The 44058-nt window shown below is 49.6% G+C and carries 43 protein-coding genes (1 of these 43 running past the window's edge); 23 read left to right on the forward strand and 20 right to left on the reverse strand.

Features of this window, described 5'->3' with window-relative positions; all coding sequences use genetic code 11:
- The 3 genes from PHT49_02450 to PHT49_02460 all read left to right on the forward strand — a co-directional run.
- Window positions 1-601, forward strand: partial view of a response regulator gene (locus tag PHT49_02450; protein MDD5450742.1) — the 3' portion only. Its footprint begins 2165 nt before the window's first position; the window shows 601 of its 2766 coding nt (coding positions 2166-2766); its start codon lies beyond the left edge, outside the window; it ends in the stop codon at window positions 599-601.
- Between the two features lie 534 nt (window positions 602-1135).
- Window positions 1136-2140, forward strand: a complete 1005-nt coding sequence (locus PHT49_02455) for a lysophospholipid acyltransferase family protein (GenBank protein MDD5450743.1) — start codon at window positions 1136-1138, stop codon at window positions 2138-2140.
- Entirely contained in the window at window positions 2076-3215 is a 1140-nt protein-coding gene (locus tag PHT49_02460; protein MDD5450744.1) for an enolase C-terminal domain-like protein, read from the forward strand. The genes PHT49_02455 and PHT49_02460 overlap by 65 nt, the downstream gene beginning before the upstream one ends.
- Here PHT49_02460 and PHT49_02465 read toward each other — a convergent pair.
- The gene (locus PHT49_02465; GenBank protein MDD5450745.1) at window positions 3203-4459 is read right to left on the reverse strand and encodes an outer membrane protein transport protein; all 1257 of its coding nucleotides are present in this window, start codon (window positions 4457-4459) and stop codon (window positions 3203-3205) included. The two genes, PHT49_02460 and PHT49_02465, sit on opposite strands and share 13 nt — an antisense overlap.
- Before the next feature lie 184 nt (window positions 4460-4643).
- On the opposite strand from PHT49_02465, the gene PHT49_02470 reads away from it, so the two are divergent.
- Together PHT49_02470 and PHT49_02475 are read left to right on the forward strand one after the other, a co-directional pair.
- Window positions 4644-5576 carry a M23 family metallopeptidase gene (locus PHT49_02470; protein MDD5450746.1) on the forward strand — a complete coding sequence of 311 codons (933 nt, stop codon included), beginning with the start codon at window positions 4644-4646 and terminating at the stop codon, window positions 5574-5576.
- Window position 5577: 1 nt separating this feature from the next.
- A complete protein-coding gene (locus tag PHT49_02475; protein ID MDD5450747.1) occupies window positions 5578-5997 on the forward strand; it encodes a polymer-forming cytoskeletal protein in 420 nt (139 codons plus the stop codon).
- 22 nt (window positions 5998-6019) lie between these two features.
- On the opposite strand, the gene PHT49_02480 is transcribed toward PHT49_02475, so the two are convergent.
- The gene (locus PHT49_02480; protein ID MDD5450748.1) at window positions 6020-6472 is read right to left on the reverse strand and encodes a universal stress protein; all 453 of its coding nucleotides are present in this window, start codon (window positions 6470-6472) and stop codon (window positions 6020-6022) included.
- Between the two features lie 446 nt (window positions 6473-6918).
- Here PHT49_02480 and pgeF point away from each other — a divergent pair, with 446 nt between their 5' ends.
- The 12 genes from pgeF (at window position 6919) to PHT49_02540 (ending at window position 15366) form a co-directional block, all read left to right on the forward strand.
- Entirely contained in the window at window positions 6919-7752 is an 834-nt protein-coding gene (gene pgeF, locus PHT49_02485; protein ID MDD5450749.1) for a peptidoglycan editing factor PgeF, read from the forward strand.
- A 53-nt stretch (window positions 7753-7805) separates the two neighbouring features.
- On the forward strand, window positions 7806-8579 hold the full coding sequence (locus PHT49_02490) for a dihydroorotate dehydrogenase electron transfer subunit (protein ID MDD5450750.1): 774 nt from the start codon (window positions 7806-7808) through the stop codon (window positions 8577-8579).
- The gene (locus PHT49_02495; protein ID MDD5450751.1) at window positions 8576-9499 is read left to right on the forward strand and encodes a dihydroorotate dehydrogenase; all 924 of its coding nucleotides are present in this window, start codon (window positions 8576-8578) and stop codon (window positions 9497-9499) included. The genes PHT49_02490 and PHT49_02495 overlap by 4 nt, the downstream gene beginning before the upstream one ends.
- Before the next feature lie 108 nt (window positions 9500-9607).
- Window positions 9608-10084 (forward strand): DUF134 domain-containing protein, encoded by a 477-nt coding sequence (locus tag PHT49_02500; protein ID MDD5450752.1) that lies wholly within the window; start codon window positions 9608-9610, stop codon window positions 10082-10084.
- A 55-nt stretch (window positions 10085-10139) separates the two neighbouring features.
- Window positions 10140-10502, forward strand: coding sequence for a NifB/NifX family molybdenum-iron cluster-binding protein (locus tag PHT49_02505; GenBank protein MDD5450753.1), 363 nt, complete (start codon window positions 10140-10142; stop codon window positions 10500-10502).
- Complete coding sequence (locus PHT49_02510) at window positions 10480-10722, forward strand: hypothetical protein (GenBank protein MDD5450754.1); 243 nt, start codon at window positions 10480-10482, stop codon at window positions 10720-10722. The genes PHT49_02505 and PHT49_02510 overlap by 23 nt, the downstream gene beginning before the upstream one ends.
- A gap of 55 nt (window positions 10723-10777) precedes the next feature.
- Window positions 10778-11629, forward strand: a complete 852-nt coding sequence (locus PHT49_02515) for an ATP-binding protein (protein ID MDD5450755.1) — start codon at window positions 10778-10780, stop codon at window positions 11627-11629.
- Window positions 11626-12492 (forward strand): 4Fe-4S binding protein, encoded by an 867-nt coding sequence (locus PHT49_02520; GenBank protein ID MDD5450756.1) that lies wholly within the window; start codon window positions 11626-11628, stop codon window positions 12490-12492. The genes PHT49_02515 and PHT49_02520 overlap by 4 nt, the downstream gene beginning before the upstream one ends.
- A 28-nt stretch (window positions 12493-12520) precedes the next feature.
- Window positions 12521-12853 (forward strand): NifB/NifX family molybdenum-iron cluster-binding protein, encoded by a 333-nt coding sequence (locus tag PHT49_02525; GenBank protein MDD5450757.1) that lies wholly within the window; start codon window positions 12521-12523, stop codon window positions 12851-12853.
- A gap of 99 nt (window positions 12854-12952) precedes the next feature.
- Window positions 12953-14167 carry a cation diffusion facilitator family transporter gene (locus PHT49_02530; GenBank protein MDD5450758.1) on the forward strand — a complete coding sequence of 405 codons (1215 nt, stop codon included), beginning with the start codon at window positions 12953-12955 and terminating at the stop codon, window positions 14165-14167.
- Window positions 14168-14203: 36 nt separating this feature from the next.
- Window positions 14204-14563 (forward strand): CGGC domain-containing protein, encoded by a 360-nt coding sequence (locus PHT49_02535; GenBank protein MDD5450759.1) that lies wholly within the window; start codon window positions 14204-14206, stop codon window positions 14561-14563.
- Window positions 14564-14724: 161 nt separating this feature from the next.
- Window positions 14725-15366, forward strand: a complete 642-nt coding sequence (locus tag PHT49_02540; GenBank protein ID MDD5450760.1) for an MBL fold metallo-hydrolase — start codon at window positions 14725-14727, stop codon at window positions 15364-15366.
- A gap of 8 nt (window positions 15367-15374) precedes the next feature.
- Here the strand turns inward: PHT49_02540 and PHT49_02545 are convergent, their stop codons facing one another.
- Window positions 15375-16499: a radical SAM protein gene (locus tag PHT49_02545; GenBank protein MDD5450761.1), complete on the reverse strand. Its 1125-nt coding sequence runs from the start codon at window positions 16497-16499 to the stop codon at window positions 15375-15377.
- Window positions 16500-17000: 501 nt separating this feature from the next.
- Between PHT49_02545 and PHT49_02550 the strand changes: the two genes are divergently transcribed.
- The 6 genes from PHT49_02550 to carB all read left to right on the forward strand — a co-directional run bounded on the left by PHT49_02550 (window position 17001) and on the right by carB (window position 23114).
- Window positions 17001-17564: a NifB/NifX family molybdenum-iron cluster-binding protein gene (locus PHT49_02550; protein ID MDD5450762.1), complete on the forward strand. Its 564-nt coding sequence runs from the start codon at window positions 17001-17003 to the stop codon at window positions 17562-17564.
- 99 nt (window positions 17565-17663) lie between these two features.
- A complete protein-coding gene (locus PHT49_02555) occupies window positions 17664-18668 on the forward strand; it encodes a histidinol-phosphate transaminase (protein MDD5450763.1) in 1005 nt (334 codons plus the stop codon).
- A gap of 61 nt (window positions 18669-18729) precedes the next feature.
- Window positions 18730-19131 carry a PTS sugar transporter subunit IIA gene (locus tag PHT49_02560; GenBank protein ID MDD5450764.1) on the forward strand — a complete coding sequence of 134 codons (402 nt, stop codon included), beginning with the start codon at window positions 18730-18732 and terminating at the stop codon, window positions 19129-19131.
- 52 nt (window positions 19132-19183) lie between these two features.
- A complete protein-coding gene (locus PHT49_02565; protein ID MDD5450765.1) occupies window positions 19184-19435 on the forward strand; it encodes a hypothetical protein in 252 nt (83 codons plus the stop codon).
- Window positions 19436-19437: 2 nt separating this feature from the next.
- Window positions 19438-19710 carry a ZIP family metal transporter gene (locus PHT49_02570; protein MDD5450766.1) on the forward strand — a complete coding sequence of 91 codons (273 nt, stop codon included), beginning with the start codon at window positions 19438-19440 and terminating at the stop codon, window positions 19708-19710.
- 203 nt (window positions 19711-19913) lie between these two features.
- The gene (carB, locus tag PHT49_02575) at window positions 19914-23114 is read left to right on the forward strand and encodes a carbamoyl-phosphate synthase large subunit (GenBank protein MDD5450767.1); all 3201 of its coding nucleotides are present in this window, start codon (window positions 19914-19916) and stop codon (window positions 23112-23114) included.
- Between the two features lie 124 nt (window positions 23115-23238).
- On the opposite strand, the gene selB is transcribed toward carB, so the two are convergent.
- From selB to PHT49_02660, 17 genes are all read right to left on the reverse strand, one after another.
- Window positions 23239-25152: a selenocysteine-specific translation elongation factor gene (gene selB / locus PHT49_02580; protein MDD5450768.1), complete on the reverse strand. Its 1914-nt coding sequence runs from the start codon at window positions 25150-25152 to the stop codon at window positions 23239-23241.
- A 134-nt stretch (window positions 25153-25286) separates the two neighbouring features.
- The gene (locus tag PHT49_02585) at window positions 25287-26714 is read right to left on the reverse strand and encodes a flagellar hook protein FlgE (GenBank protein MDD5450769.1); all 1428 of its coding nucleotides are present in this window, start codon (window positions 26712-26714) and stop codon (window positions 25287-25289) included.
- A gap of 164 nt (window positions 26715-26878) precedes the next feature.
- Window positions 26879-27574, reverse strand: a complete 696-nt coding sequence (locus tag PHT49_02590) for a flagellar hook capping FlgD N-terminal domain-containing protein (GenBank protein MDD5450770.1) — start codon at window positions 27572-27574, stop codon at window positions 26879-26881.
- 18 nt (window positions 27575-27592) lie between these two features.
- A complete protein-coding gene (locus PHT49_02595; GenBank protein ID MDD5450771.1) occupies window positions 27593-29266 on the reverse strand; it encodes a flagellar hook-length control protein FliK in 1674 nt (557 codons plus the stop codon).
- Between the two features lie 345 nt (window positions 29267-29611).
- Window positions 29612-30178 carry a hypothetical protein gene (locus PHT49_02600; protein MDD5450772.1) on the reverse strand — a complete coding sequence of 189 codons (567 nt, stop codon included), beginning with the start codon at window positions 30176-30178 and terminating at the stop codon, window positions 29612-29614.
- Complete coding sequence (gene fliJ / locus PHT49_02605) at window positions 30171-30674, reverse strand: flagellar export protein FliJ (protein MDD5450773.1); 504 nt, start codon at window positions 30672-30674, stop codon at window positions 30171-30173. Before fliJ ends, PHT49_02600 begins: the two co-directional genes overlap by 8 nt.
- Window positions 30675-30783: 109 nt before the next feature.
- The gene (gene fliI / locus PHT49_02610) at window positions 30784-32118 is read right to left on the reverse strand and encodes a flagellar protein export ATPase FliI (protein ID MDD5450774.1); all 1335 of its coding nucleotides are present in this window, start codon (window positions 32116-32118) and stop codon (window positions 30784-30786) included.
- Window positions 32102-32812, reverse strand: a complete 711-nt coding sequence (locus tag PHT49_02615; protein ID MDD5450775.1) for a FliH/SctL family protein — start codon at window positions 32810-32812, stop codon at window positions 32102-32104. The genes fliI and PHT49_02615 overlap by 17 nt, the downstream gene beginning before the upstream one ends.
- A 127-nt stretch (window positions 32813-32939) precedes the next feature.
- On the reverse strand, window positions 32940-33965 hold the full coding sequence (gene fliG, locus PHT49_02620) for a flagellar motor switch protein FliG (protein MDD5450776.1): 1026 nt from the start codon (window positions 33963-33965) through the stop codon (window positions 32940-32942).
- A complete protein-coding gene (fliF, locus tag PHT49_02625) occupies window positions 33966-35531 on the reverse strand; it encodes a flagellar basal-body MS-ring/collar protein FliF (GenBank protein ID MDD5450777.1) in 1566 nt (521 codons plus the stop codon).
- Window positions 35532-35756: 225 nt separating this feature from the next.
- Window positions 35757-36062: a flagellar hook-basal body complex protein FliE gene (gene fliE, locus PHT49_02630; GenBank protein MDD5450778.1), complete on the reverse strand. Its 306-nt coding sequence runs from the start codon at window positions 36060-36062 to the stop codon at window positions 35757-35759.
- A gap of 146 nt (window positions 36063-36208) precedes the next feature.
- Window positions 36209-36646 (reverse strand): flagellar basal body rod protein FlgC, encoded by a 438-nt coding sequence (flgC, locus tag PHT49_02635; GenBank protein MDD5450779.1) that lies wholly within the window; start codon window positions 36644-36646, stop codon window positions 36209-36211.
- A 2-nt stretch (window positions 36647-36648) separates the two neighbouring features.
- Complete coding sequence (flgB, locus tag PHT49_02640) at window positions 36649-37035, reverse strand: flagellar basal body rod protein FlgB (protein ID MDD5450780.1); 387 nt, start codon at window positions 37033-37035, stop codon at window positions 36649-36651.
- Between the two features lie 191 nt (window positions 37036-37226).
- Window positions 37227-38630 carry a sigma-54 dependent transcriptional regulator gene (locus PHT49_02645; protein ID MDD5450781.1) on the reverse strand — a complete coding sequence of 468 codons (1404 nt, stop codon included), beginning with the start codon at window positions 38628-38630 and terminating at the stop codon, window positions 37227-37229.
- Complete coding sequence (locus PHT49_02650; protein MDD5450782.1) at window positions 38627-39949, reverse strand: ATP-binding protein; 1323 nt, start codon at window positions 39947-39949, stop codon at window positions 38627-38629. Before PHT49_02650 ends, PHT49_02645 begins: the two co-directional genes overlap by 4 nt.
- A gap of 5 nt (window positions 39950-39954) precedes the next feature.
- Complete coding sequence (locus PHT49_02655; protein ID MDD5450783.1) at window positions 39955-41976, reverse strand: tetratricopeptide repeat protein; 2022 nt, start codon at window positions 41974-41976, stop codon at window positions 39955-39957.
- Between the two features lie 245 nt (window positions 41977-42221).
- Window positions 42222-43628, reverse strand: coding sequence for a sigma-54 dependent transcriptional regulator (locus PHT49_02660; GenBank protein ID MDD5450784.1), 1407 nt, complete (start codon window positions 43626-43628; stop codon window positions 42222-42224).
- Between the last annotated feature and the right edge of the window lie 430 nt (window positions 43629-44058).

The raw sequence follows: 44058 nt of genomic DNA on the forward strand, positions 1-44058 counted from the left end.
GGGTAAAATTTTCGATCCGTTTTTTACGACTAAACCACTGGGAAAGGGCACAGGGTTAGGCTTGGCCGTAGTCCACGGAATCGTAACTGGTCTAAAAGGCCGTATATATGTGGATAGTAAGATTGGGAAAGGAAGCATCTTTGAATTGTTTTTCCCGGAGGCAGACATCGAAGCTGTTGAACAAGCGACAACAGAACATACGGTAAAGGTTGAAGGCAGAGAAACGATATTGCTGGTAGATGATGAACAATACAACAGGGAACTGGGAGAAAAGGTGCTCACATTTCACGGCTATAATGTGCTATTGGCCAAAGATGGCCTCGAGGCTGTTGACATATATAAATCTGCGAAGGACGCGATTGCCCTGGTTATTTTAGATTTCATGATGCCAAACCTATCGGGCCTGGATACCTACAAACGGCTTAAGGAGATTGACCCGGCTGTGAAGGTGATCATTTGCACCGGTTACGGCCTTGACCATGAGGCCATGCAAGAGCTGCAAGGTGGGATATGTGGCTTTATTCAAAAGCCGTATAATCTTGAAAAACTGGCCCAGGCAGTCCGCAAAGGTATTGACTCAGGGTTTGTCTTGCCTAACTAGTTTTCATCCGGAAACTGCCGTTTCCGAATAAATGCTTTCAGCGATCAGCAAAAAGTCAAGACAACCAATATGTTAAGCTGAACGCTGATAGCTGACTGCTGACCGCACCATCCAGAAAACTAGGGTTTTCGGATGGAAACTAACTAGCTTATATCTCCTCTGACTTACTGTTTTCCCGCCATAATATCACCACGCGACTCCGAATTTGACATAGTCTTTCTTATCGCAAAAAAAATCTTTTTTTTCGTTTTGTTATGTGATAGGCATATTCAGCGTTTGAGTGTTTCTTACAGCTAAGCGATTAACTTCTTTTCTCGTGCGGTCTCACTCAAAGCCTCTCTCCACTTAGTGAAGGTCAATCAGATATACCTTTAGTGCGGTCGAGGCCGATGACCAACTCTGCTGCTAATAATCGTCTCCCGTCAAAAAACACACTATCATATCTTTTGTCATCAATATTGTTGATACCTACGTCCAATCCAGTCTTTTTGGATAATGGCCTATATAAAAAATATTACGAAGGAGGTAATTATTATGAAAGGAACAGGCAAACACATATTCGGCAAGGTCGGACTGAGCCGGTTCTTGCAATCGCGGATTAATACGTACATAGTCCGCTTTCTTCCCCTGGCCATCTCCCGGGCCTATTTGTGCTTTTTGGGGGGCATATATTACGCACTCAACAAGGGGGAACGAAAAGTCATCGAAAATACCATAGCGGCTATATTGGGAGGAAGATGTCACCCCAAAGAAATAAAAAGGATTACCGAATTGGCGATCAAGGGGATTTTCACCCACTACCATGAAAAATTGTTGATGGCTTATGCCAACTATAAGTGGCTGCGTTCCTTCGTCTTCCAAAACACCCGCCTGAGAAACCAGGAATTGCTCGATGCGGCCCTTAAAAAAGGCCGGGGCGTTATCCTGGTGACCGGTCATTTTGGAGCGGTAGAACTCATGCCCCTGACACTGGCCCTGCGCAATTATCCTTCGACTATGACCGTTCGTTTTAAGACCAGAAGGCTAAAAAAGGCCTTGCTGGAACGGGCCGTACCTTACGGCGTTCGTCTTTTGGATGCCAACGCAGAAAATATAATGTTTGCTGCATTCAGCACACTCAAGGAGAATAGAATACTTATTACCGAATGTGATGAGTTCGAGTCGTGGAGACCGCACAAAGATAAAAGTACAGAGTTTCTGGGAGTTACCTCTCCAGTGGATAGATCCCTGGATGCACTACAGAGGAAATATCAGTCCCCAGTCATCTTTACACTCTTAAAGCGCGGCTGGAATGGTAGCTATGTTCTGGAATTTCAAGATGTTACTGAAGACGAGGAGACGAAACAAGGCCTTTCTATAGCCGAAAGGGCCCTGTCCATCCTGGAGAATTATATTTACACCTATCCCGAGCAGTGGTATCAATGGAAACAGGTTGGCCTATTCTTGAGAATGCAGGGAGTCATGGAGCAGAGCAATGAGGTTGGAAGCGCTGGACATCTTTCATCTCCGCATCCCGTTTTTGCTTCTAGTCAAACATAGCCTGGCAGCCAGACAGTGTTCGGAATCTCTCGTGGTGCGGGTAGAGACGGAATCGGGCATCTCTGGTTATGGGGAAGGGGCTCCCAGAGGCTATGTAACCGGAGAAAGCATAAGCGAAAATATCGCATTTTTTGAAAAAAATCTTATACCCATGCTTGCCGGGCACATTTTCCCGGATCCGCTAAGCATGCGCGGGTTTCTTGATGCATTGTCCGCGCAGGGTGACGCATGCAAAAACCCCTCAGCGGTTTGTGCCCTGGAAACTGCCTTGCTGGATGCGGCCGGGAAGGCATGGCGGCAGTCTGTATCGGAACTACTCGGCATTGAATGCAAAAAAGGGGACCTTACTTATAGCGCCGTGGTTTCCATGTTATCTTTAGATACATTTCAAACCTATCTGCACATGGTCAAACAGAGGGAAATGAGATTCCTTAAATTAAAGGTGGGTAACGAGTCCGACCTGGCCCGTCTGGCATTGGTCCGAGATATCCTGGGAAGCGAGGTTGATCTCAGGGTAGATGCGAATGGTTACTGGACGGCTGATGAGGCCATCCGGAAGATCGAGGAGATGAAACGATACGGGGTTTCGGCTGTAGAGCAGCCGGTAGTCAAGGAAGACTTTAAAGGTCTTAAGAAGGTTTTCGAAAACGCCGGCGTTCCCATTATCGCCGACGAATCGCTCTGTAGTGTCGCCGATGCCGAACGTCTGGCGGAGATGAAGGCCTGTGAAATTTTTGATATTCGTCTCTCAAAATGCGGCGGGTTCCGGAATGCTGTTAAGATATTGGAGATAGGCCGCAAGACGGGTATAAAAGCCATGCTCGGAAGTCATGTCGGCGAAACGGGTATCCTCTCGGCAGCAGGCCGGCGCTTTGCCCAGTGTTTTGATGAACTTGTCTATATCGAGGGTTCCTTCTCTTCCCTGCTCCTGAAAGAAGATATCATCCGGGAAGATCTGGTCTTCGGCAAGTGGGGCAGGGCGCCTTCGCTTAAGGGGCCGGGTTTGGGTATTACGGTGCGGGAAGACGTATTGAAAAAATATGCCGTGCAACAGATAACTTTTCAAAAGCTGTAGGAGATACTGACCGCCAGAGAATGTGAGGTCTGCTGGTATTCCCCGTTAGTGCGGTTGTCACCGGGTACAACGTCTGCGCCAATGGTATTGTGCTTGTCCCGTTTTTTGCCCAGGATGTAGTTGTAGGCCATACCAATAGTAAAATCATTGAGCCGATAATCCCCGCCCAGACAAAATATATGCCGGTCGGCATCCGGGATGGATGGATCCATGGTCTCATCCGGAACCGGGGATTCATCGAAAATATAACCGGCCCGGATGGTGGTGGACTTATCCCATCGATAATTAACCCCGAAACGATAGGCGAACACATCGTTCCAGTTCCTTGGTTGAATCGATACCGATGTCTGGGCAGCGCCTACCGGTCTATCCAGGTCAACCCTTAATTCCTCAAAGGTGGACCAGCCCATCCAGGTAAGGTCGCATTCAAAGACCCAGGGGAACAGCCCCTTGTAGGCCATGCCGGCGAACAGAGAAGGCGGGAAGACTAGCTGACTGTGTGCCCCGCCGCTTGGGAAGAGGTGAGCTACAGCCGCGGGCACGCTGAATTCTGCCGCGCCATCAATTTTGACCTTGACCTTGCTCCGGTAGGAAAGGCCAATATTTGTGGCGGGAGTCAATTGGTAAATGAGACCCAGGTTGTACCCATAGCCGTAATCCGCTCCCTTGAATAACCGGTCACCGTCGGGAAGTGCAAGCGCGCTCAGGTTCAGCTTTCTTCTGAGATCGGCCTCTGTGCGCATGACATTGGCGCCACCGGCAACGGATAATTCAGGAGATACTCTCCAGGAGAGAACCGGGTTAATATTTAAAGTCTGTAAATCAGAACTTGTGGCCAGATAGCGGCCGGTCCAACCGCCGTCCCACTTCGTCCCCAGTCCAAAGGGGGAAAAGGCGCCTAGACCTAAGGCCAGATTTGGCATCAACTCGTGTGTCAAATAGAATTGAGGAGGAGAATATAATTGCGATTCGGTCCTGGTTTTTGCGCCCAGACTATCTTTATACTCGGCTCGCGGGGCAATGGCTGTAGCTCCCAGATAGACTTGGGTGCCCTTAAGCTGATTTATCCCGGCCGGATTGAAAAAGATAGCCGAAGGATCGTCCGCCTGGGCGACAAAGGCATTTCCCTGCGCCATAGGCGCGGTGCCCTGTTGGAGAATGGCAAATCCGGCGGCAAAGGCGGCGAGAGGAAAGAGAAGACAAAGCACGCCTGTTGCAGTCGCGATAATTATAATTTTATTCATCAGCTTCCCATACTATCTTGTATCTCCCCGGAAATTCAAGGCCAAAATGCAAGGAGAAGATTATACATCCAATCTACCCACCTATCGCTCAGAAATATCATTCTTAAATTCAAGTCTTAGCTCAGTCATATCGATAACACATAATAAGCACAGTGGTATATAAAATCGGCAATAGTAATCGGCTATGAAGATAACGAAGTGGCATAGAAAGCTTTGCCATAAGATAACGTTAATTTTTTTGCCGCATAGCAGTTTGCGGCCATTCCAGTTTCACTTATATCTTCCCTCGTTACTTTCTATTGTTTCGATCGTGCTCGTTGTTCTGGGATGGTCATTATATGTGAATTCCAGCTATCTCTGCTACAGGTACCTGAGCTACTGTAATGAACAATTAAAGACCAAGGCTGTATATATTAAGGATGAAGTCAAGCGCATTAATTCCCTTGTGCAGAAGGTCGGCAAGCTCGAACGATCTCTGATAAGCGTGCTTGAAATGGGTGATCGGCATGATATTATCACCAGAACCGAGAAGGGGCGGGGTGGTCTGAATTCAGATGATAACATCGGTCTTTCAAGGGTGCTCCGTAGCGACATCGAAGAGCTAAAAGAAGAAGATATCTATTTAAGCTTTATAGAGTTAAGGGATAAAGTAAAAGCCCAGATAGATAGGTATGAAAAGATTTCGGATTATATTAAAAAGCAGAAAGATATATACGAAGCCACACCCAATGGCCATCCTGCTGATGGATGCATAACTTCTCCTTTTGGTTATCGCAATGATCCGATCTCTGGCGAGCACGAATTTCATACCGGGATAGATATTGCCAATCAGGCGGGAACACCTGTCCATGCCACTGCTACCGGAGTAGTGGCTTTAGAAGGACATCACGCCAAGTTGGGTAATTTTATTGTGCTGGAACACGGGTACGCCTTTACAACTGTTTATGGGCATAACAAGAAGAACCTGGTTAAATGCGGAGATTATATTCGACGTGGGCAGATTATTGCCTATATGGGGCAAACAGGCTCAACTACCGGGCCACATGTCCACTATGAGGTGTGGAAAAAGAAGAGACCGGTTAACCCGGCTACTTTTTTAGCCAAGAAAGGAGGCTAATATGTTTTTAAAGGAGTGGACTAAAAGTAAGGATCGGAGCGGTTCTTATTTGGGAGATAATATTGGAGGTACAGGGGAGATTAATACCAATGGCTTAATCCGTATCGATGGCCACTGGGAGGGAAATATTAATGCAGATTCTATCGTTATTGGAGAGACATCTCTAGTAAAAGGGAATTTAAAGGCCCAACATATTGTTATTAATGGCACTGTTCAGGGTAAACTCGAAGCCGCGGAACTTATTGAAATCCATGATAAGGGCAATGTGCAGGGGGATATAAAAACAGCGCGCCTGGTAGTTGTAGAGAAGGGTGTTTTGCAGGGTAAATGCCATATATTGCGGGACATGGATGAAAAGGTATTAGAAATTGCTCCCAGAGAAGTATCAAAGGGAAAGAAGGTTTCTGAAATATCAGAATGAAAGACATTTCTGAGCGAAGAAACTAAATCTGCGGAACGCAGAGGACCGGACATGGCAACAGACGCACCACCTTTTCGGCAGTACTGCCAAAAAATATCTCGTCTATCTGTCCTCCCTTGCCATGCTGGCCATATCCTCCCATAACGATCAAGTCAACCTTGTCTTTCCTGGCTTTAAGGGCGATCTCGTGGAATGGAACGCCTGCGGCCACTTCCGCGGTACAGGACGCCTTGGTGTTATCCCACTTTTTGATAAAATCCTTGAGCGCTGTTTTGGCACGACGCATCATCTTTTCCTGTATTTCTTTTAAAGGCGCGCCCGTAAATTCAGCAATGCGTTCGATATGCCGGGCGTCAATCACATTAAGTAAAATTACTTTGGCTGGAAAAAGCGCAGCCAGGTCCAGGGCATACCTGAATGCCGAGGCCGAACATTCGGAAAAGTCTATAGCTACCATAATATTCGAGACCTTCATATTTCCTCCATCCGAGAAATATCTCATTTATAAGCAACGTCACTGGTCATTAGTTAACCGTGGAAGGTTGATCACTTTTACCAGTGACAAATGACTACTGACTAATGACATCCACTATAGTAGCTACTTATATCTTTCTCCGGGTATTTGTCAACAGTTCTCGCCAATAGGACTTTCTAGAAATGGAAGCCATCATTCCTTCGCTTCACGGCTTGCGCAGTGACCCTTTCGGGACTCGCAGGCGGGGAAGGCTTACCCCTTCCAGCCACTAAAGGGCTGGCTTTCCCCTTCCTGCTCGTCCTCGATCCGCCTGCGGCGGACTGCTCCAGCAAGTTACGCTCAGGAACAATGGCTTCCATAAACATGGGGGAAGTCCTATCTTCCCGATCAGGCAGGCTTCTTGACAGTCCCGGTGAATAACAGTATAAACGGCATCAGAGAAACGTATGAAAAAGATCAACGTCGGCCCTGTAGAATTTTACCGGTTTGACCTTCTGAGCAACTTTCCTGAAGTCACACACGCTGTATTCACCCGCCGGGGGGGAGTAAGTCCGGTTCCTTTTGACAGTTTGAACGTCAGTTATCACACCGGAGATGACGCAGCCCTGATCCGCAGGAACAGAAAAACAATAACAGCAATAATCGGCGCCACCCATCTGGTCTCGGCGCATCAAGTGCATAAGAACGGCGTCAGGATTATAGATCACCCTCCCGAGAGCGAGCATGAACCGCAGGGATTTGATGCCTTGTTCACTCATCTCACGGACGTGGCCCTAATGATAAAGCAGGCCGACTGCCAGGCCATAATCCTCTACGACCCCGGGCGTAAAGCCATCGGCAACGTGCACTGCGGCTGGCGGGGAAATGTCCTGGATATTATCGGTCACACTGTTCAGGCCATGACAGATGCCTTTGGGAGCAGGCCGCAGGACATCCTGGCCTGTATCAGCCCTTCTCTTGGTCCATGTTGCGCCGAATTTAAGAATTTTCGAGAGGAGTTTCCTCCCACACTCTGGCGATATGAGGTAGCACCCGGACATTTTGACCTTTGGGCCATAAGCCGCGACCAGTTGCTTTCAGCTGGTATTCTGCCGGAGCACGTTGAAATAGCCGGAATATGCACGAAGTGCCGCCGGGATGAGTTCTTTTCGTATCGTGGGGAAAAGATTACCGGCCGCTCGGGTACGGTAGTAGCCTTGTCTAGCAATGCCTTTTCTAGGCAGCGTCACGGGTCATTAGTTAACTTGGAAAGATCGGTCGCTTTTACCAGTGACAAATGACTATTGACTAATGACATTCACTATAGTTTATGGTACGCGGGGCCAGGAGCAAGATGGATCAAAGCACAGCCACTGTTTTAGAAAACCGGTTCGCGGCGCCCGGTGTCTATAGGCTGCGCATAGAGGCGCCAGCCCTGGCCAGGGCTGCCCGGCCCGGTCAATTCCTCATGCTACGTGTTGGACAGACCCTGGACCCGCTCCTTCGCCGCCCCTTTTCCATACATGCCGTTCATGGTTCCATGACTGTGGATATTCTCTACCGCGTAGTGGGCAAAGGTACGAATATGCTTACTACTCTCAGAAGCGGCGAAGGCCTGGATATTGTGGGCCCTCTCGGCTGTGGTTTTTCCTGGCGAGAGGAGTCCCCGTCCCTTCTTGTGGCCGGCGGTATGGGTATTGCCCCCCTGTTTTTTCTTGCCCAAATCATCGCCCAAAATGGCGCAGGAGACAAGACTTCTGCACTCATCGGCGCCCGAAACAAAACAGAGCTCCTTTGTGCGGAAGAGCTAAGGACTATGGGGCTTCAGGTGGAGGTGGTTACTGAAGACGGCTCTGCAGGAAAAAGAGGGCTGGTCACGGATTTGATTACAAACAGAGTTGCCGCCTCAAGGCCCGTTATTTATAGCTGCGGCCCCTATCCCATGCTCCATGCCGTCGCATCTCTGGCTATGCAGTACGGCCTTTCCTGTCAAGTCTCCTTAGAGAGCTTTATGGCCTGCGGACTTGGCGCCTGCTTGGGCTGCGTGGCCGAGATGAGAAGCGGCGATTTAGTCCGGGTCTGTAAGGAAGGCCCGGTCTTTGATGCTTATGAGGTGGCCTGGAAATGAAAAAGACGAGACCTGACCTTTCCATCCGGATCGGCCTCCTTAGACTGCAAAACCCGGTGCTTACTGCCTCGGGCACCTTTGGTTATGGCCAGGAATATGCCGGCCTGCTTGATCTTAACCGTCTGGGCGGGATAATCGTCAAAGGTCTTTCTCTTAACCCTCGTCCGGGGAATATGCCGCCGCGTACTGTAGAGACCCCCTGCGGCCTGCTGAACGCTATCGGCCTGCAAAATGTAGGGGTAGAAAATTTCATCGCAGACAAGCTTCCATTTTTACGCAATCTCTCTGTTCCGGTCATCGTCAACATCCTGGGACAAGACATCAAAGAATATCGAAAACTGGCGGAAAGGCTGAGCAACGTCGAGGGCATAGCGGCCCTGGAGGTCAATATCTCCTGCCCCAACGTGAAGAAAGGCGGCGTGGTCTTTGGGACAGACTACAAGGCCGCAGCGCGGGTTGCCAGGGCAGTCCGTGCGGCAACGCGGCTTCCAATAATTATCAAACTCAGCCCTAATGTGACGGACGTCGTGAGCATAGCCCGCGCCGTGGAAGAGGCCGGGGCAGATTCCATCTCCCTCATCAACACCCTCACGGGCATGGCTATTGATGTTGAGGCAAGACGCCCCAAGCTTCATAATGTCACCGGCGGCCTCTCCGGGCCGGCCATTAAACCCATTGCCCTGCGTATGGTCTGGCAGGTAGCCGGTGCGGTGAATATCCCGGTAATCGGTTGCGGCGGCATTATGACCGCAGCTGATGCCCTGGAGTTCCTCATTGCCGGGGCCTCGGCCGTCCAGGTCGGAACGGCCAACTTTGTCAACCCCAAGGCTACTATGGAGATTATCTCCGGGATAGAAGAATACCTGGTCAGACATAATCTTAAAGACATAAAATCTTTGGTGGGCAGCCTGATACTATAGATTTCTTGATTTTTTATGGGGTCATCGACTTTCCCCTGCCAATTTCCTTGACAGGGGAATTTTTTGTGCTATATTATTGGCATATGCTAATAATTAAAAGAGACAATCATGCCGCGACCTTTTAAATGCAGACGGGTTTGCGGTCTTCCCCGCGCAGCCTACTTCAAGCCTGCGGGAGTTCCAGTATTTGCCCTGGAACAAGTCAACCTTACGGTGGATGAATTTGAGGCTATCCGGTTGGCTGATTTAGAGGGGTTGTATCAGGAAGAGGCCGCTAAGCGGATGGATATTTCGCGGCAGACCTTCGGCAATATCATCGAATCTGCCCACAAGAAGATCGCGGATGCAATCGTTAATGCCAAGGCGCTACAGATCGAAGGCGGGGCGGTTCAGATGATGCAAAGACGTTTCTTATGTTCGGACTGCACAAACGAATGGGCTATTACTGATGATACCGATGTGGCGGTTGAGTGCCCGAAGTGCCGGAGTAAAAATATTCTCAAGGCGCTCTGGGATCATGATTGGACAGACGGCGGAGGGCTGGGCAGAGGACGGGGCAGGTGCCGCCGGAGAGGCGGGGTATGAAGGTATGCAATTTCAACTATAAATAATGATAAATAGGAAGAGGAGGTGAACGGGCGTGAAGATAGCGATTAGTGCAAAAGGTAAGGGGTTAGATGATGAGATTGACCCGCGGTTTGGCAGGGCGGCATATTTTATTATAGTTGACCCCGAAACCATGGAATTTAAGGCTGTGGATAACACGCAAAATATCGAAGCCATGCAGGGCGCCGGCATTCAGGCCGCGCGGACTATAGCGGAAGAAGGGGCCGGCGTGCTCATCACGGGCCATTGCGGGCCGAAGGCCTTTGTGACCTTGCAGGCAGCGAAGATAAACATGGCGGTTAATGTGACAGGAACAGTTCGAGAGGCGGTCGAGAAATTCAAGAGAGGCGAAATTTCATATGCAGCCAGTCCCAATGTCGAAGGACACTGGCGCTAAAGGAGGTAAGATATGCCTATGGGAGATGGAACCGGACCGGCAGGAAAAGGGCCGGGCACAGGAAGAGGTTCGGGTCGGGGCGGCGGCCGTGGCCGGGGCGGTGGTTTGGGTCTGGGGTCAGGCGGAGAGTGCGTTTGCCCGAGCTGCGGGCGGACGGCCCCCCATCAGCGGGGCGTCCCCTGTAACACTATTAAGTGCCCGAGTTGCGGCAGCCAAATGACAAGGAAATCTTAAAAGGCTGGTAGGCCGAAAAAAGAAAGGAGTAAGTACCTAAGATGGTAATTACTATAGCCAGCGGCAAAGGTGGCACAGGGAAGACGACGGTGGGTGTGAATATGGCTGTGTCATTGGATAAAGCGGTAAGGTTTTTGGACTGCGATGTGGAAGAGCCTAATGCTCATCTATTTTTAAAGGCAGTTATCAACGAACAGACTGTAGTTGATACCTTTGTCCCGGAGGTAGATTTTACCAAGTGCACCTATTGCGGAAAGTGCGGCGAGATCTGTCAATTCAATGCCATTGCCGTGCTAAAAGACTATGTGCTCACCTTCCCTGAGCTGTGTCACAGTTGCCGCGGCTGCCTCCAGGTCTGCCCGGAGAAGGCGGTGCAGGAATCAAGCCGGGAACTGGGCATTATTGAACAGGGCCGGGCAGGCCACGTGGAATTTATCCATGGCCGCCTGCGCATCGGGGAGGCCATGTCTCCGCCCCTGATCAGGGCAGTTAAAGAGAGGATAGATAAGGGGCAAATAAATATTATTGATGCCCCGCCCGGTACATCCTGCCCCGTGATTGCCGCCTTAAAGGGCGCTGATTTCGCCCTGTTGGTGACAGAGCCTACGCCTTTCGGCCTGAATGATCTTATATTGGCAGTAGAGGCCGTGCGGGCGCTCAAGATGCCTCTTGGGGTGGTGCTGAATCGTGCGGGTAATGGTGATAGTGGTGTGCAATCATATCTGGCCAGAGAAAATATCCCCCTTCTCCTGGAAATACCCATGGATCGAAAGATTGCAGAGGCCTATTCACGGGGTCAGATGATAGTGGATGTCATGCCGGAATGGAAAGAAAAATTCAGGGGATTGTACCAAAAAATAGAGGGCATAGTTAACAGGCAGGGGGACACATGAAGGAACTGACTGTAATCAGCGGCAAGGGCGGGACCGGGAAGACCAGCCTGGTAGCGGCCTTCGCCGGCCTGGCCGAAAACAAGGTGATGGTGGACGGCGATGTGGATGCCGCGGATCTGCACCTGATCCTTAAACCGGAGATAAAAACCCATCAGGAGTTCAAGGGCGGACGGAAAGCAGTAATTAATCCTGTTTTATGCACAGCCTGCGGTCAATGCATAGAGTTATGCCAATTCAAGGCCATAAGCAGAGACTATGTGATAGATGAGTTTAGTTGCGAAGGGTGCGGGGTCTGTGTGCATTTTTGCCCGGTTGAGGCCATAGAGTTTCCGGAAAACATCTGCGGTGAATGGTTCGTCTCGGAGACCAGGTTCGGCCCCTTCGTTCATGCGAAGCTGGGCATTGCCGAGGAGAATTCCGGCAAGTTGATTACCATGATAAGGCGCCAGGCCGAGAAATTGGCCGAAGAGCGTAACCTGGGCCTGATCCTCATAGACGGACCTCCGGGTATCGGCTGTCCGGTCATTGCCGCCACCACCGGGGCCTCAGCGGTGCTGGTTGTCACCGAACCGACCGTTTCCGGTGTGCACGATCTGGAGCGCGTAGGCGATCTGGTCAGACATTTTAAAATTCCAGCCATGGTCTGTATCAACAAGTTCGACATTAATTTGGATGTGGCGGATCGTATTGAGAAGTATTGTGTTCAGGAGGGCTTTGAACTCGTGGGCAAAATTCCCTACGACCCGATTTTTACAGAGGCGATGATAGCAGAAAAGACGATTATCGAGTACTCCCCAAACGGGCTTTCGGAGATGGTTCGTGGAATGTGGGGAAGGATAATAAATAGGATGAAAACTATCTAAAAATTTTTAGGTCTTGGAGGTATGAAGTATGAAAATAGCATTGCCGGTTGTTGACAATAAGCTTTGCAACCATTTCGGTCACTGTGAAAAATTTGCCATTCTGGATATCCAGGATAACAAGATTGCAAACAAGGCATTGGTCATCCCGCCGCCCCATGAGCCGGGCGTGTTGCCCAGATGGCTGGGGGAAATGGGCGTTAACGTCATTATCGCCGGCGGCATGGGGCAGAGAGCCTTAACGCTGTTTACCGAAAGGGGGATTAAGGTCATCACCGGCGCGCCCGCTTCATCCCCGGAAGAGCTGGTACAGCAGTACTTAAGCAATAGCCTTGTGTCCGGCCTGAATGTGTGTGATCATTAAATACATCTCCCTTGTCCCCTCTTTCTCAAAGAGGGGACTAACAATATCCCCCCCTTGAAAGGGGGAATAGGGGGAATTTAAAAAGATTTTCTAGGTAGCATGCATGAAGAGGGGAGCGGCGCTATCGCCCGGACAATGAGGTTTGAAAAGAGCGAAAAATTAGCCTGTTACTCTATTGTCCTTAGCGTCTTTCTGGTAGGTTTCAAGTATTTGCTGGGGACCCTTTCCGGTAGTATGGCCCTGATCGCGGACGCGGTCCATTCTTTTGCCGACGTTATTTCTTCGGTTGCTGTTTTTATTGGTATTCGGCTATCAAAGCGTAAATCCCGTGCCTTTCCTTACGGCCTTTATAAGGTCGAAAATCTGATCTCGCTGGTCATCTCCCTGCTTATTTTCGGGGCCGGGGTTGAGGTCGTAAAAACGTCCATAACGCGGGAGAGGGAGCTGATACTTACCCATGTGCCTTTGTCTATAGGGAGCTACCTGTTTATCATGACTGCCATCTATGCCTTCTCCCGTTATGAGCTTCGTCAGGGAGAAGAAACAGGATCTCCCAGTCTGATAGCGGACGCCCAGCAGCTCAAGGCAGATTTGTTTTCATATCTGGTCATTATTGGTGGTCTCATAGGAAGTTACTTTTACCTTTCTCTGGACCGGATTATGACAGTTATAGTCGCTTTTTTTATAGGACGTTCAGGATGGCGTATCTTTGTAGATGCCATCCGGGTCCTGCTGGATGCTTCGGTGGACCTTACCACATTGGACAGAGTGAAAACCATTACGTCGCAAGATCCTCATGTTCGGGAGATAAAGGAACTTCGGGGCCGAAGCTCCGGACGCTACAAATTCATCGAGATGGTTCTAACGCTAAAGGTTCGCAGTCTGGGGAAAGCGCACTATATTAGCAAAAACATCAAGACCAGGATTAAAGAAAGCATCCCGCAGGTGGACCGGATTCTCATACATTACGAGCCGGAGAAGAAGGACACGGTCACCTATGCCATACCTCTGGAGAAAGATAGGGCCTCGATATGCGCTCATTTCGGCAGTTCACCCTTTTTTGCATTGATTACCGCAAAAGATAACGATATTTTTAATGAAGAGATAGTGTCTAATCCTTACTCCCAGGAAGAAAAGAGGAAGGGGATAATGACCAGCAAGTGGCTTATTCAAAAGGGGGTGGATGTTGTGTTAAGTAAAAGCAGCATGGAGGGCAAGGGGGCCGGATATCCCCTGACCGATGCAGGAGTAGAGATAAAGACCGTGCCTTATGAGAGGATAGAGGAAGTAGTAAATTTTATCACGCATCTTTGAGCAGATGAGTAACTTTTAAAAGAGGAGGGAGAAAAAATGGCAAAAATAGCGATTCTTTCTTGTAAGAAAATCAAAGACGTCACCTGCGTATCGTGTATTAAGTGTTTCAAGGCCATGCAGGCCAGAGAAGGAGAATTTGCGCGCTACAAGGACGAAGAATTGGATATAGTGGCCATGGGTGATTGCGGAGACTGTCCGGGACTGGCTATGCCCAAGTTAGCCCTCATCAGTGATGTGGCCAAACAATATGGGCGTGACTTTGATACCGTACACTTAGGGACTTGTATAGTAAAAGCCACGACCACCGCTGCCTGCCCTATAAATATCGACCGTCTCAAGGAGATGATCGAAAAGAAAATGAACAAAAAGGTGGTGGTCGGCACCCACAATTATTAAATCGGGCCGCTTTATTACTCCGGCAGGCAAATACATAAAAAATGTCATGCCGGATCCCCAATCAAGTTGAGGACAGGCTTGATCCGGCATCCAGTTCCTTGCTGGATTCCCGCTTTCGCGGGAATGACAGTATTTGGGTATTTAATTGCTGGAGTAATAGTATGAAGATCATCATTGTTTATGATAACGAAGCCTTGCGGGAAGGCCTCAAAGCTGACTGGGGCTTCTCCTGCCTCATAGAACCAGAAAATGGCCAGCGGATTCTCTTCGACACCGGGGCGAGCGGCTCGATTCTTCTCCATAATCTGGAAAGGCTCAACATCGACCCTTGCGCAATTCCCGAGGTCTTCATTTCCCACGCCCACTGGGACCATACCGGGGGACTTTTGGATTTGCTTAAGCTCAATAAAGAAGTCAAGGTTTACATTCCCAATTCCTGTCCTAAGCCTCCTGGTGCGGGTAAGGTGATCAGCATTACAGGCCCTGTTCAAATCCATGAAAACGTATTTTCCACTGGTGAGCTCGAAGGCATAGAGCAATCTCTTGTGGTCAGGGCCAGAGAGGGTCTGGTCGTGGTTACCGGCTGCTCCCACCCCGGTGTGAGAGCCATCCTTCAGGCCGCATCAAGCTTCGGAAAGGTCGATGCCCTCATTGGAGGTCTGCATGGGTTCAGAGAATTCGATCTCATTAGGGATCTAAAACTGGTTTGTCCTTGTCACTGTACTCAGTTTAAGTCGGAAATAAGGCGTCTCTATCCTGAGAAATCTCTTGACTGTGGGGCGGGCAAGGTTTTGGAAATTTAAATTGATGCTCAGATGCCATACGCCTTATAACAGGTACGGCATCCTGCCGGCAGAGGATTTCGGGACAGACCGTTTTTCAGTATCTTTTCAGCCTCCTCCAGTTCATGCCGGTCTGTTGTAAAAGGGCCCATATGGCCATAAGTCTTTTCGAATACATCGAGCCTGTTTTGATAAACTTTTCTGAATTCCGTATATTCGGGGCTGTTCCATATTTCTATAAAGTCTTTCTTGGCCACATTACCAAAGCATATCCTCGGTATCTCGTGATATGAGCCGCAGAAGATTTCGGGTATTGACCCCGACTTGGGCAGGTTGAGATACACGCAAGGCGAGACACTGCCGTCATGAGAAAAAAACACGATCTGCAAGGGATTGAGTTCACACATGATGACCTCTTCCATCTCGAGTGGGTAACAGCGAAAGGGTAGCTTTATTCCCCGCGCTTCTTTTTCTGCTTCTTCCAAGATTCTTTGCAATCTGCTATCAGTCCCGTGGCAGGAAAAGACTTTTAGATCGTATTGGACTTCAGTTGGGCAATAGTCAAGGTTGTTGGCTACCAGTTCGTTTACGCCTATTTCTCGCGCCAGACGCACGGCATCCGGCAGTTCTTCGATATTTGTCTTGGTCATCAGGTAGGAGAATACCACCTTTGGGGTCTTTGATTTTAGTTTTGCCTTAAGCTGAACGAGGATTTTTACGTTAGCAAGCAGGGTATCAAAATGCGAGCCGCACCGTATCGCCTCGTGAGCGCCTTTTGATGCCCCGGCCAAAGAGATGGCAATTATGTCCAGACCTTCCTTGATCAGTGTTTCTGATCTGTCAGGGGTTAGAAGGACCCCATTTGTGGTCAGACTCACCTGGCAACCCTTGGCCCTGGCGATACGAATCATGGCAAGTAATTCGGGGTAGAGGAGTGGCTCCCCCCAACCCTGGAGGTGAACATCCCTGGTGAGGTGAAAGTATCTGCTTATCTTTTCAAAGACAGGAAGAGGCATATCGCCCGCTACCCATTCATCCTGGAAAGCAGTTTTCGGGCACATTACACACTTAAGCTGACACCTGGAGGTGGGCTCTATCTGAAAAGACAGAAAGGGTCTTTTCCGGGTTTTAAACTTTGCAAGATAGCTTCTCATAAGACCAGACACAATAGTCTTCACAGCTACATTCTCTTTTAACCCTTATAGGATAAAAACACAATTTTGGTTTCACTTTAGTCTTTTGAAAATGCCGCGAAACCCAGGACCAGATCATTATGCTAAGGCTTACAAGTGAAGACACAAAATTATTGCGAAGGATAACCAAAGCCAATGCTGCCAGAATGCACCCGCTTCCTGGTCCATTATTTCACTTTCTCCGTTGGGGACTTGCCTTTTCAAGATTGTATGCGATGTTCGCTGTATGTCCTTTTTGCGGGCGGGTTGGTTGCCCGGTTGGAGCCGGTAGCGCTGGTTTGGTGGGTGGATTCTTTGCTTTATGTATGCAGACCTGGAAGACACCAAAGCGCACTTTACTAAATAAGTCTGACATCACGCATTGATCAAGGAACCTATGGGTCAGAAAGGTTATATTAAATTTATTTGAAGGCATGATAGGATTAACATATTGATCCAATAATTTCGCACTGGAGGGGAAATATGAGGATTGCGGTATCAGCAAACCAGCCGAGTCTGGACGGTGAGATAGACCCCCGTTTTGGAAGATGCCAATATTTCGTTATCGTTGATCCGGAAACCATGGAGTTTGAGGTGGTTGAGAACCCTAACGCTGGGGCAAGCGGAGGAGCCGGGATTATGACGGCTCAGCTTATCGCCGGCACACAGGTTCAGGCGATAATTACGGGAAGTATCGGTCCTAATGCCAGCCGGGTGTTGTCGGCAGCAGCAGGGATTCAAATGGTTACCGGAGTTACGGGCAAAATCGATGATGCTATCGAAGCATATAAGTCCGGCCGAATTGAGATAAGCCCGCAGCCTGGGATAGGTAGAGGCATGGGGATGGGTATGGCTGGAGGCCGGGGAATGGGTCGAGGTCCAGGTTTTTCGCCGGGGATGGCTCGCGGACGAAGGCCAGAGACCGGTTCTGCCTACCAGCTAAGCCCTGGAGAGGAAATCTCCGACCTCAAACACCGGGTCCAAGCGCTAGCTGAGGAGCTAGCCGAAATCCAGCGTCGCATTAAAGACCTGGAGAAGAAAGATTAAGAAAAAATCTTGAACAGGCTCCGATATGAAGATGATCGTCGGCTATGATAAGGAAGCCCCTAAAAAGGACGTTAAGGCTGACATGCTGGGTAAGACCTTATGAAGAAAAGCAGGCTGGAAAAAGGAGGGTTTCCTCTTGAGGGTATAAATTTGGCCCTCTGCGAAAACCCTCTTCCCCCCATAGATGAAGCCATAGAGGCGGCCAGGAAAGAGATCCGTCTGGGCAATCACTATACAGAACCCTATTCATGGAAGCTGAAAGAGAGAATATCAGACTATGTCAAGGTTCCTGTGGAAAATATCCACATAAATGCAGGCTCTGAACTTATACTCCGCCAATTGTTTTTACTTTATGGCCAGAGGGCGCATTTAATCTCTCCTACCTATTATCTTTTCGAGGAAATTGCAGAGAAAAAGACTTGTACTTTTTTGGCTGAAAAGGAAGATTTCCTTTTTAATATGAAAGGCCTTGAAATACCGAAAGATACAACTGTGGCAGTAATCGTTAACCCGAATAATCCTACCGGCACCGTCTTTAATATAAAGGAGAATCTTTCGCTTATCGAAAGACATCCTGATACCATGTTCTTAATCGATGAGGCATTCATTGAGTTCGGAAGCAACACAGCGGCAGATCTGATTTTTGAATACAAAAATGTTATTGTAACTCGTACGTTCTCAAAGGCATTTAGTTTGGCAGGTTTTAGGGTAGGCTATGCCATCGCAGATAACGAATTGATACGCTGTCTGAATAATCATAATGATGCCTATCCGCTGGCAAGGACTGCCGAGGCTGCGGCAATGGCATCTCTTGAACATTTGGATAAAATTGATGCCAGAGTTGTAATGCTGAAAGACCTGACCAAGGATTTTACAAAATCATTACAGAATTTAGGCATTACGACGTACCCTACAGAGACCTATTTTTTTCTGGGCAAGATTCCTCATATGAGCGCAGATGAATTTGCCAAGGTTTTAAGTGAAAAAAACATCCGCATAAGGCCCCTTCATCAGGAAGGGCTGGGAAATAATTTTTTAAGGTTTGCGACTTCCACCTCTGAAAATAACAGGATAGTCCTGGATACCATAAGAGAAATCTTGTGAAAGTCTGTAGCCATGAAGGTTAGCATTTTCAAGGTCGATTCTATCCCGGATTAAAATCGATATGGATGAGTTCAGTGTCATAGTGGCCACGCACGGGCATTTAGGTGAGGAAATGATCCGCGTGGCTACTCATATTATGGGCCATAAGCTGCCCGTGATGGCGGCATTTTCCGTCCCATTTTCAGCAGATAATAGTTCCGGGCTTAAGGCGGCCCTGAGAAACCAAATAGCCAGGCTTGACTGTGGAGGAGGGGTGCTCATCCTGACCGACATACTGGGGGGGACCCCTACCAATCTGGCGCGTTCCCTCCTGGATGAAGGCAGGATAGGCATCGTAACCGGTGTCAACCTCCCCATGCTGCTAAAGCTGCCTAAAATTAAAGACCTGACCTTAGAAGATGCGGTGGCAATTCTGGCCGGCCTGGCGCGGAAGACGATCCAGCCGATCAGCAGGAGCTCATGAAGATGCGGCCATACAGGCTAGCCGAGATTCTTATGCGCAGGACGCTCTAACAATGATCTTGACTTACATCATCATATTCAGTTTTGCGGGCAGTATAGGCGCCATCGCCGGGGCGTCCATTCTCATGTTGCTCGGGGATAAGGTTAAGAAGGTAATTCTTTATATTTTAAGTTATGCCATAGGTACCTTATTGGGTGCCGCCTTTCTGGGTATGCTGCCCAAGGCCATGAATATGCTCAGCCCGGTCCTTGCCTTGAGATATGTCCTAATAGGTCTCTTATTTTTTTCCTCCTCGAAAAAATAGTTATCTGGCGGCATTGTCATGATCCAGAGTGCGATGTCCACAGTGCGGCTGGTTACTTAATCCTGATCGGAGACGCCTTTCACAACTTCATGGACGGCATCGTCATTGCCACCGCTTTTATGATTTCCATACCTCTTGGAATTGGGACATCCCTGGCCGTAATAGCCCATGAAATTCCTCGGGAGGTAGGGGATGTTGCTATACTCCTGGACTCCGGGATTGCCAATACTGGGTCTTTGCCAAAAACAGATTCCACTTCTCTGATTATCTCCTAAATGGAAGGTTTTCCGGAAAGCTCTCTTAAGACGGGCAGGTTAGTGTCGAACTTTTTATTTCCGAGCCTTAGCAGCAGAAAAAGCAAAAACGTGTGTATGTTTTTAACTTGACACACGACCGGGGCTCTCCTATATTCCCGGCAGTCGGAAGCAACGCCTAATCCGTTGTTTCTTGCATACGCGATGGATTTAAAGGAGATACCATGCCAAGACGTGAGGACATCAAAAAGGTAATGATCATCGGTTCCGGGCCTATTGTCATCGGTCAGGCCTGTGAATTTGATTATTCCGGTACCCAGGCCTGCAAGGCGCTGCGCAAATTTGGTTATGAGATAGTACTGGTTAATTCCAACCCGGCTACCATCATGACCGACCCGGGCACGGCCGACTTCACCTATATTGAGCCGCTTAATCTCCAGAGTCTGGTGGAAATCATTGAGAAAGAACGGCCTGACGTCCTGCTGCCCAATCTGGGCGGCCAGACTGGTCTAAACCTCTGCTCTGAACTGGCGCATGCGGGCGTACTTGAGAAATACGGTGTAAAAGTAATCGGTGTAGAGGTAGAGGCCATCAAACGCGGCGAAGACCGGATTGCCTTCAAGGAAACCATGGACAGGCTGGGTATCGAAATGCCAAGAAGCGCACCTGCTTTCACCGTGAAGGAGGCTGAGGTCATAGCTAATGAGCTCGGCTACCCGGTGGTCATCCGTCCTGCTTACACCTTAGGGGGTACGGGAGGCGGCCTGGTCTATAATGTAGAAGAACTACGCGTTATAGTCAGCCGCGGTATATCAGCCAGTCTTGTGAGGCAGGTATTGGTAGAAGAGTCCGTCTTGGGATGGGAGGAACTGGAGCTTGAGGTAGTCCGCGATGCCAAGAACCAGATGATCACCGTCTGTTTTATCGAAAACGTGGATGCCATGGGCGTCCACACCGGAGACTCATTCTGTGTCGCCCCCATGCTCACCATCGATCCTGCCCTGCAGAAGCGCCTGCAGAAATATTCCTATGACATTGTCGAGGCCATCCGGGTTATCGGAGGGACCAATATCCAGTTTGCCCATGATCCCAAGACCGGCCGGGTGGTGGTAATCGAGATTAACCCCAGGACTTCCCGGTCTTCTGCCCTGGCCTCCAAGGCCACCGGCTTCCCCATTGCCCTCATCTCTTCCATGCTGGCCGCCGGTATCAGCCTGGATGAAATCCCTTACTGGCGGGAGGGGACGCTTGATAAATATACCCCATCCGGCGACTACGTGGTTGTGAAATTCGCACGGTGGGCCTTCGAAAAGTTTGAGGGCGTCGAAGATAAACTCGGCACCCAGATGCGGGCCGTGGGCGAAGTCATGAGCATCGGAAAGAATTACAAAGAAGCATTACAGAAGGCCATCCGTTCCCTGGAAACCAGCCGCTATGGACTTGGTTTTGCTAAGGACTTTCATAAACGTTCTCTGCCGGAACTCATGGAGACCCTGGCCGAGCCGTCCAGTGAGCGCCAGTTTATCATGTACGAGGCGCTGCGGAAGGGCGCTACAGTAGAGGATCTCTATGCCAAGACCTATATAAAACCCTGGTTTATCCGGCAGATGAAAGAACTGGTAGAGATGGAAGGGCAAATCCTGCGCTATAAGGGAAAGGACCTGCCGGAGGAACTTTTGCGACAGGCAAAAAAGGATGGATTTTCCGATCGCTACCTGTCGCAGATTCTCGGTATTCCAGAGGCAGAGATCAGGCGGCAGCGTACCCAAGCCGGGATAGTTGAGGCCTGGGACTCCCTACCCGTGAGTGGTGTGGAAAATGCGGCTTACTATTTTTCCACCTATAATGCCCCCGATAAGGTCGTGACCAGCAAAAGGCGTAAGATAATGGTCCTGGGCGGGGGACCCAACCGGATCGGCCAGGGGATTGAATTTGATTACTGCTGCGTTCATGCCGCTTTTGCCCTGCGTGACGAAGGCTATGAGTCTATCATGGTCAACTGTAATCCCGAGACCGTCTCTACGGACTACGACACCTCAGATAGGCTTTACTTTGAGCCGCTCACGGTAGAGGATGTCCTGAGTATCTATGAGAAGGAGAAACCGGAAGGGGTAATCGTACAGTTCGGCGGCCAGACTCCGCTTAACATTGCCAATGAGCTGGCCCAGGCAGGCGTTAGAATCATCGGAACCTCGCCGGAGGCCATTGATCTGGCTGAGGACCGGGACCGCTTCCGCCAGATGATGACCAAAATAGGCATACCGGAGCCTGAATCCGGCATGGCCAGCAACCCGGAAGAGGCCTTGGCCGTGGCCAAACAGATCGGCTATCCGCTGATGGTGCGGCCATCCTATGTCCTGGGCGGACGCGCCATGCAGGTGATCCACGACGAGGAGATGCTCACCCATTATGTTTCCGCGGCCGTAGATATTTCACCAGAGCGGCCCATTTTGATTGATAAGTTTCTGGAAAATGCTATCGAGGTCGAGGCAGACGCCATCGCTGATGGCTCAAACGCCTTTGTCCCCGCGGTTATGGAACACATCGAGCTGGCTGGTATTCACTCCGGCGACTCCGCCTGCGTGATTCCACCTATCAGCATACCAGCCAAACACCTCGACACCATCTACGAATATACAAGAAGAATAGCCCTGGAGCTTCGGGTGGTCGGTCTGATGAATATCCAGTACGCCATAGCCAATGATACCGTTTACGTTCTGGAGGCGAACCCGCGGGCCTCCCGGACCGTTCCTCTGGTCTCAAAGGTATGCAACATTTCCATGGTGCGCCTGGCCACCCAGATACTTCTGGGTAAAAAACTTTCCGATTTGAATCTCAAGCGGCAGTCGATTCCGCATTACGGCGTCAAGGAAGCAGTCTTTCCGTTTAACATGTTCCCTGAGGTTGACCCGCTACTTGGTCCGGAAATGCGGTCCACCGGAGAGGTATTGGGACTGGCGGACTCTTTTGGGCTCGCCTTTTACAAGGCCCAGGAGGCCGCCCAGCAGTTGCTGCCTTCCGAGGGAACCGTCTTGATTACCGTCTCTGAAAACGATCGGCCGGCAGTGCTGGAGGTGGCCCGCCAGTTTAGCAAGCTTGGGTTCAGGATCAGAGCTACCGCCGGAACCCAGTCCTTTTTAGCCGCGAAGGGAATCCAATCCGAGCCTATCAATAAGATGCATGAAGGACGTCCCAACATCGTTGATACTATTAAGAACGAAGAGATCCAGCTAGTGATCAACACCCCTAGCGGCAAGCTGAGCAAACACGACGACTCCTATATTCGTAAGGCCGCCATAAAGTACAAGGTGCCCTACATTACTACTCTGGCCGCAGCTCTGGCCGCAGCCAGAGGGATTGCCAAGCGCCGGAAGGGTCACGGCCAGGTGCGGTCTCTGCAGAGCTACCATGCAGAAATTTCATAGACGTGTCACATGACGACTCAAAAAATCCGGGCGGCCTCTCCGGGAAAAGGCTTTCCGTGTAACGTGGGGCCAAACTGTCTTTTCCTCTTGGCTGGTGTCTGTCCGGAAATTCTTCTCCCCCTGGCTATTTCTTTTCCCGCAGCACCCGTTTATCCCCCACCCGAATAGTGACCTTCGCGGCATCGAAGTATTCCAGGAGAGGGATCATGTACTTGCGTGAAAGGTTGGTCACCTCTTTGAACTGGGCCGGGGTTATCTCCTGGTGTTTTCTGAGAAAATCTACGATGCGGTCTCTAAGGTCAGTTAAGGGCTTGTCATGGAAGCAGAGGTCTTCCTTTACCTTTATCAATATATTTTCCCGGATGAGGAGGTCGATAAATTTCCCGGCTTGGGCGCCGTCTTTCCCCAGAAGCTCTGATACTGCGCTACGCGAGGGCGGCTCCCATCCCGCCTCAAGGTATATCTTTTCTATCTTATCCTTCAGGCCCTTTTCATCCACCTGCAAATCCACTTTATGACCGGGCAGGCGCAGGAGTTCCTTTTCGGCCACAAGCCTTTTGGATTGAACCAGATCGTTTATTAAAAAGGAGAATAACCTTGGATCCATCCCGGAAGAAAGTTTGCTTCTCAGCTCTTCCTTCGGGATGCCAAAGAGAAGCGGATTACGTTTGTGGTAATCTTGCAGGATGCCTAGGACATTTTCCCTGGCTCCCTCATAGACCCCGGAGGCCACAAAGGCCTGGTTTTCCTGATTGAAGAGCAGAATATCCCTGCTCTTGGTTAGTTTGTGGATTGTACTGGCCAAATCCTGTTCATTTAATCCGCCAAGAAGAGCTAACCGCCTGCGCGTCAGCCCTTGCGCCTCCGCCTTGTTTACATGTAAAAGAACGATCTCTTCCGGGCTTCCGGCCTCCAGGGTTTTTAAATCCGAAAGAGTGGCTTCGATGAAGCGTTTATGCCGTTTGGGGACAGGATGTAATATTTCTCCTCCGCCGATAGTGCGCGTCGGTGAATAGCTGCGCAGCACATAGCGATCTCCGGGCAAGACGGCTGCTTTTTTAAGCAGTCTTAACTGGGCATAGGTCTTTTCTCCCGGCTTTAGTTCATCACGGTCCAGCAGGGTTACCCTGGCGGCGATCTCACATGTTCCGGTATGGAAGCGCACCCGGGCGCTATTCTTTAATGGCTTAGAAACGCTCGGCAAGTAGTAAAGGCTGACATCCAGCAGGTAGGAGTTTTCCAGGCTGTTTGCCGTAGCCAGGACGTCTCCTCTCTCAATGGTTTCTTTTTCTATGCCCTGAAGGTTTATAGCCGTACGAAGCCCGGCCTTAGCCTCGCGCACTTCCTGGTTATGTACCTGGAGGCCGCGTATCCTGGCCGGCAGCGCACGGGGATAGATGGTAACGCTGTCTCCGGCGCTTATTTTACCTGAGATGGACGCGCCCGTAACCACGGTGCCGAAGCCTTTGATGGTAAAGACCCTGTCTATAGGCAGGCGGAAAGGCCCGCTGGCCGGTTTTTCCATCACCCCGGCGGCCAGGGATTCGAGCGCTCCGGTCAACTCCGACAACCCATCCCCGGTTAGTGAAGAAACGGCCATAATTGGCGCTTCTTCCAGGAAGGTTCCCTTGAGAAATTTGCTCACGTCATCCCGCACCAGTTCCAGCCATTCTTCGTCCACCATATCCTTTTTGGTCAACACTACCAGACCGCTCTTGACGTTAAGGATCTGACATATCTCCAGATGTTCCCTTGTCTGGGGCATGACCCCTTCATCAGCCGCTATAATCAGAGCCACTATATCAATACCGCTGGCCCCGGCCACCATGTGTCTGACAAAACGCTCGTGCCCGGGAACATCGACGATACCCAGTTTTTGGCTGCCGGGCAGGGTGAGATGGGCAAACCCTAACTCTATGGTGATGCCGCGTTCCTTTTCTTCCTTGAGCCGGTCGGTGTCAATGCCGCTAAGGGCCTTGATAAGGGATGTCTTGCCGTGATCGATATGCCCGGCCGTGCCCAAAATTACGTGTTTCATATTTAGCCTGGTCTTGGGAGTGGATTATGCTTATGGCATAGCAAAGATTTTGAAGGTTGGCAAGGTAAATTACCCTCCAAAAGGCAAGGCGGCAGGAGAGGTTTTAAACGACTCTCCTGCCGCTGTCAGAACTACTAACGTTTCAGGCTAATCAGTTCGGCGAGCATATCGTCGGTGGTGGTGATGATCTTGGAATTGGCCTGGAATCCCCTTTGCACGGTGATCATGCGGACAAATTCCGCGCCGAGATCCACATTGGATTGTTCCAGTGAGTTAGGGGCGATGCTTCCCAGTCCGTTCGTGCCGGGCTGGCCGGTGATAGGCGCTCCGGATTCGGTGGTCACTGAGAAGAGGTTGCCGCCCAGCTTGGAAAGGCCGATCAGGTTGTTGAAATCGGCCAGAGCGATCAAGTTTCGCGGGATGATCTGCCCGTTAGAATAATGGCCGGTGATTATACCCTCGGCGCTGACGGAGACGGACTGCAGGAAGCCTGCGCCAAAACCATTCTGGTCCTGAAAGATAGTGGTTGAGGCGCTGGCATATTGGCTGCTGGCCAGGGCCTCTTTTTCCCAGGCTGTGGTATAGGCACTGCCGAAATTGAGATCGACGGTCTGGTCCGTTGCCGCCCCCGTAAAATTGGCTGCAAACTGGAAATAGCCATTAGGGGTATTCGTACCGGCAACCAAAGCATCCAATGTACCGTCAGATGCGTCAACCGTGCTAGCGTCAATATCAGTTATGTCTCCAGAGGTGTTGAATTCTATCGTACCATAAAGCAGCGCACCGGCCCATTCATCCGTAGCCGGGTCTATCCCGGATCTTTGATCTTCGTCCGGGTTACAGGTCACCAGGTACTCCCAGATGTTGGCGGTAGAGGTGGGATCAAAGTAGATTGTTATGTCGTGGCTATTGCCCAGCGAATCATAGACCTGAATGGCGCTGTGGTACGTGTATGAGCTCGCACTTGCCGGCGGGTCGTCGGTCCCGTCCCAGTCACTGTCCCCCGGCACAACATCATAAAGATCATTTGTACTAGCCGCAGACTCCCGCGAGTCTAAGTTGCTAATGACCTCTATGGCATCTGTCGCTACCGGGGCAGAACTCTTGGGAACCAGGATATCCCCGATCGTGCCGGTAACCTCACCGGTATCCTGATCCAGTGCCCAGCCCTGTGCTACGTATCCGGCCGGATTAACCAGGTAACCGCTCTGATCAAAGCGGAATTCACCGGCCCGTGTATAATACAGGTTATTTTCCGTACCCGGGGCCCGCACGATGAAAAAGCCGTTGCCGCCGATAGCCAGATCGGTCGGCTGTGAAGAGCTCTCGAAAGACCCCTGGGCAAACAGGCCGCCTACGCTGGCCAGCGTGACGCCGCGACCGACCTGGGATGACCCGGAGGCCGTGGATATCTGCTGGGCCAACACGTCCTGAAAGGTAGCCCGGGACGATTTAAAGGCCACGGTGTTCACGTTAGAGATATTGTCGCCAATAACGGACATGGCATTGCCCATGGTAGAAAGGCCGCTTATGCCCGCATAGAGCGAACTTGAAATAGACATGATTTATCCCTCCTTTAATTAAGTTCAAAGTTCAAGGTTCAAAATTCAAATCAATGACAAAATCCAAACCACAAAATTTGACATTTGGGCATTTGAACTTCATTTGAAATTTGAATTTTGTCATTTGAAATTCCCCATCTTTTTTATTATTCAAATCATCCTTCCTAACTGTTTGCCTCTTCACCGCTAACATCGGCTGGCGTGTTTACGACCCTGACCACATCAGCCACGCCGATCTTTGATCCGTCTTCCATTACCAGCATGGTCAGGCCGCCATCAAAGTCCAGACCGGTGATACGGCCGCAGATGGAGGTATTAACCGCGACCTCCTGCCCGGCGGCGTCTTTAGCTACGACATCGAAATAATAACGGCCATCAGGGAGAATGGTGCCCCTCTGGTCCAGGCCATCCCAGGCCAGCGTATAACTACCGGCATCCCCGGACCCAAGGTTGAGGCTGCGCACATTCGTGCCGTTTTCATCATAGATATTGATGACGCAAGAGGTTGCTTCTTCCGTTAATTCATAATAGGCTTCAGTTGCCTTTCCTTCTTGCAGTGTGAGCTTATCCGTTACCACTTCTACCTTCTTATCTATTAAGGAAAGGAGTTGCAGGTTATTCTGCGAGGTCTGGTAGGCTATCAGGTTAGTCATATTTTCGTTCAAGTTATAGAGCTGCTCCAGACTGCTGAACTGGGCGAGTTGCGCCGAAAACTCATAGGCCTCCATAGGATTGAGCGGGTCTTGATGTTCCATCTGGGCCACAAAGAGCTTTAAAAAAGAATCCTTATCCAGGACCTGGCCACCCCCGGATTGTGTTTGACTGGCCGAAGTGGCCATTCCCAGTCCGTTTATATCCATTTCTCATCCTCCTTTTAGTCAGGCAAATAGGTCAATCCCCTGTATCAGGGACGTGGGGGAATTAATAGGTACGGATTCTCTCCCTTCTCCCCCGGCATAATACTCGTCTTCATCACGATATAATGGCCATGGTCTGCGATCATGCCCTGCATACGGTTCATGTTCTCTGAAAAATTGGCGAAAATCCTGGCTCAATTCCACATTGCACTCCCCCATTTTGATGCCCTGTTCGGACAAGGCCGTTCTGAGTTGCGGCAGGCTGCTCTCCACTATCTCCTTTACTCTGTAATTATCAAGAGTAAATGTGGTATGGAGCTGGTCGTTTTTGAAAACCAGGTCGACCTTTACTTCGCCCAGGTGCGGCGGGAAAAGCTTAATAATCACCTGATCTTCCTTCAGGCGAAGTGAACCGGAGAGACGGCCGGTAATCTGCGAGAAAATATCCTCCGGATAAACAACCGGCCTTATAGTGTCTTTTGCCGCACTACTCATGTTATTTGCCGCTGACGCCGGCGGTGCTCCGTCTAATATGAAGAGCGGTTTCTGCACCAACTTTTCGCTGTGCGCCCATTGTTCGGCCATTTCCTCCAACCAGACCGGGGCTATTCTACCCTCCACAGACAGCTTTCCATTGGACCAGCTATCTAACGTGAGCGCTTGTTCTTTCAGATCAAGCCCGGCCCTTACTTCTCTGAGCCTCTCCAGCCACCTGTCCTGCCAGGAACGGAGAGCGGCCATACGGCTGTCTCCGGCAGGTTTGACCTCTGTTTCAAGCTTTATTTTGTTGAGAAGGTGCTCCAGGTTGTGGAAAAAACTATCTGCATCAATGGGATTTTGTTTCCGTTCTACGACCTCGGTGGTCTTGTCCAGTATAGAAACGAGCTTCGGGAGAGAAAAACTTTTATCGCTTAGGCCGGCCTCAACGGCAATCTTACGGATTTCTTCCTCAGTCAGACCCAGTTTAGCGAGCAGATTAGCAAGAGAACCCTCATGCCATTCCTCAAGGGGCATACCGGATAGAGGACGCTTACATTCCTCTTGCAGCGTTTTCACCAGTTGGCCAATTTTTACAAAGCCGTCCTCTGTCAGACACTTCTCCGAAATGTCCTTTATCTCTTGCGGCGTCAGCCCAAAACCCTCCAGCATGGAGCTTATGGCCGATAGATCCGAAAGGGTCATGCGGTGCTGTGGAGAGAGGAGGGATTCATGGCCTTCCGCTTGCGCCTTGTCCTGTAAGGCCTGCGGGTCCAGCATGGCAAACAGGATATTGATGTTGTATTCTTCCCCTTCGCCTTTCATTTTTGCTGTAGCCTGAGAAAGTTCGGCTTCTTTCAGGCCGCAGGCACGTAAGAACTCGGCAAGCATAAGCTCGTCTGGATGCTCTATCACCAGGCCGGTTCCGCATAAGCTTGTCTCTTTAAGTGTGTCTTTTAACGACCGGAGAATATGGCGCAGGTCATTACGACAAAGCTTTCCCCCGGGAACAGGACTTAACAGGGACCCTTTTTCACTGATACCCGTCCGTCCCCCACGTTGAACCGACCCGCCAAGACAATTTCTGGTCGGAGAGGAACTGTTATTTAAAAAAGACAGGAACGAGGCGCTCTCTCCACCTTTTGTTGCCGGGGCCTCAAGTTTCCCGGTGAATGCGCCATCTGATATTCCGGTCAAAGTAGGCGTTGTATATAGCAATATCTTCACCTCCTTTCGGTTCCGTCTTGAACTCCGGCCATTTGTACTGCAACGCCTGTGCCATTTGTTTATTTCTTATAATTACTAATTATTTCGGATAGTTATTTTGTAAACAAAATTGCCCTGTCCCCAAAAACAAAAAAGGGCGGCAAATTTTTCAGTTTTGCCTGCGGGATGGCGGAAAAAATTGCCGGGTGGGAATTTTGGGAAAGTAGAATACGGGAGACAGAAGTCAGGAGACAGGAGATAACATTACAACGTACTTTTTAACGCTTATTATCACGCAGGTTATACGGAACGTCTTCTGAGTTCTGTATTCTGTATTCTGTCTCCTGCATTCTGTCTTTATCTGGCCAATCTCTGGGAAAGTCTGGCTGCCTTCTCTGTATCTACAAAGCTCAGTATGGCGCCTACATCCTTGCTCTTCATGGCCGAAAGGATCTGCAACGCCACATCGTCGTTTAACTTTTCAATAAGGCTGGCCGCCTTATCAGGCTTCATGGCGCTGTAAGCCCCGACCAGATGTTTTAACCGCGTCTCCTGAGACTGCCTGGCGGCGTCGCCATTTTTCTGAAACTGGCCCTGTAATTCTGTTTGTAGCTGGGAGAGATTAGCCAGTTTGTTTTCTATATCCTTCTTCAGGATCAAAAGCTCCTCTTCCTTTTTTCTTAGTTCTTCTTCTCTGGCTGCCAGCTCGCGGCGTTTATTTTCCAGCTCTTCGAATAGCCTAAGATCATCTAAGTCAATAGCCTGCTTGTTCTTTACTTTGTCCTCGGCTATAGCCTGATTATGGCCTGGTGGTTGCCAGCGAAATCCACGTTCATAAAAATAAAACCCGAGCATGCCCAGCTTGACACAGATAATCGCTAAAAAGAAGATCGTTATGTGCCTGAGGGTATTGAATCTACGCATGTCCCCGTCCTTCTGAAAACACATCCTTAGCCTGACGCCTTATAAGAACCAATTCATCGTTTTCTTTCTGTTCCAGACGTATCATCTCCTGCGTAAAGGCGTCAAAATCTTTTTTCTTTAATTTCTCGACCATCTTCTTTTCCCTGGACAACTTGAGAAGCTTCTGCCTGGCCTCTTCAACCGCCCGGGTTGATGCCTGCACCACTTCTTCCTGTGCGGCGATGTCCTTAGCCAACAGGTTAAGGTAGTTTATATAAAGTAAATGCTGCGCTGCCGGGATGCCTTTTGTCCTTTTTTCTATCAACTCAAACAGACATTCCTTTTCCCGGGTTCTTAGCCGATTCAGCTTCTGTTCTGCCTCTGCCAGCTCGGTCATCTTTTGAGCCAGTACCTGCTGGGCGACCTCCTCCAGGCGTTTCTTGTAATTTAGCAAGGTCTCAAATTTAAAAGAATAGCGCATAGCAAACCCGATCAATTCGTAAAAAAGCTTTTTCACCGCAGAGTACGCAGAGAAAACCTGCAAGCTATTCAATACGTTATCTCAGCGTTCCCGGCTGTCTCTGCGGTAAAATCTTACTTTTTATTATGAAGCCGTCAAACTTAATTTATCCCGCAAACAAGGCCGCCAGTTGAGCGGCGCTTTCGCCATAGCTTACCCGTTCCTCTACTTCCTGTTGCAGATATGCATTAACCTTATCGATCATCTTGACGGCATAGTCTATTTTGGGGTTGCTTCCTTTTACGTATGCCCCGATATTAATGAGGTCTTCGGCCTTCCGGTATGTGGCCAGTATATTGATAAGTTTCTTGGCGTTTTTTCGCTGATTCTCCCCGGTAATATCCCGCATCACCCGGCTGATACTGCCTAGAACATCTATAGCCGGATAGTGATTCTCATGGGCCAGATCACGGGATAAGACAATATGCCCGTCTATGATGGAGCGTGAGGCATCGGCAATAGGCTCGTTCATATCATCTCCCTCGACCAGCACGGTATAAATACCCGTAATACTCCCGCCGCCGCGCTTGGTCCCGGCCCGTTCCAGCAATTTAGGCAGTTGAGCAAAGACGGAGGGGGTATATCCGCGCGAGGTCGGCGGTTCGCCGATAGCCAGCCCAACTTCCCGGTAGGACATGGCGAAACGGGTTATCGAATCCATCATCAGGATAACGTCTTTGCCTTTGTCCCGGAAATACTCAGCTATGGCTGTGGCCAGATAAGCTCCACGCATCCTTATAAGCGGCGGCTGGTCTGAAGTGGCCACCACCACTACCGAACGCCTTAAGCCTGCCTCTCCCAGATCCCGCTCGATAAATTCTCTTACCTCCCGGCCCCGTTCCCCGATAAGGGCTATGACGCTGATATCGGCGGCGGTATGGCGGGCGATCATCCCCATGAGCACACTCTTCCCTACACCCGAACCGGACATAATACCGATCCTCTGCCCCTTGCCTATAGTAATAAGGCCGTTTATAGCCCGTATGCCCACATCTACCGGTTCACTTATACGCTCGCGCAGTAAAGGGTTCAAGGGCTCGGCATAGAGAGGATAATCTATTTCATATTCTATGCGATCCTTTTGATCGATCTGATTCCCGAGTCCGTCTATAACCCGCCCCAGGAGTGTTTGGCCTGTCTTGATATTGGGACTCTGCTGTTTAAGCCTTATTCTGCTGCCCGGTTCTATGCCCCTCATCTCACCCAGAGGCATAAGCAGCACCCGGTCGTTTCGAAAACCGACCACCTCCGCTGGAATGCTGCTTCCGTTATTTTTGAGATCAATCTCACATATCCCACCCACTGCCATACCTGGTCCCCGGCCTTCAATGACCATGCCGATGACCTGGGTTACTACACCCTGCACACTAATGGTCTTTGCCTCTTCGACGGCCTGCCTATAGGCCCCCCAGTTAATGGCCGGGTTACTGGCTGGAGTCATTCGTTATCCCCTTGCCGGTTTTCAGAACCTTTTCTATAGCAGCCTCAACAGCCGCCAACTGTCCGTCTAAAGTAACATCTATATCACCAAATTCCGTTTCCAGCAGGCAACCGCCCTGCGTAATATTTTTGTCTTCCACTATCTCTACATGCTTTAGCCCGGCAATCCCCCTTAAAAAATCTTCTTTAATCTCATCGACGAACGCGAAATCGTAGGGATGAGCCCTGATTCTTACTTTTGAATTTTCCACCACGTGATTTAGCGCCTCCCTAATGGCGTATCTTATCAATTCCGGTGAAGTGATAACTTCGTGATGGATGACTTTTCTGGCAATCGCAAGGGTCAGAGTTAATATCTCTTCCTCCCATTTCTTGTAAAGCGAAGACTTAAGGTCGTTGATTTCACGCATTATCCTGGCAAAATTTTGCAACTCAATTATGAGCTTTTCTTTGCCGAATTCAAAACCGTCCTTTTCTCCCTGGGCGTATCCTTTCTCGTAGGCCTCGTGTTCAATAAAAACGGATTTCTCTCTGGCCTGGCGAATGATTTTTTCGGCCTGCCTCCCGGCGCTATATTCATCATCCCCCGGTCCCTTGCCTGTCCCCTGGCCATCTCCCGGATTACCCTGGAGGAAGGCCTCCAGTCTTTCGAAAGAAAAATCCGTCTTTCTTTTAGTACCTACTTTTTGCTTCATAAGCCTTGACGTAAACAGTCCTTGGCTCTTGGCCAAACGCCTTGAGCTGTCGGCCGTTTCACTCCGACGTCCTACTTCTTACTTCTGTCTCCTGTCTTCTGTATTCTATCTTTTGACCGCTCCTAAACTATACAAAAATGTCCTCCCCACCCTTGCCGCCAAGCATAATTTTACCTTCGCTTTCCAGCCTCTTGGCCACCTTTATGATCGCCTGCTGGGCCAGTTCTACATCCCTTAATCTTGCCGGCCCGGCGATCTCCATGTCTTCCTTAAGCATCTCAGACGCACGCGAAGACATATTACGGAATACCTTATCTTTAAGCTCCTCCGAGGCAGTCTTTAAGGCCATCTTAAGTTCATCACTGCTGACCTCTTTAAGTATGGCCATTATGCTGCGGTCGTCCACCTGCAGGAGGTCTTCGAAGATAAACATTCTCTTGCGAATCTCATCGGCCAGGTCCTGTTTCTGTTCCTCAATCTGTTCCATGATGGCTGCTTCCGTGGCCCGGTCCGTCTGATTCAATATCTCCGCGGCCGTTTGAATACCGCCGATAGTATGCGTTCCCTCTGTGCCGCCGATAACCGTCAGCTCTTCCTGAATAGCCTTGTCAATCTCTTCAATAACCTCAGGGTTGACTTTTTCCAGCATGGCAATGCGCATCAATACATCGGCCTGTATATTTTGCGGGAGCTCCATAATGATACTGGCGGCCTGCGCTTGTTCCAGGTGCGCAAGAATCAGGGCGATAGTCTGGGGATGCTCGCTCTTAATAAAATTACCAACCGTTTTACTATCTAACTTCCTTACCTTCTGAAAGAAGTTAAGTTTCCATTCCTGTTCAATCTCTTCCAGAATACTCTGGGCCTGTTCGCCCTTAAAGGCATGGCCTACCGCCTTCTTGAAGAACTCATTGCCATCTACCGCCAGTCCTCTGATCGATCCGGAAGAGACAAAACCCTGGAATTCCGTGACCAGGCCTTCAACAATATTCCCCGAGACAGGTTCAACCTTGGTCATCTGCCTGGCCAACTCTTTGATCTCATCTTCTTTCAGTCTCTTAAAGACTTCAGCCGTAAATTCCTCTCCCATGGCCAGGAGAAGAACAGCGGCCTTTTGCGGACCAGAAAGGAGCTTCTCACCCTTCTCAGCCATTTATTTTTCCCTCAACCACTTTTTTACCAGTTCTGCCGCCCGGTCAGGCTGGCCTTGCACCAGTTGCATTGTCTGATCTCTTTCCGCCTCTTTAAAGTCCACTAACGCCCCTTTTTCCAGATCCCTGATTGATGCCGGCAGACCCGTTAAAACCGTTTTTTCCGGCCTGCTTGTAAGCAACCACTTCAATAGCGGCTTAGCCACAAAGAAGATAAATATCAGAACCAGAATAATATTAAATAACGGCCTGGCTATCTTGGAGAAATACTCTCGCCAGGGGACAGATGCCGACGACTCTTCTTCCGGCGCGCCCCAGGCGAAGGGTATATTTACAACTTCTACCTGATCGCCTCTTGCCTCATCGAAGCCGACCGCCTTTTTTACTATGTTCTCAAACTGACTCATTTCAGCTTGCGTGCGCGCTGCATATTGCCGGGCGCTTTTTCCTTCCTTGGCCGCCGTCTCTTTGTAAGCGCCGTCTATCATTACCGCCACAGAGAGTCTTTTAATGGAGCCGGCCGGTCCCAGCACCTGCCTGTTTATCTTGTTTATCTCATAATTTGTGACCTCGCTTTCCTTTTGATAAAGGGATTTATTGCCCAAATTGGCGCTTCCTTCTAACTTGCCGGCCAAGCTCCCTTTTACCCCCGGGATACCGGCCGGAATGTTGCTCCCGCCTTCTGATTTTTCTTCCGAGCGCTGTTCACTTCTTACAACCGCGCTATCCGGGTCGTATTTTTCTTCGGTTATATTTATCTGCTGGAAATCAATGTCCGCTGAAACACGGGCGATGGCCTTGTTGGTACCTAAGACCTCTCCCAGCATGCCTTCCACCTTTTTCCTTAGCCCATCTTCTATGCCTTTCTGGTAATCGAGTTGTGCCGTGGAAAGAGATCCGGTTATATCAGAGCTGCTTTTTTTGTAGAATAACCTGCCTCCGACATCGGCTATAGTTACATCTTCAGGGGCCAGTCCCTGCACCGCACTGGCTACCAGATGGACAATGCTCTCTACCTGGTTATTGTTAAGGGTCATACCGCCTCTTAACTTTAAGATAACCGAGGCCGCGGGTTTCTTTTCCTCCTCTACAAAAAGAGACTCCCGGGGGATGGCAATATGCACCCTGGCCTGCTCTACTTCCCGAAATTGACTGATGGTACGGGCCAATTCTCCTTGCACCGCACGTTGATAATTGAGTTTCTGCACAAAATCCGTAGTCCCCAGGCTGGTCTTGTCAAAGATTTCAAAGCCCACGCCGCCGCCCCGAGGCAATCCTTCACCCGCTAAAGTCAGGCGCATCTCATGTACACTTTCCCGGGGGACCGTTATGACCGTGCCGTTTTGTTCCAACTGATAAAGTATTTTTTTCTCTTTAAGTTTGGCTATGATACCGGCGGCGTCGTCTTGATTCAGGTTGGTATATAACACTTCGTAATCAGGGCGGTTTGCCCAGGTCATAAGCAAAATGAAGCCTGAGACCACCGTTCCAATAACAACCAGGGTCATAATCTTCTGTTTTATGCTGAGCGACTGGACAAATTCCAAAAGCTGCTGAATTTGCGGCATTTTTTACCCCTTATGGCCTGGCAAGTATTGTCAAAAGATTAACCACAGAGCACACAGAGAAAATAAGAATATCAATAAATTAAGATCAGCTTTATGCACTTGTGGTTATTTTTCACCTGAAAATACCTTTTATCTGTCATTCCGAGCGGTCTTATCCCGGCTGACGTCAGAAGTTTATATTTAATATCCTGGAAATCTGCGTTCATCTGCGTCCGAAATCAAAGATTAGAACTGCATACGCATGACTTCTTCATAGGCTGAAATAATTTTATTCCGGACCTGCATCATCATGCGGAACGAAATGCCGGCCTTTTCCACAGCGATCAGTGTTTCATGCAGGTTGGCATTCCGGCCGGAAGCCAGCTCTTCGACCTTTTTATCGGCAACCTGCTGTAATTCGTTTACTTCAGAAAGATATTTTTTAAGCTGATCGCCAAAGCCGGCTCCGGATGGCTTTTTTATATTTTTGAAACCAGCCCCAGCGTTATTAAGGGGCGCAGCAATATCAGGGGTTATACTCTTTGGACTCATGGAAACAACCTCCGTTTGTTTTAGCTATCAGCAGTCAGCATGTTTGTTATCCGTTAACCGTTGTCCAACATTTTCCTTCGGTAAACGGTCAACAGTGAACGGTGAACCGGCTTCATGCTGATAGCTGAATGCTGAAAGCTTCTTTATCATTTTCCTATCTCCAGCGTCTTTAATGCCATGCTCTTGGCGGCGCTGATAGCGGTTACATTGGCCTCATAGGCACGGGTTGCCGAAAGCATGTCCACCATTTCTTCCATGACATTAACATTCGGCATGCGGACAACACCGCGTTCATCGGCATCCGGATGGCTCGGATCATACACCTCTTTGAAATCCTCCTTATCCTCAATCACACCTAAAACCTCTACGCCCCGCATGCCTTCATTCAATTTATCGGCCAGGGCGGCCTTAAAATCTTCTTGTACCGGTTTGGCCATAAAGACTATAGACCTGGCCCGGTACGGCCCTCCCTCCGGCGTCTGCGTCGTCTGAACATTAGCCAGGTTGCTGGAGACTACGTTCATACGGGCGCGCTGTGCCGTTAGCCCCGAAGCGCTGATGCTAATCGCCGTTAAAAGATCCATAATTATTTACCCCCTTCAATTATGGCCGTCTTTATTACTTCAAATTTTTTTGCCAAAAGCTGTATGGAGGCCTGATACATCAGGTTGTTTTCCGCCAGTCCGGCCATTTCCTGGTCTATATCCACCCCCTGGCAAGGGGATTCGACGACGCGGGCTGATAAATTATCATCATCCCCGACAGGCAGATGGCGGCGGCTGGTCCTGGCAAGTTGCAACTCACCCCCTTCTACGGCCGTGCGCATGGCATCCTTAAAGGATATGTCCTTTGGTTTAAAACCGGGGACCTCGGCATTGGCCACATTACTCGTAGTCAGGCCATGCTTCAGGAGACGGACATCCAGCGACCGTTTAAGAACCTGCATGGTATGCGTAAATAATCCTTCGCCCATGTACTTTCTCCCTTCCTTCTTTCGAGTTGCGGGTTCCGTGCTACGGGTTTCAGGTTAAAAAACCAGCAACCGAAACCGTCTCCCGACTCATCACTCTTTACTCTTTTTCTGACTCCCGCATTCTGTATTCTGCGTTCTGTCTTCTCTGTGCGCTCTGTGGTTAAATTTTAAAGCAAATTCCATACCATGTACTACTTAACCCACCCCTGTAAGCGATATTCCTGTAGCTTATTACGCATGGTGCGCACACTAATACCCAGGATTTTAGCCGCATAGGTACGATTACCGTCGGTTTCGTCCAGGGCCTTTAAAATCTGCTCTCTTTCTATGTCCTTAAGTGGAGCCGTACCGGTCGGGGATGCGGGCTTTTCTCCGGGAGGCTTTACGGCCATATCATCGAGCATAAGACTCTGTCTGGTTACCTCTTTACCGGTACAGAGCAGTACCGCTCTTTCAACGGTGTTTTCTAATTCGCGCACATTACCTTTCCACGGCAGGGTTATGAGATATTCAGAGGCCTCAGGCGATACGCCTTGCACCGGCCTTCCATACAACTGACTATACTTTTTCATAAAGTAGTCGCAAAGGGCAGGGATGTCTTCTTTCCTCTCTCTTAAGGGCGGTATTTTGAGGGGGATTACGTTCAGGCGGTAGTACAGATCCTCGCGAAACTCTGCTTTTTTAACCATTGCCTCTACATCCCGATTTGTGGTGGCAATAACCCGCACATCTATAGCTATGGGAACCTTACCCCCGACACGGTCTATCTCATTTTCCTGAAGGACCCTCAGCAACTTGGCCTGTAACTGGATCTGCATCTCGCTGATCTCATCCAGCAGGATGGTGCCGGTCTGGGCCAGCTCAAATTTTCCTATCTTACGGGTTATGGCCCCGGTAAACGCCCCTTTTTCATGTCCAAATAGTTCACTTTCCAGTAACCCTTCGGGCAGGGCGGCACAATTGACCGCCACAAACGGCTTATCCTTTCGTTCGCTTTCCGCATGAATAAACCGGGCCAGGAGTTCCTTCCCGGTCCCGCTTTCCCCCTGGATAAAGACCGTAGCGCGGCTGGAGGCCACGTTTCTGGCAATATCCAGAATCCCCTGCATTCGTGCGTTGCGCGTGACCAGTGTGGGGGCGGGCGGCAAACTGTTTTCAGAGACGGGTTGTCCTTTCATAATATGCGCCCCCCGCCTCGTTCCCAGGGCGCGCTCTACCACGTGCTCCAGTACCTCGACCGAACAGGGTTTAAGGATATAATCAAAGGCCCCTTTTTTCATGGTTTCCACGGCATTCGCTATAGTTCCATAGCCGGTAAGCATAACCACCGGCATATCCGGGAATCTCTTTTTGGCCTCTAACAAGACGCCCATTCCGTCCAGCTTCGGCATCTTAAGGTCAGTAATAATGAGATCCAGCGGCGTCTTATCTATCACCTTGACCGCGGCCTGACCATCCTCTGCCAGCACAATCTTATGGTTATTACGCGCCAACGCCTCAAATAGCGCCAGGCGCATGTTAGGATCATCATCTACGATCAGAATGGATGCCGCAGTCATTATCCCAGTCCTGGTGACGCACTTTTCATTTTTCACTTCGCATTTTTTATTGCGCCATGGCCTATTACATCGCCTGCGCGCGTACCTTGGGAATGGTCTGTAGTTGGTAAATAGATGGTAAAACTGGTTCCTTTGCCTGTTGTACTGTTAACCTCAATCATACCTCCGTGCGCCCGAACGATATTGTTCACTATGGCCAATCCCAGGCCACTGCCGCCCTCTTTTGTGGTGAAAAATGGGTTGAATATCTTCTCCAGGTGTGCGGCCGCGATTCCTGTGCCGGTATCGGCAAACCGTATGGCCACCCCTTCTTTTCCCTTTCTAATTCCCGTTGAACCCTTACGCCTGGGGTTATCTTTTTCATCTCTGGTCTCAATAACAAGATTGCCCCCGGCCGGCATGGCCTGGATGGCATTGAGCATAAGGTTGAGCGCCACCTGCTTCAGCAACTCACGATCCCCCATGATCCATGGCCGGCGGGCATGGTACTTTTTAATAATCTCCAGCGGGTTTGCCCGGGGCAGGAGGCCGATAAAATTTGCCGCTTCATCGAGCCATGCGGCCACCGGGATTTTCTGCAGCCTCGGCTTTGGCGACTGAGTAAAGATCAGGTAATTAGCCAGTAGATTGTCCAGGCTGCGCACCGCTTGAATAATATGTCCTGCTATCCGATGGTTTTCGACATCACCGGCCAATTCTCTCTGCAAGATGGAAGCAAAAATCTCTATGCTGCCAAGCGGGTTACGCACCTCGCTAACCATCTTGGCGGTCAAATCACACATGGCAATGAGGCGGCTATTACGTTCCGCCTGATCTTCCAGCCTCTTCCACCTGGTAATATCCTGCAGGATGGCAATACAACCGGTCTCCTCAACGGCAGCGCCGCCCTTTAAAGGGGTCAGGGTGTACAAGACAGAAACAAAATCACTTCCGTGCCTGAACCTGAGCACACGCTCTTCTCCATATCCTAATGCCTTTACTTCTTTCACAGTGCAATCTTCCAGCAGGGAGTGTTTACTCAGGATCCGGTAAAAATTTCTCCCCTTATACCGGCTGAAGTTGATGCCTGTAATGGCGCAGGCGGCGCTATTCCATGCCGCTATTTTCTCCCCTTTATTCAATACCACAATGCCGGGTTGCAGGCTCTCCAGGATATGGTGAAGGAAGTCCCGGACCTTCTTGTTTTCAGCCAGGCTGGCCGCCAGTTTTCTGTTTTTAGACTCAAGCTCAAGGTCCAATTCCTTTATTTTAGACTCAAGCTGAACGAAAGACTTTTGTAAGTCCATGGCAGCATGATTAAAAGCGGTAAACGCCTTGCCAAGCAGTCTCAATTGTGCTGATTCGGGCACGGTCATTAGAATCACCTTACCGAACTAAGTCTGATTCCCTGTAATCTGCCCTGGGCTACCTTTTTCCAGAATTCATCACCGGTTTTAGCAATAGCCGTAAGCTCGACCTCGGCCTCGGCCATCTTCCCCAGGGCCTCATAACAACCGGCCAACTTGTAGTGAATCCCGTGTCTTTTTTCCGGCGGCACGGCAAGCGCCAGCGCCGCCAGGTAATCCTTTATGGCCGCCTCGAATTGTCTTTTCTCCTTTTGCCTGTCTCCCAGATCAACCCACAGTTCGGCAATCCGGGTCTTCAACGAGCCGCTATCGTCTTTTTCACCCAGCAACGGGGTAAGCATATTCAGTATGTTACGTGTTTGTGCCTCTGCGCCGGTGCGCTGTGTACAGTAGGCCCAGCTATACAGCAAAGAAGGGTTCATATATTTCTCCGGGTCCTTTTTAACCAGCCCGGCAAAGTAATGCGCCCCCTCTCGCCATTCACCGGCCAGGACATAGTTTTGTCCCATGTTACCCGATGCTTTTTCTAAAATAGATTCGTTGCCGGGGCTGGAGATCAAGCGCTTCAGCAGTATGCCGGCCGTACGATAATCGCTCTTTCTTTGCGCAGTGTCCGCCCAATCCAGCAGGACCCGCTGACCTTCCTCTCCCTTGACGCCCAGTTTATTGGCCTGGTAATAAAAATGAGCGGCAGAATCATAAACACCCAGCTCCCGAAAGGCGCCGGCTAAATAATAGAAAAAAGCGCCGTCCTTTAGCCCGGTTATTATTTTATCGTTCTTACGATAGGCATTAATGATCTCTACATATTGCCGGCGGGAAAGAAGGTCTCTGGCCTGACTGGAAAGCGTTTCCTGGCCTACATCCAGGACGAAAGCCAGATATGCAGACTGAGGGTATGTTTTTATGAAATGTCGCACCAAGCTTATACTCTCTGCCGTATTTCCGGCCTCATAGTACCTTAATGCCAGCCGGGCCATGGCCTCTTCCGCTGACGGGTATTTCCGGGGTTTTTCGATCAGATTAAGATAAGGACGGGTATCAAACGACACCTTCCCCCCTTGAATTGTTTTATCCGGCCATTTTATCCGTTCGATCAGCCGGTAGCGGGCCAGGACGGCGCCCTCACTCTGGGGATAGAAGTTGGTCAAAAAGGTATAAAGCTTTATGGCTTCCTGGATTTTACCTTCTATTTCATAGGCCTCGGCTATCTTATAAATGGCCAGATCGTCTTTATCATCATGCGGGGTTATATTTATATAACGGAGGAAATCGGCACGGGCCGGGGCGTACTGTCCGGCTGCCGTTTCAACCTCTCCCCTGAAAAATAAAACCAGCGGCCAGCGCTGATGGGCATCAGGCCAAAACTTCAGTAGCTTCTCCAAATTCTGTGACGCCTGTTCATAAGACTTTCTGTGGATATAGACCTCGATTAGTCCTAAATATGCCTCGCCTATTATCTTGCTCTGAGGGAATTTTGATATAACTTCCTGGAACTCTCCTTCAGCCTTGTCCAACTGCCGGGCTGAGAGGCATAATTTCCCCTGGTAAAAATGGGCATAAGGGATATAGGGCGTGTTCTTATAGTTTTTGCCGACCAGGTTGAAATAAGCTGATGCCTCATAATCATAACCCATTTTCTGATAAAGCAGGCCTAGTTGGAGATAGGCCCTGGGGACCTCGGCAGAGGACGGATACTTGTGTATAGCCGTCTGGTAAGCTTCGATGATAGAACTAAAATGGGAAGCCAGGCTCGGTCTATACTTGTAGAAATAGCAGTCTGCGAGGAGAAAATAAGCCTTTTCTGCCAAATTGCCGTATTCGCCGGTCTCAATAACCTTCTCATAAGCGGATATGGCCTCATCATAGTGGCCTTGCTGAAAATTGATCGCTGCCTTTTCCCAAATCGCCGTCAGATGTGACGGGACTTTTTCTTTTTCCTGGGCGTGGGCCTGTCCGACAGGCCCACCGGCTATGGATACCCAGGCCGCCAGAAGAAAAACAAAAATCGATCTATTTACCCTTCCGGGTCTCATACATACTCTCAGCTCTCTAAAAACTAAATGGTTTTCATCCGGAATTTTTGGGTTTCCAGATGAACACTAAATAGACTCGACACCCTCTGCCAAAGGAGAAAGCAAGGAGTATGCCACAGGTGGTCAAGACAGAACTTAGTTCTTATATACAAATAGTTACGTATGCAGGGATTATCAGTCGCCCACCCTCAGTGGGTAAGGCAAGGGGAGGTTAAGGCCTATATGGTCAAATTTTTGACAAATGCTTAATTATCCATGGGATTGGCAGGCTTCATTAGTTTTTGCTTTTTCATCTTCTCAATAAGGGTCGTCCGGTTGAGATTGAGCAATTGTGCGGCCTTGTTTTTTACCCAACCGGCCTTGTCTAATGCCTGCAGGATCAGATTCCTTTCAAACTCGTTAACGGCGGCATGCAGGTAAAGGCCCTCTTCAGGAAGGGCATTATGTTGGTGTGGTTGGGCGGTATCCTTCTTGCGATGGGCCAGCAATCTTTCCGGCAAGTCGCGTACGGTGATCTTATCATCATTAGCCAGTATGATCAGCCGTTCGATCATGTTTTCCAGCTCTCGGACATTACCCGGCCATTCATAAAACATGAAACATTGCATGACCTCTTTAGAAATAGATTTTATATTTTTCTTCTTACTCTTGTTAAATTTTTCCAGGAAATGATGCACCAGAAGAGGAATATCACCGGCGCGTTCTCTCAACGGCGGGACATGGATAGGGATAACATTAAGCCGATAATAAAGATCTTCCCTGAATCGCCCGGTTTCCACGGCCTCTTCCAGATTTTTATTGGTGGCGGCGATGACCCGGATATCTGTTTTAATGGTTTTGGTCCCTCCGATACGTTCAAACTGGTGGCCTTGCAGGATGCGTAAGATTTTTACCTGGAGGTTGGGGCTCATATCGCCTATTTCGTCCAAGAAAATAGTCCCGTTATGGGCCAGTTCAAAGCGTCCGATACGCGTGCGAATGGCATGTGTAAAAGCGCCTTTTTCATGGCCGAATAACTCGCTTTCCAGCAGCTCTTCCGGAATAGCGCCGCAGTTGACCGGGATAAACGGCTTATCCCGGCGATCGCTTTGATAGTGGATGGCATGCGCGATCAATTCTTTCCCGGTCCCGCTCTCTCCCATTATCAAGACCGTGCTATCCGTCTGGGCTACCTTATCAATAAGGCGGAAAACTTCGCAGATATTTTCACTGTCTCCAACGATATTTTCGTAAGCGTATCTGGCATTAACTTGTTTTTTTAGAGTGGTATTTTCCCGCTTTAAGTCCCGGTAATTGAGAGCTCTTTCAATAACCACCTGTATTTCTTCCGATTTGACCGGCTTGGTCAGATAATCAAAGGCGCCTAATCGAATGGCCTCAACCGCGTTTTTGATAGTGCCGTAACCGGTGATGATAATACACATAGACTCCGGTGAATTTTCGGTAATATATTTCAGCAGTTCCATGCCATCCTTTTTGGGCATAGCCAGATCTGTCAAAATTATGTCATAAAATTTGTCATTAATCTTATCGACGGCTATTGCTCCGTCAGACGCGGTATCCACGGTATAACCGTTAGACTGCAAAATTTCAGCAATGCCGCTTAAAACAGCCGGGGAATCATCTACAACGAGAATCGTCTCATTTCCCATAATTAACCCTCTTTTTACAATTAGTGTTCATCCGGAAACTAATTAACCGTCAAAATTGCTTATACTCGTCAACCCGCCTGATTTAACCAGCCGGGCTAAGGAGTTATATATCAAGCGGTTAGCGGGTGTCAATTATTTTATCATTCATTGTGGAAAATTATATAATAAATACCCTAATTGTCATTGAGTGTCAATTATCCGTACATATTCCTGATCCACCATCAAGACATCATCTGCGGCGTTGTCTTCGCTCGCTCCTCCTTGCGGCGTATTGCTCCATACGCCTCAGTCGTCGCTCCTCGACGCCTTGCATCTAATATCTTGCTGGTGATCAGGAATACCCTCAACCTGCTGATGTTAATCTTGATAGCCAAACTAGAGGTGGATTTGGGCATAACATAACGACGGAATATAGACCGTGAGCATCTTT

This window comes from Desulfovibrionales bacterium (genome assembly GCA_028715605.1).
In the GTDB taxonomy this organism is placed as follows: Bacteria; Desulfobacterota; QYQD01; order QYQD01; family QYQD01; genus QYQD01.

Coding starts and splice junctions, on each gene's coding strand:
- PHT49_02515 (MDD5450755.1), top strand. CDS start 10,778: ATGGTAATTACTATAGCCAGCGGCAAAGGTGGCACAGGGAAGACGACG.
- PHT49_02540 (MDD5450760.1), top strand. CDS start 14,725: ATGAAGATCATCATTGTTTATGATAACGAAGCCTTGCGGGAAGGCCTC.
- PHT49_02550 (MDD5450762.1), top strand. CDS start 17,001: ATGAGGATTGCGGTATCAGCAAACCAGCCGAGTCTGGACGGTGAGATA.
- PHT49_02470 (MDD5450746.1), top strand. CDS start 4,644: ATGAAGATAACGAAGTGGCATAGAAAGCTTTGCCATAAGATAACGTTA.
- PHT49_02535 (MDD5450759.1), top strand. CDS start 14,204: ATGGCAAAAATAGCGATTCTTTCTTGTAAGAAAATCAAAGACGTCACC.
- PHT49_02530 (MDD5450758.1), top strand. CDS start 12,953: ATGCATGAAGAGGGGAGCGGCGCTATCGCCCGGACAATGAGGTTTGAA.
- fliE (MDD5450778.1), bottom strand. CDS start 36,062: ATGAGTCCAAAGAGTATAACCCCTGATATTGCTGCGCCCCTTAATAAC.
- PHT49_02465 (MDD5450745.1), bottom strand. CDS start 4,459: ATGAATAAAATTATAATTATCGCGACTGCAACAGGCGTGCTTTGTCTT.
- PHT49_02495 (MDD5450751.1), top strand. CDS start 8,576: ATGAAAAAGACGAGACCTGACCTTTCCATCCGGATCGGCCTCCTTAGA.
- selB (MDD5450768.1), bottom strand. CDS start 25,152: ATGAAACACGTAATTTTGGGCACGGCCGGGCATATCGATCACGGCAAG.
- PHT49_02520 (MDD5450756.1), top strand. CDS start 11,626: ATGAAGGAACTGACTGTAATCAGCGGCAAGGGCGGGACCGGGAAGACC.
- PHT49_02650 (MDD5450782.1), bottom strand. CDS start 39,949: ATGACCGTGCCCGAATCAGCACAATTGAGACTGCTTGGCAAGGCGTTT.
- PHT49_02655 (MDD5450783.1), bottom strand. CDS start 41,976: ATGAGACCCGGAAGGGTAAATAGATCGATTTTTGTTTTTCTTCTGGCG.
- pgeF (MDD5450749.1), top strand. CDS start 6,919: ATGAAAAAGATCAACGTCGGCCCTGTAGAATTTTACCGGTTTGACCTT.
- PHT49_02545 (MDD5450761.1), bottom strand. CDS start 16,499: ATGAGAAGCTATCTTGCAAAGTTTAAAACCCGGAAAAGACCCTTTCTG.
- PHT49_02600 (MDD5450772.1), bottom strand. CDS start 30,178: ATGCGTAGATTCAATACCCTCAGGCACATAACGATCTTCTTTTTAGCG.
- PHT49_02555 (MDD5450763.1), top strand. CDS start 17,664: ATGAAGAAAAGCAGGCTGGAAAAAGGAGGGTTTCCTCTTGAGGGTATA.
- PHT49_02565 (MDD5450765.1), top strand. CDS start 19,184: ATGATCTTGACTTACATCATCATATTCAGTTTTGCGGGCAGTATAGGC.
- PHT49_02480 (MDD5450748.1), bottom strand. CDS start 6,472: ATGAAGGTCTCGAATATTATGGTAGCTATAGACTTTTCCGAATGTTCG.
- PHT49_02585 (MDD5450769.1), bottom strand. CDS start 26,714: ATGTCTATTTCAAGTTCGCTCTATGCGGGCATAAGCGGCCTTTCTACC.
- PHT49_02560 (MDD5450764.1), top strand. CDS start 18,730: ATGGATGAGTTCAGTGTCATAGTGGCCACGCACGGGCATTTAGGTGAG.
- PHT49_02660 (MDD5450784.1), bottom strand. CDS start 43,628: ATGGGAAATGAGACGATTCTCGTTGTAGATGATTCCCCGGCTGTTTTA.
- PHT49_02525 (MDD5450757.1), top strand. CDS start 12,521: ATGAAAATAGCATTGCCGGTTGTTGACAATAAGCTTTGCAACCATTTC.
- fliG (MDD5450776.1), bottom strand. CDS start 33,965: ATGGCTGAGAAGGGTGAGAAGCTCCTTTCTGGTCCGCAAAAGGCCGCT.
- fliF (MDD5450777.1), bottom strand. CDS start 35,531: ATGCCGCAAATTCAGCAGCTTTTGGAATTTGTCCAGTCGCTCAGCATA.
- PHT49_02475 (MDD5450747.1), top strand. CDS start 5,578: ATGTTTTTAAAGGAGTGGACTAAAAGTAAGGATCGGAGCGGTTCTTAT.
- PHT49_02455 (MDD5450743.1), top strand. CDS start 1,136: ATGAAAGGAACAGGCAAACACATATTCGGCAAGGTCGGACTGAGCCGG.
- PHT49_02460 (MDD5450744.1), top strand. CDS start 2,076: ATGAGGTTGGAAGCGCTGGACATCTTTCATCTCCGCATCCCGTTTTTG.
- carB (MDD5450767.1), top strand. CDS start 19,914: ATGCCAAGACGTGAGGACATCAAAAAGGTAATGATCATCGGTTCCGGG.
- PHT49_02500 (MDD5450752.1), top strand. CDS start 9,608: ATGCCGCGACCTTTTAAATGCAGACGGGTTTGCGGTCTTCCCCGCGCA.
- PHT49_02590 (MDD5450770.1), bottom strand. CDS start 27,574: ATGGATATAAACGGACTGGGAATGGCCACTTCGGCCAGTCAAACACAA.
- flgC (MDD5450779.1), bottom strand. CDS start 36,646: ATGGATCTTTTAACGGCGATTAGCATCAGCGCTTCGGGGCTAACGGCA.
- PHT49_02615 (MDD5450775.1), bottom strand. CDS start 32,812: ATGAAGCAAAAAGTAGGTACTAAAAGAAAGACGGATTTTTCTTTCGAA.
- PHT49_02510 (MDD5450754.1), top strand. CDS start 10,480: ATGTCGAAGGACACTGGCGCTAAAGGAGGTAAGATATGCCTATGGGAG.
- PHT49_02490 (MDD5450750.1), top strand. CDS start 7,806: ATGGATCAAAGCACAGCCACTGTTTTAGAAAACCGGTTCGCGGCGCCC.
- fliI (MDD5450774.1), bottom strand. CDS start 32,118: ATGACTCCAGCCAGTAACCCGGCCATTAACTGGGGGGCCTATAGGCAG.
- flgB (MDD5450780.1), bottom strand. CDS start 37,035: ATGGGCGAAGGATTATTTACGCATACCATGCAGGTTCTTAAACGGTCG.